We start from the raw sequence: 54,375 nt of genomic DNA, 5'->3' as shown, positions 1-54,375 counted from the left end.
GAACGCGAGCGTGGACGGGCGGCGCCCCGAAGAGATGAGTTCCGCGGCGAGTGCGGCGATCATCGCACCGTTGTCGGTGCAGAGCCGCAGCGGGGGGATGCGCACCGCGACACCCGCGGCCGCCGCGCGTTCCAGAGCGACATCGCGCAGACGCTTGTTGGCGATCACGCCGCCGCCGAGCAGCAGGCGCGGCACACCGAAGCGGTCGCACGCATCCAGCGCCTTCGTCACGAGCACGTCGACCACCGCCTCACGGAACGACGCCGCGACGTCGGCCACGGGGACCGGCTCTCCCGCGGCCTCGTGCTGCTCGACCCAGCGCGCCACGGCCGTCTTGAGACCGGAGAACGAGAAGTCGTAGCGGTGGGATGCCATGTCGGAGGCCCGCGACAGCCCGCGGGGGAAACGGATCGCGGTGGGATCGCCCGTCGCGGCGGCGCGATCGATCTCGGGGCCGCCGGGGTACGGCAGCTTCAGGAGGCGCGCGACCTTGTCGAACGCTTCGCCCGCCGCGTCATCCATGGTCTCGCCCAGGAGTTCGACGTCGCTGGTGAGGTCGCGGACGAGCAGCAGCGACGTGTGTCCGCCGCTCACGAGGAGGGCGACGGTCGGGTACTCGATCTCGCCCGCGTCGGCGTCGAGGATGTCGGCGGCGATGTGTCCGACGAGATGGTTCACGGCATACAGCGGCTTGTCGAGCGCGACGGCGAGCCCCTTCGCCGCGCCGACGCCCACCATGAGCGCCCCGGCCAGCCCCGGGCCGCTGGTGACGGCCACGGCGTCGATCTCGGCGAGGGTCACGCCGGCTTCGGCGAGCGCCGCATCGATCGAGGGCTGCAGCGCCTCGAGGTGCGCGCGGGCGGCGACCTCCGGCACGACACCGCCGTAGCGCGCGTGCTCGTCCATGCTGGAGGCGATCGTGTTGCTCAGCAGCTGCCGACCGCGGACGATCCCGATGCCGGTCTCGTCGCAGCTGGTCTCGATGCCGAGCACGAGGGGCGCGTTCATCAGCACCATCCCTTCCCGGTGGTCTCCGCGTCGTCCGGAATGCGCCGCGCGGCCCACCCCCGCAGATCGAGCTGCATGACGATCGCGTCGACGTCGTCCGGCTGGTAGTAGCGCGGACGGCGACCCACCTCGGCGAATCCTTCCGAGGCGTACAACGACTGCGCGACGGGGTTGTCGGCGCGCACCTCGAGGAAGACGTCGTGCACCCCGCGGCGCGCGGCCTCCTCGAGGAGCTCGGTCAGCAGCGCGCGCCCGCGCCCGCGGCCGCGCGCGGTCTCGGCGATCGTGATCGTCTGGATGTCGGCATCCTTCGCCCCGCGCACCGCGCGCAGCCCCGCGTAGCCGAGGAGCCGGCCGGCCTCTTCGACGACGACGTACCACCCGTGCGGCGAGGCCAGCTCTTCGCGCATCATCGCCGGGCTCCACGCGTCGGTCGGAAACGACGCGTGCTCGAGCGCCATGATCGCGTCAAGGTCGGACGGGGTCGCGGCGCGGGTGCTCACGCGCTCACCCGCTTGGGGGCGTGCGCGGCCACGACGTCGGGGCTGCGCAGGTACAACGGTTCGGGACCGGCGAGCTCGCGGCCCGCGTCGAGCGCGCGCGCCGCGGCGAGGGCGATCATCGCCGCCGAGACGCTCGTCGCGTCGTATCGCGCGGCTCCGGCCTCGGCCAGACGCGCATCGAGCTCGTCGCGGGGGCTGAGCGTGGCATCCCCGACCCGGATCGGGAGCCCGTCGTCGTCGATGCCGTCGTAGACGCTGTAGGCGAACTCTCTGCGGCGGGCGTCGGTGACGACGGCGAAGCGCGGCGTTTCGGTGCCGGTGAGCGCGTCGGCGAGCAGGACCCCGAGGGCGACGCCGTCGTGACTGGGCACCGGCACGACCGGGATGCCGCGACCGAGGGCGAACGCGCGGGCCGTCGCGATGCCGACGCGAAGCCCCGTGAACGGCCCGGGCCCCATGCCGATGGCGACGTGCGTCGGCTCGGGTGCGGCCGCGACGGCGCGCGCGAGCAGATCGCCGATGACCTCGGCATGCCCGAGCGGGTTGGCGCTCTGCTCGTCGGCGGCGATCTCGCCGTCGCGGGCGATCGCCGCCACCGCGGTGCCGAGGGAGGTGTCGATGCCGATGATCACGGTTCCAGGGTATCCGCGGCGCTCGACCCGGATGCCGCGGCGTCTCGACGCGCGGTGCCGCGGCCCCGCTCGGACGGTTCTGGCCACCCGCCGGGGGCGCTCTCCGACCACCGCCGCGCACAACTCCTGCAGAAGGCGCCGCGGCGGCGCTGCAGCGGGCGCCGTGTCGCCGAACTGCCGGAGCTGTGCGGGCATCCGGTCACGGCCTCGGCTCCGAAGTACAGACGTGGAAAGACAGCTGCGCCGACTGGTGGTACCGACCGCCGTAGGACCGGTCGTCGCGCACGCCGGGCGGCGCTCCGCGAGCGCCGTCGCCACGGTGCTGCTGCACGGCGCCGCCGGATCGTGGACGACATGGATGCCACTGCTCGGCGCGGCCGATCGGCTCGGCATCCCGCTCGACGACGTCATCGCGATCGATCTGCCCGGCTGGGGCGAGTCGCCCGGGCCCGCGCCGTCGCCTGCCGCGGCAGCAGAGGCGGTCGTCGCCGTCGCCCGCGCGCTCGGCTACCCGCGCTGGCGCGTCGTCGGCCACTCGCTGGGGGCCGTCGTCGCCCTGGACGTCGCCGCGCACTCTCCCGCCCAGACCGTGGCCGTCGGCCTCGTCTCCCCCACCGGCGCCGCGGTCCGCGCGGTCATGCGCCGCCCCCTGTCCGGGTCGGTACGGCTCCCCGCGTTCGCGGGCATGGTGGTGGCGATGGCCACTCTCCGCGCCCTCGGCCCGATTGCGCGCCCGCTCCTGCGAGGACTCCGCCGCACCGGAACGCTTCGCGTGCTCGCTCGTCCGCTGTTCCGGCATCCGGACCGCCTCGATCCGGCCATCTCGAACGCGCTGGCCGAGGAGATTCGGCCCGCCGCCTTCCTCAGCGCAGCCCGCGCCGCCCGCACGCACGACGACGACGCCTGGCGCCGCATCACGGCCCCGGTGCGCGCCGTCCGCGGGCGCCACGACGTCTTCGCCGGTCGCCACGACGCCCGCGACGCGCGGCGCCGCATCCCCGGCTACCGCGAGACCGTGCTGGAAGACAGCGGCCACTTCGCGCACGTCGAGCAGGCGTACGAGACGTTGCGGGGGCTGCGCGACGTCTGGACCGCGGAACCCGACCGCCGGGCCACGACGCGGCACGGGCTGCAGCCGACCTGAGGCTCACGGCCTCCGCGAGATGGTCACCGTCCGGGGCGCGTCGGCATCCAGGTCGAGGGTGTGCGGGGCGGTCTCGCCGCACGCGTTGTCGACGCCGCGTCCGCCGGTCTGACGCGAGATCTCGATCTCCCACCACGCGTCGGCGAGATGATCGGCGACACCGCGCCCCCACTCGACGATGACGACGGAGCGCTCCACGTCGATGTCGAGGTCGTCGAGCTCGACCGCGGCCCCGAGCCGATAGGCATCCACGTGCACGAGGGGTGCGCCGCCGACGAGCGAGGGGTGCGTTCGCGCGATCACGAACGTCGGACTCTGGACCGGACCCCGGATGCCGAGCCCCTCGCCGATCCCGCGCGTGAGGGTCGTCTTGCCGGCGCCGAGCGGACCGGTGAGCACGACCACGTCGCCCGGCGCAAGAGCGCGACCGAGCGCGCGCCCCAGTTCCTCCATGTCGGCGGGGCCCGCGACCTCGCGCTCGCCCAGCAGTTCGTCGGGAACGCTCACGCGCCCACCTCCCGTCGCGGCACGCGCGCACCCACGCGCGTCACGATCTCGTAGTCGATGGTGTCGGCGGCATCCGCCCAGTCCCGGGCCGACGGCACCCCGAGCGTCGGGTCGCCGAACAGCACGGCCTCGTCGCCGACGGCGACGGGGTGGTCGCCGACGTCGACGACGAACTGGTCCATCGCGATGCGCCCGGCCACGGTGAAGCGACGACCGTTGATCGTCACGGGGCCGCGGCCCGACGCCTGCCGCGGCACTCCGTCGGCGTACCCGAGGGGCACGAGGGCCAGCGTGGTGGCGCTGTCGGTGCGGTACGTGTAGCCGTACGACACGCCGGTTCCGGCGGGCACGCGCCGCACCGCCGCGACCGCGCCGCGCAGCGTCATGGCGGGGCGCAGCCCCAGGTCGGCCGAGCTGCGGTCGGCGAACGGAGAGACACCGTAGATGCCGATGCCGATGCGCACGCAGTTCAACCGCGCCTCGGGCAGGTCGATGGCGGCGTGGGTCGCGGCGATGTGGCGTAGCGGCGGGTTCAGCCCGGCGGCGGCGGCGAGCACGACCCCCTCCTGGAACCTCGCCAGCGCCGCGCGGTCGTCGGCATCGCTGGTGTTGGACAGATGCGAGAACAGCCCGACGACGCGCACGCGCCCGATCCGCTCGAGGCGAGCGGCCTCCGAGAACACCACGCGCCAGTCCACGGGAGCTATGCCGTTGCGCGAGAGACCGGTCTCGATCTTCAGGTGCACCGCGGCGGGGCGATTCCCCTGGGCCGCCTCCCCCGCGCGCAGCAACTGGTCGATGTCCGAGATGCCGAGCTCGACGTCCTCCCGCACGGCCTCGACGAACGAGGCGCCGGGCGCGTGCAGCCACGCGAACAGCGGCGCGCGAATCCCCCGGCGCCGCAGGGCCAGGGCCTCATCGATGTCGGAGACGCCGATGCGCGTCGCCCCGCCGCGCAGGGCCGCGACCGCGGCGCGGTGCGCGCCGTGCCCGTACCCCTCGGCCTTGACCACCGCGATGACCTCGACGCCGGTCAACCGACGCAGGTGGCGCACGTTCTCGGCGATCGCGTCGACGTCGATCAGCGCTTCGCGCAGGACTCCGGATGCCATCCTCATGCGACGCCCTCCCGGGTCGGTTCAGCGGGCCCGGCCTCCGCGATGACGTATGCGGTGGCGAGCGTCGCGTCGTGCGACATCGACAGGTGCAGAGCCGTGACGCCGCGCGCCGCGACGGTGGCCGCGGTCTCGCCGGTGAGCGTGAAGGTGGGGCGGCCCGACGGCTCGGGCGTCACTTCGATGTCGGTCCAGTAAACGCCGTCCGAGCCGCCGAGGGCTTTGATCAGCGCCTCTTTCGCGGCGTACCGGGCAGCCAGGGAGCGGGGCTTGAGCACGCGCTCGGCCGGGGCGAACAGCCGCTCGAGGAGGCGGGGGGTCCGCGCGAGCTGCTGCTCGAAGCGCGGCACGTCGACCAGGTCGACGCCGATTCCGACGATCATGCGCCCTCCCCTCCTGGCATCCTGTCCATTCTGCCGTGACGACGGCGTCGAACGCCCCGCCGCCCCACCGGCACAACTCCGGCGGGTCCCGCCGACGTGGCCCGTTCGGCGAGCCGCCACGCGCCTCCGCCGGAGTTGTGCAGGCGTCCCGGCGCCTCCCGACGCGCGGCAGCAGGCTGCCCAGCAGGCGCCCCGGCGCCTCCCGACGCGCGGCAGAACTCCTGCGCCATCGCCCCGGAAGGCCACCGCGGCGGCGTCGCGGGGCGATCCTGCAGGAGTTGTGCAGGGCAGGAACGAAGTAGGGGCCGGATGCCAGTGGCATCCGGCCCCGAAAAGGTTCGGCCTTACTCCACCGTCACCGACTTCGCGAGATTGCGGGGCTGGTCGACGTCGAGGCCCTTGGCCTCGGCAAGACCCATGGCGAAGATGTGCAGCGGAACGACGGCCAGGAGCGGCTCGAACAGCGGGGCGGCCAGCGGAATGCGCAGCACCTCGTCAGCGGCTGGGAGCACCGCGACGTCGCCCTCTTCGGCGATCGCGATGACGCGGGCGCCACGGGCACGGATCTCCTCGATGTTCGAGACGACCTTCTTGTGCATCTCGCCCGACCCCCGCGGCGACGGCACGACGACGAACACGGGCTGGCCGGGCTCGATGAGGGCGATGGGGCCGTGCTTGAGCTCGCCGGCGGCGAAGCCCTCGGCGTGGATGTACGCGAGCTCCTTGAGCTTGAGTGCGCCCTCGAGCGCGATCGGGTAACCCACGTTGCGGCCGAGGAACAGCACCGACCGGGTGTCGGCCATCCAATGGGCCAGCTGCTCGATGCGGCCCTGCTCGGTCTCGAGCACGCGGGCGATCTTGCCCGGGATGGCCTCGAGCTCGGTCACGGCATCGACCGCGGCGACCGGGTCGATGGCCCCGCGTACGCGACCGACGTGCAGTGCGAGCAGGTACAGCGCGGTGATCTGCGCGACGAACGCCTTGGTCGAGGCGACGGCGACCTCCGGGCCGGCGTGCGTGTACACGATGGCATCCGACTCACGCGGAATCGTGGCGCCCTGGGTGTTGCAGATCGACAGCGTCTTGGCGCCGCGCGACCGCGCGTACTTCACGGCCATGAGCGTGTCCATCGTCTCGCCCGACTGGCTGATCGAGACGACGAGCGTGCGCGGCGACAGGACGGGGTCACGGTAGCGGAACTCGTGTGCGAGCTCGACGTCGACGGGCACGCGCGTCCAGGTCTCGAGCGCGTACTTCCCGACCATGCCGGCGTAGGCGGCGGTGCCGCACGCGATGACGAGGATGCGGTCGATGTCGGCGAGGAACTCGTCCATGCCGTCCAGCTCGGGGATCTCGACACGGCCCTCGTGGATGCGGCCACGGACGGTGTTGGCGACGGCTTCGGGCTCTTCCGAGACCTCCTTCGCCATGAACGACGACCAGCCGCCCTTCTCGGCCGCCGACGCGTCCCACGTGACCTCGAAGGCCTCGACCTCGACCGGCGCGCCGGAGAAGTCGGTGACTTCGACGCCCTCGGGCGTGATCGCGACGATCTCGTCCTGCCCGATCGCGAGCGCCTTGCGCGTGTGCTCCACGAACGCGGCGACATCGGAGCCGAGGAAGTTCTCACCCTCGCCCAGGCCGATGACCAGCGGCGAGTTGCGGCGGGCGCCCACGACGAGGCCCGGGTGATCCTTGTGCATGGCCAGCAGCGTGTAGGCGCCCTCGAGGCGCGACACGACGGCCCGGAACGCCGACACCAGGTCACCCGTGCGGCTGTACTCGCGACCGATCATCGCCGCGGCCACCTCGGTGTCGGTCTCGCTGCGGAAGGTCACGCCCTCGCCGATCAGCTCGCTCTTGAGTTCGGCGAAGTTCTCGATGATGCCGTTGTGGATGACGGCGAGCTTGTCGTCGTCGGCGAGGTGCGGGTGCGCGTTCGCGTCGGTCGGGCCACCGTGCGTCGCCCAGCGCGTGTGCCCGATACCGGTGGTGCCGTCGGCCAGAGGGGTGGATGCCAAGTCGTCACGCAGCACGGCAAGCTTGCCGGCGCGCTTGCGCATACCGAGGCCCCCGTCGCCGTCGATCACGGCGATGCCGGCGGAGTCGTACCCCCGGTATTCGAGTCGCGACAGACCCGACAGGAGGATGTCCTGGCTCTGCCGAGGACCCACGTATCCGATGATTCCGCACATAGCCTCCGAGTCTACGGGGCCGTGCCTGGGGAAACCCGCCGCGGGCGGCGCCGCTCAGAGCTTGCGCAGCAGGACCGACTCGACCGTGTGGTCGGCACCTTTCTGGAGCACCAGCTTGGCCCGGTGCCGCGTCGGCAGCACGTTCTCCTCGAGGTTCGGCAGGTTGATCTCGCGCCAGAACCTCAGCGCACGCTGCACCGCCTCCTCGTCGCTGATGTCAGCGAAGACGCGGAAGAACGAGGTCGGGTTCGTGAAGGCGTTGTCGCGCAGAGCGAGGAAGCGGTCGACATACCAGCGTTCGATGTGCGCGGCGTCGGCGTCGACGTAGATCGAGAAGTCGAACAGGTCGCTGACCGCGACGTCGTTCGGGGTCGGGGGCGGTTGCAGCACGTTGAGGCCCTCGACGATCACGACGTCGGGACGGCGCACGGTGACGTGCGCGTCGGGCATGATGTCGTACCGCACGTGCGAGTAGAAGGGCGCGCGCACCTCTTCCGCGCCGGATTTGACCTCGCTGAGGAACTCCACCAGAGCGCGTCGGTCGTACGACTCGGGAAAGCCCTTGCGATCCATGAGTCCCCGGCGCTCGAGCTCGGCGTTGGGGTACAGGAAACCGTCGGTGGTGACCAGTTCCACCCGGGGGGTGTCGGGCCACCGGCTCATGAGTTCGCGCAGCAGCCGCGCGATCGTGGACTTGCCCACGGCGACCGACCCCGCCACCCCGATGACGAAGGGGGTCGTGGCATCCGGCTCGCCCAAGAACTCGCTCGTGTCGGCGCCCAGGCGGCGGGTGGCGCGGGCGTAAAGGCTGAGCAGCCGGCTGAGCGGCAGGTACACCTCGGCGACCTCGCGCAGGTCGAGACGGTCGCCGATGCCGCGCAACTGCACGACTTCGGTCTCGGTGAGCGGCTGCTGGATGCCGCCGGACAGGCGGGCCCACTCGGCGCGGTCGATCTGGCGGTAAGGGCTCAGCGACGGTGCGGGAGCGGCGGTCTCGGCGGCGGACACCCGCCCATGCTACCCGCGGGCCCGCAGTACGCTCGGAGCGTGCGACTCGGGGTACTCGACATCGGTTCCAACACTGTCCACCTGCTGGTCGCGAACGCGCGCGCCGGCGGCCGCCCGACGGCGACGACGTCGCACCGGTCGGTCCTGCGGCTCATGCGCTACCTCGAACCCGACGGCTCGATCTCGGCCGAGGGTGTGCGGGGGCTCGTGGATGCCGTGACACAGGCGTGCGAGAGGGCGCGCGCCGAGGGCGTCGACGAGCTGCTCGCCACGGCGACTTCCGCCGTGCGGGAGGCGACCAACGGCGAAGAGGTCATCGCGCGGATCGAGGAGGTGCTCGGACAACCCCTGCAGGTGCTGGGCGGCGAGACCGAGGCGCGGTACACCTTCCTCGCCGTTCGCCGGTGGTTCGGGTGGTCGGCGGGGCAGATCCTGCTGTTCGACATCGGCGGCGGGTCGCTGGAGATCGCCGGCGGCGCCGACGAGCTGCCCGACCTGGCGGAGTCGGTGCCGCTGGGCGCGGGACGCTCCACGGTGCGGTTCCTCCCCCACGATCCGCCGAGTGAGGACGAGATCGACGCGCTGCGTCGGCACGCGGCATCCGTTCTCGCTCCCGTCGCCGAGCGCTTCTCGGCTCTGCCGCGTCCTGATCACGTCATCGGCTCGTCGAAGGCCATCCGTTCGCTGGCGAAGCTCGCCGGGTACCCCGTCCCCGGATGGTCGGGGATCGATCGGATGGTGCTGCCGCGAAAAGAGCTGAAGGACTGGATCCCGCGCCTCGCCCGCATCCCCGCGGACGCGCGCGAGGCGCTGCCGGGGATCACCGCCGACCGCACGTTCCAGATCGTCGCCGCGGCGATCGTGATCGAGCGCGCGATGAAGGCGATGGACGTCGACGAGCTCGAGGTCTCGCCGTGGGCCCTTCGCGAGGGCGTGCTGCTGCGCTACATCGAGTCGCTGCAGTACTGACCCGCGTGAGTCGCCAAGATTTGTCGCCGCGGGGCACCCGCAGGCGACAAATCTTGGCGACTCACGCCCTAGAGGGACAGGCGCTCGCGGACCACCTCGGCGAGGCGATCGGCGTGAGCGCGCGCGACGTCCTCGGACGCCGCCTCGACCATGACACGCACGAGCGGCTCGGTGCCCGACGCGCGCAACAGCACGCGGCCGGAATCGCCGAGGTCGGCCGCTGCCGAGCGGACGGCCTCTTGCACGACCTCGTCGGACACGCGCTCGCGGTCGACGCCGCGGACGTTGACGAGGATCTGGGGGTACACCGTCATGATCGACGCGAGCTCGGCCATGGTCTTGTTCTGACGTGCCATCTCGGCGACGATGTGGAGTCCCGTGAGCAGCCCGTCGCCGGTCGTGGCGAACTCGCTCATGATGACGTGCCCCGACTGCTCGCCGCCGAGGGAGTATCCGCCCTCGTTCATCGCCTCGAGCACGTAGCGGTCGCCCACCGCCGTCTGCGTGACCTGGATGCCGTGCTCGGCCATCGCACGATGCAGACCGAGGTTGCTCATGACCGTCGCAACGAGGGTGTCGTGCGCGAGCGCCCCGCGTTCCTTCATCGCCACGGCGAGGATCGCCATGATCTGGTCGCCGTCGACGACGTTGCCCTGTGCATCGACGGCGAGGCACCGGTCGGCGTCACCGTCGTGGGCGATACCCACGTCGGCCCCGAGCCGGACGACCGCCTCGGCGAGCACGTCGAGGTGGGTCGAGCCGACGCCGTCGTTGATGTTAAGGCCGTCGGGTTCGGCGCCGATGACCGTCACTGTCGCCCCGGCGTCGCGGAACGTCTCGGGCGACACACCCGCGGCCGCCCCGTGGGCACAGTCGAGGACGACATGGATGCCATCGAGCCGGTGCGGTAGCGAACCGAGAAGGTGCACGACGTAGCGGTCTTCCGCGTCGGCGAAACGGCGGATGCGGCCCACGCCGGCGCCGGTGGGCTGCAGTCGGTCCCATTCGAGTGCGCGCTCGATGCGCTGCTCGACGATGTCAGGGAGCTTCGTGCCGCCGCGCGCGAAGATCTTGATCCCGTTGTCGGGTGCGGGGTTGTGCGAGGCCGAAACCATCACCCCGAAGTCGGCGTCGCGGTCGGCGATGAGGAATGCCGTCGCGGGGGTGGGGATCACGCCCGCGTCGAACACGTCGACTCCCGACGAGGCCAGGCCCGCGGCGACCGCGGCCGAGAGGAATTCCCCCGACACACGCGGGTCGCGCGCGACGACGGCGGTGAGTCGACGGCCTTTGGCCTTGCGCGCCTCCGCCGAACGGCCCTGGCCCAGGACGACCGCGGTCGCCTGGGCCAGGTGCAGCGCGAGTTCGGCGGTGAGGAGGCCGTTGGCCAGCCCCCGCACCCCGTCCGTGCCGAAAAGAGGCATCCGGAACGTCGAACTCAGCGCTTGGAGTACTGAGGCGCCTTGCGGGCCTTCTTGAGACCGGCCTTCTTGCGCTCCTTGACGCGAGCGTCGCGCGAAAGGAAGCCGGCCTTCTTCAGACCCGGGCGGTTGTTCTCGGCGTCGATCTCGTTGAGCGCACGGGCGATGCCCAGGCGCAGCGCGCCGGCCTGGCCCGAGGGGCCGCCACCGGAGATGCGGGCGATCACGTCGTAGGAGCCGGCGAGCTCGAGGACCGTGAACGGGTCGTTGATGAGCTGCTGGTGGAGCTTGTTCGGGAAGTAGTCCTCGATCGTGCGGCCGTTAACCGTGATCGTGCCGGAGCCGGGGACCAGGCGCACGCGGGCGATGGCCTGCTTGCGACGGCCGACGGCTGCGCCGGGGACCGAGAGAACGGGGCGCTCGGCCGCGACGACGGACTGCTCGGCCGGCGTCTCGGTGCTGTAGTTGCTGGAGTCGATGTTCGACACTGTTTCGTCCTTATCCGGCGGCGCTTACTGGGCGACCTGGTCGAAGGTGTACGCGGTGGGCTGCTGGGCACCGTGGGGGTGCTCGGCGCCGCGGTAGACCTTGAGCTTCTTGAGCTGCGCCGCGCCGAGGCTGTTCTTGGGCAGCATGCCGCGGACAGCCTTCTCGACCGCGCGGACGGGGTTCTTCTCGAGGAGTTCCTCGTAGCTGACGGCCTTGAGGCCACCCGGGTAGCCCGAGTGACGGTAGGCCATCTTCTTCTGGAGCTTCTGGCCCGTGAGCGCGACCTTGTCGGCGTTGATCACGATGACGAAGTCACCCGAGTCGATGTGGTTGGCGAAGGTCGCCTTGTGCTTGCCGCGGAGAAGGGCCGCCGCGTGCGAGGCGAGGCGACCGAGGACGACGTCGGTGGCGTCGATAACGACCCACTCGCGCGTGACCTCTGCGGCCTTGGGGGTGAAAGTGCGCGTCACAGTAGTGCTGCTTTCTTGTTCGAACGGAGGAGTTCGTGAATCCCGCTCCGGTGGTCGGTTCCCCGGTCGATGACCGGGCAACGGGGCCGGTGGAGGGCTCACGTTCGGGTGACCTACTCGCAGTGAGGCAGGCACCAAAGGGTTAGCTTACGGCATCCGGATGCCACGGCCAAACGGGGCCCGTGCCCTCAGACCGCGAGAGTGGCGACGACGACGACGGCTATCCCCGTGAGGTTGTACACGGCGTGGACCAGGATCGCCGGCCAGATCCGGCCCGTCGCCAGCACGCAGACCCCCGCAACGGCTCCCACGAGGGCGAGAGAGGAAGCGTCGGCGGGGGCGAGCGGTGCCACGAGTCCATGAGCGGCGACGAAGAGCACCGTCGACACGATCAGGGCGGCGACGACGGCCGCGACACGTCCGCTGAGACGGTGGACGATGGTGTACACGCCGACCACCACCACGGCCCGGAAGAAGAACTCCTCGACGACGGGGGCGATGACCGTGGCCGCGGCGGCCTCGGCGATGAACACCGGGGAGGAGAGGTCCGCTGCCGACGGCCACGCGGACTGTCCCGCAGCCGCGGCGAACGCGCCCTGCGCGATCCGCAGCAGGATGCCCCACACCACCCCGATGACGGCATCGACCCAGCGGAACGCCGTCAGCCCCCGAGGACGCGAGCGTCGAAACGCCCAGATGGCGGGCAGGGTGAGGGATGCCCACAGCACCGCGGTCGCGACGATCGATGCCGGCACGGGCGGGAGCAGCAGCGCGGCGGCGCGGGCGGCCAGGACGCCGGCCCCCAGGGAGGCGATGGACCACCCGAGCATCTCCGCGTCCCACCGGGCGACGCTGGACCCGCCTTCCCGCCAGGCACGATGGCGGCGGCGCCCGCGCGAACGCGGAGCGGCGATCGGTTCGGGCACTCTCCGTACGGTACGGCCGGCCCCACCCGTTCCCGCGGCCGGAAGCGCGTCTCGACGTTGGGGTCACCCCCTCTCGCACCCACGCGTCTCTCCGCGGTCACCCGAGGCCGGGAGCTCCACCGAGGAGCGCGTGGCCCCCGTTGCGCACGACCCGCCCCGGCGTGCGCCGGGGCGGGTCTGAGAGTGTCCGCGGGTGGTCGCGGGATGGTCAGCGCTGCAGGAAGCTCACCAGCGCGCGGTTGAACTCGTCGGCGTGGCTCACGTTCACCCCGTGCGGGGCACCGGCGACGACGTGGAGTTCGCTGCCGGGGATCGCCTCGTGCGTGCGCTTGCCCGAGCCCTCGAACGGGACGGTGGAGTCACTGTCGCCGTGGAGCACGAGGGTCGGCACCGTGACGTGGCGAAGATCATCGCGGAAGTCCGTCGTGGCGAATGCCTTCATCGCGGCGAGCGCGGCGTGATGGTCGGCCTGATGTGCCAGGCGTTCGGCCTCGGCTCGTTCCCCCTCCGGCACCGCGAGCGTGCCGTCGACGGAGAAGAAGTCGGTGGTGAACTGGCGGTAGAAGGCATCCTCATCATCCTTGAGCCCCTTCTCCATGCCCTCCGCGGTGTCCTTGTCGAGCGGACCCTCGGGGTTGTCGTCCGTCTGCGCGAGGTAGGGCGGAACGGCGGCGGCGAACACGACGCTGCGCACGCGGTCGGCCCCGTGCCGAGTGAGGTAGCGCGCCACCTCTCCCCCGCCCATCGAGAAGCCCACGAGGGTGGCATCGCGAAGGTCCAGCGCCTGCAGCACTGCCTCGAGGTCGTCGGCGAAGGTGTCGTAGTCGTAGCCGCTGCGGGGCTTGTCGCTTCGACCGAAGCCGCGGCGGTCGTAGGTGACGACGCGGTACCCCGCACTCTGCAGGGCCGGAACCTGGTGCGCCCACGATTCGCCCGAGAGCGGCCAGCCGTGGATGAGCACCACGGGCCGACCGGGCCCGCCGGTGTCGTCCACGTGGAGGTCGATGTCGGTCAGCAGTCCGTGGTGTGCGGTGATTTCGCTCATGCACGTCATGCTTCGACGCGAGCCTGAGCACACCCCTCCGGTTGACGCGGGCCGCACGACTTGATAACCGTTCGGTGATCGCGGATGCCACATCGGGCGCCCGCGCGCAACGACGCGCGACAGCCGAATCGGGATCGGTAGCTTTGCCGCATGGCATCCACGCGTTCCCTTCTGGCCGGACTCACGGCACTCGGCTTGTCCGTCACGATGACGGCGTGCGCGCCCGCGTCCTCCGCGTCGGAGAGCGACGCCGGGTACGAGACGGTGATCGCGGCCGTCGTGCGTGCCGAATCGGATGCCGGTGGTCGAGCGTTCGAGGTGGAGATCGAGGACGGGTCTGCCGACATCCGGGTCGCCGTCGACGATCGCGCGGTCGATGTCGACGTCGACCTCGCCGGCCCCTTGGTGACGGGTCGGCAGGACGCCCGCCCGCTCGACCGGGACGATCGCACCGCCCTCGACGCGGCGACGACGCCGCTGGCCGACGCCGTCCGGATCGCCGCGGCGACCCATGGCCGCGGAATCGGTATCTCGGAGGTCGACCTGGAGCGCGAAGAAGACATCGCTGCCTGGCGCGTCGAGTTCACCGACGGCGAGGAGGTCGCCATCGCGGTGACCGACGGGGCCGTCGTGCGCCCGGTCGGCTGAGCGTCTTCGCCTCGGGCGGCAGCGCACGGCCCCGCCGGGACGGTGCGCACACGCGTCCCTGCACCGGTTCGGCGGATCGCCGAGTGGGCGCGGGTCAGGCGGAATCGACGATGCCCGGCACGCCAGACATGCCGAGTTCGAAGTGGTGCCCATTGATGGCGAGGACATCGCGCTCACCGTCGGCAAGGAAGCCCGACGGCGGGACGGCGCTCGCGTCACTGCGGGGGGTCATGCGATCCATGGTGGAACCGTCTATCGATAACGCGCAGGGGTTGACTTCCCGGCGAGCCTGAGATTCAGGTTGTGCACAATTCAATTGTGTGCAATCCTTTCGGTATGTCAGCCGTCGACTCGCTCGTGTGCTTCGCCCTCTACGCCGCCAGCCGCACGACGACGCAGGCCTACCGTGTGCTTCTCGACCCGTGGAACCTCACCTACCCGCAGTACCTCGCGCTCGTGACTCTGTGGAACGACGGCGACCAGACCGTCAGCGGGCTCGGCGAGGCCTTGCAGCTGGACTCGGGGACGTTGTCGCCGATGCTCGCGCGCATGGAGTCCGCCGGCTACATCACTCGGGAACGCCGGGCCGCCGATGAACGAGTCGTCGCGGTGTCGCTCACCGCGCGCGGCCGCGAGATGCGGGAAGAGCTCGCCCACGTGCCCCGCTGTATCGCGGTGGGGTCGGGGCTCACCGACGCCGACAGCGCCCACGAGCTGATCAGCGCCCTGCAACAACTGACCGTGGCGATGCGCGACCTGCGCGACCACCCGCAGACCGTGCTCGACGCCGTCGGCGCCCGTACCCCTCCCGCCTGATCACCGATCCGGCACTCCTCGTCCTGACGAAAGGAATCCCCATGGACGTCCTCTACACCGCCGAAGCACTGTCCACCGGTGAGGGCCGCAACGGCCACGTCGTCGCCGGCGACCGGCTCGACCTCGACGTCGCCGTCCCGAAGGAGATGGGCGGCTCCGGCAACGGCACCAACCCGGAACAGCTGTTCGCCGCCGGCTATGCGGCGTGCTTCCACAGCGCCCTCCACGCGGTGGCGCGCGGGCACAAGGTGAAGCTCGAGAACTCCTCGGTGGGCGGCCGCGTCCAGATCGGGTCGAACGGTCAGGGCGGCTTCCAGCTTGCCGTCCTGCTCGAGGTCGTCCTCCCCGGCATCGACCACGATCAGGCACAGCAGCTCGCCGACGAGGCCCACCAGGTCTGCCCCTACTCCAACGCCACGCGCGGCAACATCGAGGTCACGATCACCGTCGCGGACGACTGAGCCACGCGCGAAGAGGGCGCCTCTACCGGGCGCCCTCTTCGCGCGTGCCGGATGCCGAGTGGCCGGGGAGTCAGGACAGCCGCAGCTCTGCCTCGGTCTTCGGATACGTCCGCCTCAACCACTCGCCGAAACCGGGCTGGGCGAGGCACGTCGACGCCTCCGCGCACCGCACGACGGGGTCGTCGGCCGCATACGTTCGATACACCTCGACTTTGGCATCCAACACCGCGCCGGTCACATTGACCGGTTGATCCTGCGACGGATACCCCAGGTAGTACGACATCCTCTCCGCGGTCAGGCCGACCGCCGGCGCCGACGCACGAACGAGCGAACCGACGCACGAGTGATCGGGGTGGTCGCCGTGCGCGTAGGCGCTCTCGTGCGGCACGTTGGTGCAGACGTGCCGCGGGGCGGCGGCCGCCAGGAGCTCGGCGAGGGTCGCCGTGAGGCGCGGGAGGTCGTACGCCGGGCCTCCGTCGATGGGCACGAGTTCGGCCGCGTCGCCGTTGATCAGTTGCGTGAGTCCCGCGTTGCCGGTCGCGGCGAAGCCCTTAGCATCGAGCCCGCCGTCGGGGAGCCGCAGGACGCTGATCGACAGCCGCGGCTCGTCGGCCGGCACGAATCGCGTGATGCGAGCACCGCTCAGCAGAGTGATCTCCCGCTCGTCCCACTCCCCCGTGACCCCTCGCATGACGTCGTACGCGGCACGGATCCCCGCCTCCCGCTCTCGGGCGTAGTCGATGCCCTTCCCGGCGTCGCCGGCGGTGACGTAGACCGCGCGGACGGTCGCCCCGCTGAGGATCGCATCGGCCAGTCCGGGGTTGGCGAAGATGATGTCGTCGTCGGCGTGCGCCCAGACCATCATCGCCGTGTCGATCCCCGGGGCTTCGACGGCGGGAGACAGGGCGGCGGGCGCGTCAGGAGGAGTGATCGCGCGAAGAGGCGTCCACGCGGGGGCGGGACCACCGCTGCGACGAATCTGACGCACGAGCAGCGCCCCTCCGCCGAGGGCGACCAGCGCCAGCCCTCCGACGAGCAGCCCTCGACGGGTCGCGCGGATTCGTCTCGCCGCACGCACCGCGTCCTGCTCCCTCTCCACCCCAGAAAGGTCCTCGTCGTGCACCGTGGCTCCGTCCTCTGCCCCCCGGCCGGGCGACGCGACGATTTCGGGTGGTCGGCGCTCGGCGTGACGTCATGACGTTATCGCGCCGGCCGCGGAGATCCGGGTACTCCACACCCGTCGTGCCGCGCCGGGTGAGGGGAGGCAGGGGAACCGAGACGTCTGCGCCTTGCTCGCGTCCCGACTACCCACGGCGGGACACGTGCGGCAAGCCCCGCTCGTTCCCCCGCTCCGCGTCCTATCGTGCCGTCATGACCGATCTCACCCGCCCGCAGACCCCCGACCCGTACCCGCTCCTCCCCGCGGCGGCCGCGTTCGACGTCATGAGCAACGACGTCATCGACGGTCAGCCGCTGAAGGACGACCAGGTGGCCGCGCGCGGCAACTCGTCGCCTCATCTGGCGTGGTCGAACGTCCCCGAGGGCACGGCGTCCTTCACGATCACGTGCTTCGACCCGGATGCGCCCACACCGAGCGGATTCTGGCACTGGGTCCTCGTCGACCTGCCCGCCGACCTGCGGGAGATCCCCGCGGGCTTCGCCGGCCGGGATCTGCCCGAGGGCGCTTTCCACGTCCGCAACGACGGTGGAGAAGCGGGCTTCCTGGGTGCTGCGCCGCCCGAAGGAGACCGGCCGCACCGCTACTTCTTCGTCGTACACGCGGTGGACACGGAGAGCCTCGGCGTGGATGCCGGAGCGACACCGGCGGCCGTGTCCTTCGCCCTCGCGTTCCACACGCTCGGCCGGGCAATCGTTCACGGCACGTACGCGCACGAGGACCCGCGGGCGACTAGTTGAGGCGCAGGTCGGCCTCGCTCAGGAGGTAGGACCGACGCAACCAGTCTCCGAACCGGCGCGTCTTCAGACACGAATCTCGGTCGGCGCAGCGGATCACCTCGTCCTGCTGCGCATAGATGCGATACGTCTCGACCTTGGCATCCAGAACCGGCCCGTCGAGCGTGCGCGGCAGATCCGCCGACGGGTAGCCCACGGCATAGCGAATGCCCGGCACGGCTTCTGCAACGTGCCCGACCGCGTCCCGCACGAGGGTGCCCACGGTGGAATGGTCCGGGTGATCGCCGGGCGCGTAAGCACTGCCGCGCGGAACGTGGGTGAGGGTGCGCGTCGGGCGAAGCGCTGCCGCGAGCTCGGTGAGGGATGCGGACACCTGCGCGCGGTCCACCGCCGGCCCCTCGTCCGTCGGCGCGAGGACTCCGATCGTCCCGTCGAGCAGTCGACTGAGAGTCGCGTGACCGGTCGAGTCGAACCCGCCGTCGGTGATGTTTCCGTCGGGGAGACGGGCGAACATCACCGAGAGGCGTGCATCGTCGTGGGGGCTGAAGCGTTCGACCCGGAGTCCCGCGTCCAGCGTCACGACGGTGGAGTCCCAGGGCCCGTCCGCACCGCGCATGTGGTCGTAGGCGTGCAGGATGCCCGTCTCGCGTGAATGCGTGTAGCCGAGACCCTTGCCCGCGTCCCCACCCGTGAGGAACAGGGTACGCACGCACTGCTCCGCCGCGATGGCATCCGAGATCGTGGGGTTGCCGAAGATGAGGTCGTCGTCCGGGTGCGCCCAGATCGTCAGGAGAGTCTCGGTCTCGCAGGGCTGCGCGCCCGGCGAGGGGGGAACGACGACCGGCGGCGCGGCGGACGGCGGCGCCGCGGGCGGTGTCGCGGTCGAGGGAGGGAGGGGGCTGGAGCTCGTCGTGGGCACCGCGGTCGCGGTCGGCGTCGCGGAGGAGGCGACCCCGGACGCGGCGGCACCGATCGGCCAGACCCCGAAGGCGCTCGACACGACGATCGACGCCCCGACGAGCAGGACGACGGCGAGCACCGCAACGAGAACGCCAGCTCCGACGCGCGCTGCGCGGAAGGTCGGCCGGTCGGCGCGTGTCATCGGCGATCCCCCCGGCGTCGCGTGCGCCGACGCGAACAGTGTCGTCGACTCACGCCGATCCTAGGGAACATCGCGCTTATACACCACTGTATGCGGGCATTTCCCCCCGCTTGACAGGCACAAAGTTCCGTGTATCGGCCCCACGCCACGCCGGCCGCGCGCCCGCGCGAAGCGTCCACCATTTGGTGGACAAGCCTGTCATCAGGGAAAAAACGGGTGATGCCCTGCGACCCCTAGGAAACAATCCGTTCATTTGCAGGTGATTCACGGGGTGACTTCAGGCTGTTATCGTTCAGCGAGAGAACCACGATCCGGCTTCCGGGGGAAGGGGCCTACGCACTGTGACGTCTGACCTTCAGGTCGGAGCGACATCGACGTCGCAGAGCGCCGTCGGCGGCATCGACGATGCCCCGGCCAACGAGCCCAACCGAACCTCCTTCCTCGACCGCGACCACGCCACGCCCACCCGCGACCGCTGGCGCCAGCGGTATCGCCGCAATTTGATCGTCACGGATCTGGCCTCGCTCATCTGGGTCGTCTATGGCACCCAGTTGGCGTGGTTCGGTATGGGCAATGCCGCCGTCGCCGCGAGTCATGACAGCCGCATCACCGATCTCTCCTACTGGCTGTTCTCGGCCATCCTCATCGTCGCGTGGATGTGGGCGCTGTCCTTCATCGACTCCCGCAGCGACCGTGTGATGGGAACGGGATCCCAGGAGTACATCCGCATCGTCGACTCGAGCTTCCGCCTGTTCGGAACCATCGCGATCATCGCCTTCCTCACGCAGATCGACGTCGCACGCGGATACCTCCTCATCAGCCTCCCGGTGGGCGTCCTCGTCCTGGTCTTCACCCGATGGCTCTGGCGGCAATGGCTCATCGTGCAACGCTCGCGCGGCAAGTACTCCGCGAGCGTGCTTCTGGTCGGCTCCCTCCCGTCGGTGACCCAGGTGGCCCGGGAGTTCGCACGCAACCCCAACGCCGGTTATCGCGTCGTCGGCGCCTGCGTGCCCAGCGGCAAGGTCGCTGACACCATCCCGGGCACCGACATCCCCGTCATGGGGCACGTGGGCGACATCGCGCGCGCTCTCCAGGTCACCGGGGCCGACACCGTCGCCGTGGCCAGCGCCGACGAGCTGCCGGCGGACAAGGTCAAGCAGATCTCGTGGAGCCTCGAGGCGGGCCGCCAGCACCTCGTCCTCGCCCCGAGCATCATCGACATCGCGGGACCGCGACTCCACACGCGCCCCGTGGCGGGGCTTCCACTCATCCACGTCGAGACGCCGCGGTTCTCACGCGGTCAGGTGTTCCTCAAGCGGACGGTCGACCTCGTCGCGAGCATCGTCGGGGTGATCGTGCTCAGTCCCCTGCTCGCCTTCCTCGCGATGGCCGTGCGCCTCTCCAGCGACGGCCCCGTGTTCTTCCGCCAGAAGCGGGTCGGCTTCCGGGGTCGGGAGTTCACGATGATCAAGTTCCGGTCGATGGTCGTCAACGCCGAGGATCTTCTCGAACAGCTGGCCAAGCAGGAGCGGGATGCCGGGAACGAAGTGCTGTTCAAGATGAAGAACGATCCGCGCGTCACGCCGATCGGGCGGATCATGCGCAAGTTCAGCCTCGACGAACTCCCTCAGCTGTTCAACGTCATCGGCGGCTCGATGTCACTCGTGGGACCCCGCCCTCCGCTTCCTTCGGAAGTCGCGCTCTACGCTGACCATGTGCACCGTCGTTTCCTCGCCAAGCCCGGGATCACCGGCCTCTGGCAGGTGAGCGGTCGCTCCTCTCTGTCGTGGGAGGAGTCGGTGCGCCTCGATCTGTCCTACGTCGAGAACTGGACGCTCGTGGGCGACTTCGTCATCCTGGCCAAAACCGCCCGCGCCGCCCTGGCGCCGGGCGAGACGGCCGCCTGAACTGCCCGCGCCTCGTGCGCGGGTCGACGGCGCGACACACGCGTTCGTCTGGAAATGAACTCTGGAGGAGACCCGTGCGTCTTTCTGTCATCGGTTGCGGATACCTCGGAGCCGTTCACGCGGCGGCGATGGCATCCATCGGACACGAGGTCGTCGGCATCGACGTCGACGAGCGGAAGGTTGCGGCTCTGTCCCGCGGTGAGGCGCCGTTCTTCGAGCCTGGGCTGCAGGAGATCCTCACGGAGGGCATCGCCTCGGGGCGACTGTCGTTCACGACGGACATGTCCGCGGCGCAGGGTGCCACGGTGCACTTCATCGGCGTCGGCACGCCCCAGCAGCCCGGCGGGTACGCCGCCGACCTCACCTACGTGCACGCCGCCGTGGACGGCCTGCTCCCCTACCTCACCGAGGGCGACATCGTCGCGGGCAAGTCGACGGTTCCCGTGGGCACCGCGGAGTCGCTCGCGCCGCGTGTGAGCGAGCGAGGCGCGACGCTGGTGTGGAACCCCGAGTTCCTGCGCGAGGGCTGGGCGGTGCAGGACACCATCGACCCGGACCGGCTCGTGGCCGGTGTGCCCAGTGCCGACGGCGCCCCGACGGAAGAGGGCGCGCGCACGGCGGACGTGCTTCGCGAGGTCTATCACCCGTCCATCGCCAAGGGCACGCCCTTCATCGTCACTGACTACGCCACGGCAGAGCTCGTGAAGGTCTCCGCGAACGCATTCCTGGCGACCAAGATCAGCTTCATCAACGCCATGGCCGAGATCGCCGAGGTCACCGGCGCCGACGTCACCACCCTGGCCGACGCGATCGGCCACGACGCGCGCATCGGGCGGCGGTTCCTCGGCGCCGGCATCGGATTCGGCGGCGGATGCCTGCCGAAGGACATCCGGGCGTTCTCCGCGCGCGCCGAGGAACTCGGCCGCGGAGAGTCGGTGGCCTTCCTGCGTGAGATCGACGCGATCAACCTGCGTCGTCGCGACCGCGCGGTCGAGTTGACCGTGCAGGCCCTGGGCGGTTCGGTGTTCGAGAAGAAGGTGACCGTGCTCGGCGCCGCCTTCAAGCCCCACAGTGACGACATCCGCGACTCCCCCGCTCTCGATGTCGCGGTGCGTCTGCACGGACTGGGCGCCGACGTCACGCTCACCGACCCGGCCGCGATCGCGAACGCCCGCCGCATCCACCCGCAGCTGACCTACGTCGAAGACCGTGACGAGGCCCTTCGCGACGCGGATGCCGTCATCGTCGTGACCGAGTGGGACGAGTACCGGCGGGATCTGGATCCGGCCCACGCCTCCGAGCTCACGGCCGGTCGGATCATCGTCGACGGTCGGAACTGCCTGGATGCCGCGGCGTGGCGCGGGGCCGGCTGGACCTACTTCGGTATGGGTCGCCCCTGACCGCCTCCGTCGATGGAGAAACGCCCCGGCTTCGGTAGGGGCGTTTTTCTCTGGCATCCACGACGGAAATATCGGATGCGCGCGTGACGAATCGCTCCGTCGACACGTCTCACCAGTAAGCGAACACCGTTGCACCCGGGGCGACCCGGGGCAGAACGTACTGGAAGGACACTCCGATGGCTATCGAAGAGAAGCCCGCGGCCAGCCCCGCAACCCAGGGGTCGCGCGTGGATCGCGCGTTCCCCGGCTCCGACACCGCGTCCGCCGACACGGCGGGGAAGACCACCATCGCCGACTCGGTGGTGGCGAAGGTCGCCGGCATCGCGGCGCGCGAGGTGTCCGGGGTCTACGCCCTCGGAGGCGGAGGGGCTCGGGCCTTCGGCGCGATCCGCGACGCCATCAACGCCACCGACCTGACGCAGGGCGTCAAGGTGGAAGTGGGCGAGACCCAGGCGGCGGCCGACGTGACGATCGTCGTGGAGTATCCGGCGCCCATCCAGGACGTGGCCGAGCAGGTGCGCTCCCGCGTCGCCGGCGCCATCAGCCGCCTCGTCGGCCTCGAGGTCGTCGAGGTCAACGTCGACGTCAACGACATCCACATCCCGGGTGACGATGGCGACGACTCGACCCCCGCCCGCGTGTCATGAACCCGACCATCACCGGCGCCCTCGTCGGATTGATCCTGGCCGCGGCCGCGCTGATCTTCGGGTTCTGGGGATTCCTCCTGGTCGCCCTGTTCATGGCGGTCGGCGCCCTCGTCGGCCGGATCGTCTCGGGGCAGATCGACATCCGCAGCATCGCCAACGCGTTCTCGGGTCGGAGCACGTCGTGACCACCGCGCTTCCCGGGGTGGCCGTCGCCGCCCCGGGGGGCGGGGCGCACACCGCAGGCCGCGTCGACGTCGCCGAGCGGGTCTATCGCAAGGCGGCGGAGCAGGCCGCAGCGGAGGCGATCGGCGTCGAGCGTGCCGCCGTGTCGGTCGACGTCGCCGCCTCCCGCGACACCGTCGTGGTGCGGGTGCGGTCTCCGTTCCCGGTTCCTCGCCTCGACGACACCGACGCGGTCCGCGCCGCAACCCCCGTGCTGGAAGCCGCGCGCGGCATCCAGCGAGACCTGCACGACCGTCTCACCCGCCTATTCGGGCGCGACGTGTCGCGCGTGGATCTGACCATCGCCGGGGCGACGACCCCGAAGAGAAGGAGAGTGCGATGACCGACTCCGTCCTGCGAACCGTGGTCCGTCGGGAGACGCATTCACCGCGCACGGGCGCGATGCTCATCGTCGTGGTGCTGCTCGTTCTCGCCGTGGTGTACGCCGCCGTCGAGATCGTGTTGTCGCTGCTCGGTCGGCCACCGCTGCTGGTCGCGCCCGGTCCGTCGGCCGACGCTGTCGCTTCGCTTCCCACGGCAGTAGCCCCGGCCGCGCTGATCGCGGCGGGGGTGGCGCTGGCCGTGCTCGGTCTCATCGTGCTCATCCTGGCCGTCGCACCGGGCCGTCTGTCCAAGCACGAGATGACGTGGGGCGATCGCGCCGTCGTCGTCGACAACGGCGTGGTGGCATCGGCGCTGGCGCAGCACCTGAGCGTCGAGTCGGGTATCGCCCGCGAGAACGTCGTCGTGGGCGTGGCACACCGCTGGGTCGACGTGACCGTTCGGCCGCCGCTCGGCATCCCCGTCGACAAGGACCGCCTGCAGCAGATCGTGGACGATGAGGTGGCTTCGTACCGTCTTGCCCCCTCCGTTCGCACCCGCGTCCGCATCGAGCGCGCGCTCGACACCGCGAAGGAGGAGAACCGATGAGGAACACCAACCGGGCGTTGAACCGCGTCCTCCTCTTCGTCGTGGCGATCGTCCTGCTCGGACTGGGCTCCCTGGCGATCTCCGTCGCCGTCGTCCCCGGCGTCGCCGACACGTGGACCCGGACAGCCGACGGCGTTCGGGAGTGGGCCGACGGAATCGGTCAGCCCTCGCTGGGTATCGGCGCTCTCGCCGCTCTGGCGGTGGTCGCGATCGTGCTCGTGCTCGTCGCGGTGGGTGCCGTCCGAGGACGCCACCGCGTCCCCCTGCAGTCCAGCGGTGAAGAGAGCACCGCCGGGCGGATCACCGTCACCGACGGCTTCGCCTCTGAGGCGCTGAAGAACACCCTGGACGAGCGGGACGAGATCCTCTCCTCCCGCATCGCCTCCGGCGAAGTGCGGAAAGAGACGGTGCTGCACGTGAGCGTCACCCCGCGCCAGAACACCTCCCCCCGCCGGGTCGCCGAGGACATCGACACCCTCGTCACGAATCTGGCCACGCTCACGGGTCAGCAGGTCCGGACGTACATCTCGGTGCATTCGGGTCTGCGCGCAAAGCTCGCGCACGATCAGAGGCGCCTGAAGTAGAGCGGATGCCGCCCGCCCGGCGGGGCTCGGACGGGTGGGCTCAGCGAGGTCACGGATGCCAGCGGGGACGGTGCACAACGCCGTCCCCGCTGGCGTTTGCACGGACGCGAGCACACCGTCCGCCCGTCCCGCACAGACCGCGGCCCGAACGGCAGGCTGTGGATGGGAGGCCGCCACTGTACATGCCCATGCAAAAATGCCGTCGTACAGAAGGGCTGTCATGTTCCCCCTCCCCGATGCCTCCGGTCCCGCCTCCCTCTCCGCTCTCCCGGTCGACCACGACACCGACCGCGGATTCTCCCCTCGGTGCCCGCGATGCCTGATCCCTCTCGAACCGCGGCGACACACCGAGCCGACATGGGGATGCCGCGAGTGCGGTCTCGTTCGGATCTGCTGAAGCGACAGCTACGCTGACCCCGTGGCCGTCACCCTGCTCATCGCCGTCGCCGCCATCGTCAGTGCGGTCCTCGTGGGTTTCGTCGCCCGGCAGATCCTGGGCACCCCGGTGGGCTGGCCGAGAAGCATCGTCATCGGCCTGATCGTGTACTTCCTCGGCGTGCCCTTCGCCGGATGGGTGCTGCGCCAGACCGGGCTGTCCGAAGGAGCGACACCCGCCAGCGAAGAGGAAGCCTGGCTGTGGGTCGGGCTGATCGCGCTCTCGATCAGCTGGGTCTTCGCGCTCGGGGTCGCGGCGCTCGTCGCCAGCGAGGCGATCTTCCCGACACGCCCCCTTCCCAACCCCATCGACGTGATCCGCGCCGCACTGCGCCAGCGCAAGCGCACGCGCCGGTACTTGGAGATCCTGGCCATCGCGTCGCGGCACGGCGTGGGGTGGCTGTTCCACGGGGGCCGCGCACGTGTCGAGCAGCAGCTCAGCACCTCGGAAGAGCGGGCGCGCGCGATCGTGGCCACCATTAACGACGCGGGGGTGAGCTTCGTCAAGCTCGGGCAGGTGCTCTCCACGCGCCGCGACCTCATCCCCGAGCCGTACCTGAGCGCCCTCGCCTCCCTGCAGACGAATGCGACGACGCTCCCGTGGGAGACGGTGCGCGACGTTGTCGAGACCGATCTGGGACGCCCGCTCGACGAGGTCTTCGCCGAGGTCGACCCGCATCCTCTGGCGGCCGCCTCGGTGGCGCAAGTCCACCGCGCCGTCCTGTACGACGGCACTCCCGTCGTGGTCAAGGTCCAACGCCCCGCCGCCCGTGCCCAGGTCGAAGCGGATGCCGACATCATCGGCCGTCTCGCCCACCGAGCCGAAGCCCGCACACGTGTCGGACGGGACCTCCGCATCGAGTCCGTCGCCCGGGGGTTCACGAGCACTCTGCTCGAGGAGCTCGACTACCTCGTCGAAGCACGCAACACCGAGATGATCCGCGCCACGCTCGACCGCATCGACACCGCCGAGCCCGACCGGCGGGGCGTCGTGACCGTCCCGGCGGTGTACCCCGAGGCATCCAGCACGCGAGTGCTGACCATGGGCCTCGTGGACGGCCAGGCGCTGAGCGACTCCGCCGAGCACCTCAGTGCGCTCTCCGCGCAGGAACGAGACCGTCTCGCCGAAGTGCTCATGTCGACCGTGATCGAACAGATTCTGGTGTACGGCGTCTTCCATGCCGACCTCCACCCCGGCAACGTGCTGCTCACGCGCGATGGGACCCTCGGACTGATCGACTTCGGCGCCGTCGGCATCATCGAGCGCAGTCGCAGACAGCACATGACGGCGTTCCTCTTGGCCGCATTGAGCGAGAACGACGTCGCCGCGACCGACGCCCTGCTGTTGATCGTCGACGCCCCGGACGACGTCGACCTCGACGCCTTCCGTCATGACGTGGGCGTCGTGCTCACGGCGGAACACGTCCGCAGCGTCGGCCAGGGGTCGATCTTCACGAGAATCGTCGACGTCATCCGTCAGCATCGCATCGCACTCCCGGGCGAGCTGGCCTCGGCGCTGCGCAGTTTCGCCACGCTCGAAGGATGCCTGCGGGTCATCGTCGAGGATTTCGACATGGTCGGCCGCGCCCTCCCGCTCATGCCCACACTGCTGCGTCGCACGCTCTCGCTGAGCCGCGCCGCAACCGACCTCCAGGCCGGCGCCGTGATCTCGATGGCGCGACTGCAGAGAATGCCGCAGCGACTGGAAGCTCTCCTCACGGGCATCGAGCGCGGGTCCATCGGAATCACGCTGCGATCGGACGACGGCACCGACACCAGCGGCATCCTGAATCGATTCACCTCGGAGATCGCCACGACCCTGGTATCGATCGCCGCGGTCGTCATCGCGGTCGTCCTCATCGTCGCCGGTGGCGGGCCCGTCCTGGGCGGCTCGGTGACGCTGTTCTCGATCTTGGGAGCGGTCATCGGCCTGTTCGGCTTCCTCGGGCTGCTCCGTGTGGTGCGCCGCACGTTCGGCCGCCGGCCCTGACATACCGCATATCGCCGCGGTGCGGCAGTCCCCTCTTTGGGGGGTCCGGACCGCTACAGTGTGTCCACTACCCGTTAAGCACCACCGGACTCCAAAGGAGAAGTCCCATGGTCTTCGTCGTCGCCGCCGTCGTCATCGGCATCGTCACCTGGATCGTCGCAGCGCTCGCGGCCGGTATCGGTCTCGGACGCATCATCGCTCGCGCAGACAGCGAGGAAAGGCGGGCGCAGGATGCCCCGTCGAACGCGGCATTGCACGGGGTCATCACGCTCTGAGGCAGCCTTTCCCGCGAGGGGTCACGGAACCGATACTGCGGCCCGACGCGTCACCGCGCCCGGGCGGGCTCGGGGCGGACGCCCGAGCAGCGTTACGGCGTGCGGCGTGCCCGGAGCGCCCGGCGAGTGAGGGGAATGGCGGGGCCATCCCCACCGTCGACGACCGCTGCCGCAACCGCGTGCGCGATGGTCTCGACAGCCCCCACCGCCTGTCGTTCGAACTCCGCCCACACGGTCGGTGGCTGTCCGATCGGGTCGACGAGGTCGTCCTCTCGGGCGGACCCGCGACGCACGCGCGTGCGGAGCTGCGCAGCCGCGCGGATGAGCGATTCCCATCCGGCGCCAGCGGGCGGCCCCTCGTCGCCGAGCAGACGCGCGAACTCGCGCACCGTAAAGGTGGTGTCCAGCGATCCGGGGCGCATATCGAGCACGGTGCGCCGGTGCGCCGCTTCGGCACACAGGACCGTAGTGCCGGGGCTCAGCATCGACTCGTCGAGCAGGCGCGTCCGGTGATCGTCGAGATGGATGCCATGGGCGCGTCCGACCTCGACGACGTTCGGTTCGGCAGGCATCCCCGGTCGAGCTGCGGCACCGGCACTTCGGATCTGGACCTCGGCGCCGCCCATTTCGACGAGGCGTGCGCGCAGCAGATGCTCGACGAACGGTGATCGGATTGCGTTCGCGGTGCACACGATGAGGAGACGCGGTGCCGTCGATTCGCTCACGAGACCCTTTCAATCGACGCGGGGATGACTTTCGGCGCACTAGTCCATCGTCTTCCGCGCCGACCCCGTTCGCGGGCCGCCGACGACACCCGGCGCCGCGCGGGGGTGAATGGTTCTCGGCAGCTCATGAAGAAAGTGCTTGCTGGACATCGGGATCGTCGACGAGCGCACGTCGGAGCTCTCGTGCGCCGTCGAGACTGAGCGCCAGACCGGCGCCGTCCGCGGTCTCGATGATCAGCCAGCTCTCGACGTCGTCTGGTCGGCGGAGCACACCCACTTCGACATCCCGCCAGACACCGGGCCCCGTCTCACGGGCACCCCTCACGCGCGCGAGGAATCCCCGACCGACGCTGCGGTGCGCCTCGTCGTCGGGATGCATCGTGTCTCGGTGCGGTGTCGCACACCACACGAGATTGCACGCACGTTGCGTGAATTCAGGACGGATCTCGTACTCACTCATGCCGGACACCTCTCTCTACGGGGCGTCGACGAGAACGCCCCGGTCATCGGTGGGCACGGAGGAAGTGAAGCACGAACCTCCGACACCGCCCTCAGCGGCCGGGAGCGATGCCGTCCGGCGGCTGCGGAAGGAGATCCGACAGCGAGAGGTCCAAGACCTCGGCCAGGCAGACGATCGTGTGGAGCCGCGGGTTCGCCGGCGTGCCGGGATTGGATTCGCCGCGCTCGAGTTTGCGATACGTGAAGGTCGCCAGCCCGGCGGCGTGCGCCACGTGCTCCTGGGAGAGACCGCGCTCCGCTCGAGCATTCCGAAGCCGGGCACCGAAGTCGCGGGCGTACTCGTTCCAGGGATCGGACACGTCGGTCATGCGTCCAGCTTGACCGTTCGGCTACGCCCACATGAACATGCATACATTTTGTCGTGCGTCGAAGTGCACCGAAAGTCCTCTACCTGACGGGGGTGATGGGTCGCAGGGGCGAGGTGATCGCGAAGGCGATCTGCAGTCCCGATCTCGGCGAAGACACGACAAAGAACGCGCGCGGGAACGCGGCGATTGGTATGCCCCCGTTCCTTCACCCCGCCGCCACAGCCCTGGCATCCACCGTCGGTCAGGACCGCCGGGTGGCAGAGTGCCCGGACCCCACGCCGATCCGTTCTTCCGGAAGGCGTCTCGACTCCAGCCACTGAACCCGATCAGCGGAGGAACTATGGATTTGGCCACATCATCATCTGCTTCGCCAGCTATCGCGGAGAACTTCGCCCCTGCCCGTCCGCCACGACGCCGTACGTGGCAAGCGCGCTACGCCCGGCGCCTCGCCGTGTTCGATGCCGCCGTCGTGGTCGTCGCGGTGTTCGGAACACAGCTGTTCTGGCTCGGACCAGATCACACCGGGGTCAGCGCGGCTCCGGTCGATTACACCACCGTCTCCGTTCTGCTGTGCATCGCGTGGCTGACCGCGCTGGCACTGTGGGGCACGCGGTCTCCGCGCGTCGTCGGACACGGCGTTGCCGAGCACCGTCTCGTGATCGCCGCCTCCCTTCAGTTGTTCGGGCTCGTGGCCATGGCGGCGTACCTGACGGGAGTCGACCTTTCCCGCGGCTACTTCCTACTGAGCCTCCCGGCGGGCACCGTCACCTTGCTGGCAGCGCGCACACTCTGCCGGTCGTGGCTCGGCGCCCGTCGCCGCCGCGGCGACATGTCGACGCGCGTCGTCCTCGTCGGCAGCCCCGAAGAGAATGCGCGCGTATCGGGAGAGATCGCTCGCCAGCCCGGTGTCGGTCTCATCGTCGCCGGGGCACTTCCCCGAGGAGCCGACGACGCCCCCACCTGGACCGACGAGGACGCGCGGCAGTTGCAGCAGCTGCTCGAGGATGTCGACGCCGACAGCGTTCTGGTCACCGGAGGCGGCCACCTCGATGCGCACGATATCCGTCGCATCGGCTGGGGTCTGGAACCCGGACGCCATCACCTCATCGTCGCCGTCAATCTGACAGACGTCGCGGGCCCCCGCATCCACACTCGCCCGGTCGCCGGTCTCCCCCTCGTCCACGTCGAGACGCCGCAGTACTCGACCCGTCAACGCGTGCTGAAGAGAGCCTTCGACGCCGTCGTCGCCCTCCTTCTGCTCGTTGCCCTCAGCCCGCTGCTGCTGGTGCTCGCGGTCCTCGTGCGCTTCTCCGGCCCGGGGCCAGTCCTGTATCGACAAGAGCGGGTCGGGCAGGGCGGCACGTCCTTCGGGATGCTGAAATTCCGGTCGATGGTCGACGGAGCGGACGCGCGCCTCTCCGAGCTGCTGGCGGCACAGGGACGCGACGGCAGCCCCCTGTTCAAGGTCGACGACGACCCGCGCATCACCCCGATCGGCCGGATCCTCCGCACCTACTCCCTCGATGAGTTGCCGCAGTTGTTCAACGTTCTCCTCGGACAGATGAGCCTCGTCGGCCCACGGCCCCAACGAGAAGCCGAAGTCGCCTTCTACGACGACGACGCACGCCGCCGCCTGATCGTCCGCCCGGGCATGAGCGGTCTGTGGCAGGTGAGCGGTCGCTCCGCCCTTTCGTGGGAGGACGCCATCCGGCTCGACCTCTTCTACGTCGAGAACTGGTCCTTGGTGGGCGACATCGTCATTCTGTTTCGCACCGTCAAAGCGGTCGTCGCTCCCGGCGCCACGGCTCACTGAGCGCACGACGAAGGCGCCGGCCCCTCGGGGTCGGCGCCTTCGTCGTCTCGGGCGGGATCAGGCAGGCGGACGACGGCGAGCGATGGATGCTTCCCCTCCGACGCCCGGGGCACCGCTCGCCGACGACGCGTGTTCACCAACGCTGTCGCCCGACACCGAGGAAGGCTTCCCCCGCTGAGAGAGCGTTCGCAGCCCGCTCACGTTCGAGGGCGGCACGTCCGACGAGCGCCGACGCGGTCCGGGCGCCGGCTCGCCGCGTGGGGCCCGCCCTCCGGGCTTCGCCAGGCTCAGACGACGCCACCACGGACCGGACGCCTCACTCGTGCTCGGGGCGCCGTACCCGTAGTATCCGCCGTACCGCGATCCGTAGTAGCCGGAGTCCGCTCCGCGCAACGGCGCACGGTTGAGGACGACGCCCAACAGCCGTCCCCGGGTCTTGGCGATGTTTCCCACCGCGCGCACCAACATGTCGTCGGTCGTGCGCCCAGCGGTGACCACCAGCACCGCCCCATCCGCCCAGCTCGCGATGACCGCGGCGTCGGCCACCGCGAGCGTCGGGGGCGAATCGATAATCACGACCAGATCGTCCGCCAGGCTGCGCGCGAGTTGCTGCATCCGCTGAGAGCCCACCATCTCGCTCGGGTTCGGAGGAGTGCGTCCCGCGGCGACAACGAACAGACGACCGTGCTCGTCGACCTGATGCGCGACCTGATCGATGCGGGCGCGACCGGCCAGCACATCGGACAGCCCCACGTCATCGGAGAATCCGAAGGTCGCCCCCAGCACCGGTCGGCGCAGGTCCGCATCGATGAGGATGACCGATTGACCCGTGGCGGCGATGCTCACGGCCAGGTTCGCCGCGGTCGTGGACTTGCCGTCTCCGGGCAGTGGACTGGTGATCACCATGACACGTGCGGGATGGTCGACGTCGACGTACTGCAGATTCGTTCGCAACTCCCTCATCGCCTCTTTGTGCGCGAACGACCCGCGGCCGTCGCGGATGTCGTCGAACGAGAACACCGCCCGGCCGGCGGCGAGTTCTTTGTCGACGGGGAGAACGCCGACGACCGAGGAGTCGACGGCGTCGGAGATGTCATTCGCCGACCGCACCCGCCGGTCGAAGGCGCGACGGACGAGGGCGAAGACCACGCCTACCACGCCGCCCGCGATGAATCCGATCGCCACGTTCAGACGGACGTTCGGCGACGAGGGCGCCGTGGGGAGGCGGGCGGAGTCGCCCGCGACCAGACGGACCGCCCCCTCGGCCTGTCCCGCCGATTCGAGTTGCTTGACCTGTTCCGTCATGCCCAGGAGCCACGCCTGGGCGAGATCCCGCGCCTGCTCAGGCGTGGGCGCGTCAGCTTCCACGCGGATGTTCACGGTATCGACGGGGTTGGACACGCGGATGCGCTGAACGAGGGACTCGGGGCTGTCCGTGAGCCCCAGTTCGTTGCGCGCCGTCTCGGCGACGGCCCGCCAGTACCCCATGTCGATGAAGGACTTCACCTTCGACAGCGCGAGGCTGTTTCCCGCGAGCGAGGCGCCCGTCGAACCGTCGGAGGACGTGCTGGCCACGTACCCGGTGGCGTCTGCGGTGTAGACCCGCGGCTGAAGGGCGCTCCAGCCGAAACCGGCGAGTCCTCCGACGACGGCAAGGACGACGATCGTTTTCCAGTACGCCCGCAAGATGCGCACGACCCGCTGCATATCCATGTGTTCCGCCTTCCGCGTCGACCCCCGCGAAGGGATCGCGAGCGAGGGGAAGCATAAACAGACGCCGAAGCGTCACGTGCGTGGCCGTCGGAGCGCTCAGTCGGGCGAAGAACGAGGGGAAAGCGCGGCGTCCCCGAGCGGGTGATATCTGGGACCGGAGTGTGATGCCCGCAGGGTGAAGGCGGGATTACTGCGGGTATGAAACCACTCCCTTCGACTCACATCCGGGCGATCATCGCCCAATGATCGGGTGAAGCGCATCGCTTTCGTGCGCCTCCTCGTCGCCCGTCACCCGAGCCGGGCACACCCCACACCTTGCTCGAGAGTTGGAGAGAACGATGATCATCGACATAGATCTTGCGCCGACCTCCGCGCGCACCGCGCGACGATCCAGTCGCTTCTGGACCCCCCGCAACGCCACCATGGCCAAACTGCGTGAGGCACTCGACAGTGATGTCGTCCTCCTCCGCGGCCCGGCGGGCGTGGGAAAGAGCGCGCTCCTCCGCCAGTTCGCCGGCGCCCTCGAGGACGACCCCGGAATCGGCATCCAGCTGCTGGATGCCGGCAGCGCGAGCGCCGAGACGCTGGATCGCGTCGCGGCCGGGTTTCGCGACGGCCCCCCGCAGCACGTGCTGCTGGTCGACAATCTCGTCGACAAGCCGGGCATCGATTCCGCGGCGATCCTCGGCCTGTTGCGTTCCGACCCGGAGCTGCGCGTCGTCGTCGCGACCCGACACGTGACCCAACTGGAAAGCCCGCTCGTCGCGCTCGAGTTCGACGTGCACGTGCTCGCACCGGCCGATCTGCTCATGGCGCGCGACGAGCTCTCCCTGGTTCTCGAACTCAATGGCATCGAAACCACGGATGTCGCGGTCGACGTGCTGATGCAGCGCACGCACGGGTGGCCCGCTCTTGCGCAGCTGGCCAGCTCGCGGCTCCGCCTGGAGAGCCTTCCCCTGCGCACGCGTGACGAAGCCGACGCGATCGCGGACTACGCCGGCCGTGCCCTCACCGCGGACATGGAGGCTCACCTGGGCACGCCGGTCACGGACGACGTCCGCCTTCTCGCGGTCGCTCCGTACATCAACGTGGAGCTCGCCAACGCCATCGGCATCGACTCCACGAGCGAGACCACCAGTGAGCTGTTGACGCAGCTGCAGGATGCCGGTTTCGTTTGGCCGAGCACCACTCGACTCGTGCTCGCCGAGCCGGTTCGCACCCAGTGGCTCAGCGAGATCACCGCGGCCGCACCCGAGCTCGTCGAGCACGCCCGCCTGCGGCTCCTCGATCACCTCGTCGCCGCGGGCGAGCCGCTCCGAGCGGCGCAGCTCGCCGCGGATGCGGCACAGTGGACGACCCTGGGAGCGATTCTGCGCTCGGCCGGGCCGGAGATCTGGGCGCGGGATGCCGCCGCCTTCGACGCGCTCGTCCGGGAGATCCGAGCGCACGTCGGTTTCGACCCCATCTCCGTCGACGCGTTGCTTGCCATCGACCGCGAGACGGCTCTGTCCGCAGAGACCCCCGCGCTCGTCGTCGGGGCACTCGGCCGCCTCCCCGAGGCGAAGGCCGCCGCCCAGCAGAACGTCGAGGCCTTGGTGTTGCGCGTCAGTCTGCTGCGCGCGGCCGGGCGTTTCGCCCTGGCGTCGGAATCGGCATCCTTGCTCATGGATACCCTTCGCCGGCGTCCCGCGCTTGCCGATGAGGCCATCGCCGAGGGCTGGTACCAGGTCGGGATGACGCATCTGGCCATGGGACGACTGCGCGACGCCGCCCTGGCACTGGGGCAGGTCGAGCGGCTGGCACCGCCGGCGCGTCGACTGCGAGCTCGGGGAGTGCTCGCGATCGTCGCCCTCCTCGAGGGCGACGTTCGCGCGGCCGGGATCTTGTGCGACACGGACCGCGACGACAGCTGGATCTCGTCCCCGTGGGGTGAGGGCACCCGTCTCGCCGACGCGTGGCTGCATCTCGAGCGGGGCGACGCGTCCGCGGCCCGGGAGAGCCTCGACACCCTGACGGCGACGGGCGGCGCCCGGGAGCTCTGGCCGTTCGCGGCGGTGACGCAGGCCATCGCGTTCCTGCTCTCCGGTTCGGCTCCGGATGCGCTCGGGATGCTCCGCTCCTGGATGTCGCGGACGCGGAGCACGCCCCCGTCCCACTTCCAGTCGGTCCACCTCCTGACCGCTCGAGCCAAGGTGCTGATCGCGCTCCGCCAAGCACGCAAGGCCATGGCGCTGTTCGAGGGTCCGTTCGGTCTCTCCGCAGCGACGGCGCCCGCGATCGCTCTTTCCCAGCTCTATGCGGGACGCGCCCACGAGGCCTACGTCATGAGCGTCAAATGGGGTATCCACCAGGACTCGTCCCCGCGGGCTGCCCTGGAGAGCTTGGTCGTGAGCATGGTCGCTGACATCCGCCTCAACGGCGCGGGCGCGCACCGCTCGACCGCTCAGCGGGCCGAAGCTCTCAGCATGCGGCACGACCTGTGGAGCCCGTGGAGCGCCGTGGCGCCCGAGGACCGCGGGCTCGTCCTGCGCTTGCTGTCGCCGGCGGCCCGCGACCGAGTGGCCGCGCGCGCCTCCTTCTTCGCGTCATCCGTCAGCGTGCCGCATCTCACCAAGCGCGAGCAGGTGGTCCTCGCCCAGCTCACCCCGACGTCGACGATCGCCGACATCGCGCGAGCGCTCGTCGTCTCGCCGAACACGGTGAAGACGCAGCTGCAGAGCCTTTACCGCAAGCTCGAGGTCTCCGACCGGGCGAGCGCGATTCGTGCGGCGCACGCGTGGGGACTCATCGAGGTGGACAACGAGGTGTGAGCCGGGGCGGCGCTGGTCAGCGCCGCTCGGTCCGCCGCCGTCGTGCGTACACGCCGATCAACCGCCCCACGATGAGCACGAGGACGGCGATGATGATTCCGGGGAGAGTCAAGGGGACACCCGCTCCGTGGAGCACGACGAGGACCACGACGATCGCCGCGAGCGGCGCGACGACGCCGAGGATCCGAGCCAGACGTCGACGGGTCATGGTGCAACGGTACTCGCGCTGGACGGGATGCTCGACGCCGGCCGGGCGGGCAGCGTCAGGGTGCCCTCGTCCCGCGCGACCTGGAACCCGAAGACCCCGAACCAGGCGATCGCCAGCGTCGCCGCCGTGAACTCGAGGTTCCCGCCGAGGACGGTGTCGCCGCGGAACAGCGCGAGCATCGCACCGGTGAGCGAGGTCACGCCGACGGCGACGAGCGTGGCGAGACTGGCCGCGCGCATCCATGGGCGACGACGGAGGAAGGACACCTGGGCCATCGCGACGATCGCGAGAACGAACCCCAGCACGGCCGCACTGATGTGAATGAGATCCTGCGGGAGCGCGTTCGGAGTGAAAGGAACGGGACATCCCGGCGAGCAGGTGACGACGGATGCCAGGGCAAAGCAGGCACCGCAGACGACGAGAGTGCCCGCGATGGGCCACCCCGCGACGTAAACGAGTGGGCGATGGAGCAGAGCCCGGTCGACGAGCACGGCCGCGATACCGAGCAGCAGAAGAGAGAAGTTGAAGACGGGAGCCGTCGGCATCCCCGTCGCACCGAGCTGACTGACGTAATGGACGCTCGGATCCCACAGGCGACTCACCCAGATGAGTGCTGCGCTGAGGAAGGCAGCGGTGCCGCCCACGGTAGCGAGGGCCACGACACGGCGGCTCCCTGGCCGAAGCTCCCTTCGGGGGGACCCGATGATCGTCTGTGACATGGGCGTCTCCGGTGGCGTCGAGGGGCCCGGCTACAGTACCGCGCGACCGGTGTTCGGCAGGCGTCGCGAGCGACGCTGAGGACGGAGCGGTCGGAAGCCGGGTGCCCGATAGGCGATTCGGTGGGTGAGGATTTCGAGGATCGGCGGTGGGAGAGGCCCCGGCAATGGCATCGTCGTCTGCGAGTGATCCCGAGTGGTTCTCCCCCAAAAGTTCCTCACTCGATGACGATCACTCCACTTGGATGCGCGGTCTCGTGACCACGGCACCCGGTTCGAGACCGCGCATCCCCTTCTCCGGGCTAACGTGGAGCGATGCGCACCGTTCCTCTCGGACCCTCCGGCCCCGCTGTTCCCGCCGTCGTCGCGGGAATGATGCGTATCGACGGCAAGACCGACGACGAGGTGCGCTCGTTGTACTCCGCGGCACGGGCCGCGGACATCGACTTCTTCGACCATGCCGACATCTATGGCCGAGAGGTGCACGGCGCCGAACGCCGATTCGCGGAGGCGCTGCGTCTCACGCCCTCCGAACGCGCCGAGATCCGGCTGCAGACGAAGACGGGCATCGTGCGGGAAGGGCCCTTCTTCGACTTCTCCTTCGACCACATCGTGTCGTCCGTCGACGAGTCGCTGCGAGCACTGCAGACCGATTACGTCGACGTCCTGCTCCTCCATCGACCCGACGCCCTTGTCGAGCCCGAGGAGGTGGCTCGAGCGTTCGACGCTCTCGAGTCCGCAGGCAAGGTGCGCGCGTTCGGCGTCTCGAACCACACTCCTCGACAGATCGATCTGCTCAAGACCGCCGTCCGCCAGCCGATCGTCGCCAATCAGGTGCAGCTCTCCGTCGCCCACGCGCCGACCGTCGCGCAGGGGCTGGCGATGAACATGGAGACCGCAGCGCAGGCAACGGTTCTCGACGGCGGCGGACTCATCGACTACTGCCGACTCGAGGGCATCACCCTGCAGGCGTGGTCGCCCCTGCAGGGAACGCGAAGCGAGGGGGTGTTCCTCGGCGATCCCGCGTACTCGGAGCTGAATTCGGTCATCGATCGCGTGGCGGACCGCTACGGGGTGACCCCGCTCGCGATCGCGGTCGCCTGGATCGCGCGGCATCCCGCGGGGATCCAAACGGTCCTCGGGACGACGACACCGAGCCGGGTCACGGAAGCCGCCGCGGGCGCCGACATCGTGCTCGACCGCGCGGAGTGGTACGCCCTGGTGCGTGCGGCCGGCTATACCGTGCCGTGAGTTCGCAGTGAGGGAGAGGGTCAGCTGGTGAAGAGCACGAAAGTGCGCCCCTGGGGCGCCGTGATCTCAATGATCGCGGCTGCCGTCTTCGCAGCGCCGACGCTCGTCCTGCCCGCCGATAGCCCGGTCGGACCGAAGCTCGTCTTCATCGTCGTCGGATCCGTATTGCTGGCGACGGCCATCGTGGCCACGCGTGCTGAGTCGGGGTCACGAGGGGGGCAGCCGCAGGACGCCGAAGACGACGTCACGCCGTAGCGGCGGCGACCGTCATCGCGGGGGTGATCACCGTGATCGGCTGAGTGGGCACGTCCCACGCCGCAGGTCGCGCGGCGGTGCCGTCGGGGGCCAGGGCGGTCATGCGGCGCGCGCCAGGGAGCGCGTCGAGCTCGCCGAACGCGCCGACGTCCGACGTGCCGGAGCTGCGACGGCGGCATCCTCGATGTCCAGGCTGAGCCCGCGCGACGAGTTGGCGTCGTTCGCCATCCGCTTGAGCAGATCCTGGTCCAGAGATTCCGGCTGCTCGGAGTCGAACACGAAGCGGAGGGGAATTGCCGGCTGCAGCCATACGGTCGAGCGACCGACGGGCTCGTCCGGGCCGTGCGTCCACGAGAGCGTGAAGCTCTCTCCTCGGCGCAGCTTCGTGGCCACGACGACCTTGACGTGGGCGAGCATCCGATCGTCGATCGTGATGGGCTCGGGGGTCGTTCCGTAGAACAGCTTCGCCATGGTGTTCCCTTCCGTCTTTGCTTGTTCGCAAACTTACTAAATAGACTAGCGAATAGGCAAGCGAGATATAAGGAACCGGTCGAAGGGAGTCTCATGGATGCCATCTCTCCGCCGCCCTACTGGTACGGCGAGGACATGGACGATCGTCGCGGCGCTCGCGTGATGGAATCGCTGCGGGCTTACCGCGCTGCCGAGATGGCCATGCGGCGCCGCACCCAGGACACGATGGCGATGAGCGAGAACGAGCTCGTCGTTCTGCGGTTCCTCACGCGGGCCTCGTCGGCAGGTGCGGACGTGACCCCTGCGGACCTGGCCCGCCATCTGGGGGTGTCGACCGCGTCCATCACCGCATTGCTGGATCGACTCGAGCGATCCGACCACGTGCGCCGCGAGCGCCACCCCACCGATCGGCGCAAGGTCCTGGTGCGTCGCACCGCACAGACCGAGGACGAGATGCGCGACACGCTCGGCACGCTCCACGCACGAATGATGGCGGCGACTCGCGGAATGAGCGAGACCGACGCGGACGCCGTGACCGCGTTTCTGAACCGCATGAGATGCGCGGTCGGGGGACGCTGCGCGGCCACCGGAGATTCGTGCTGCCGGATCGCGACGTCGACCGGCACGGACCAGGATGCCGCGCGGATGCCGTAGGCGTGGCGTGGGGCACGGCATCCATTGATCCCCCCTGCGAGGGAGTCGGTCCGCAGCCCACCTCGGTACCGTCGAGGCATGGACGCTTCCGCCACCCGGGTACGCCCCCTCCTGGCCGCCGCGGCCGCACTCGCCCTCGTCGTCATCGGCCTGGCTCTCCCCCTCCCCGCGCGAGCGGACGTCGATGACTTCACCTTCGCGTCGTTCGATGCGCAGATGACGCTGTCCCGGGCCGACGACGGCCACGCCGAACTCGCGGTGACGGAGACGCTCGTGGCGCTCTTCCCCGACGAGGATCAGAACCGCGGGATCATCCGCGCGATCCCGAACGACTACGACGGTGTTCCGCTGCAGACGACGATCACGGGGGTGACGGGCCCGGACGGCGAGACGATTCCCTACGAGGTCGAGACCGATCGCCGCGAGGTGCGAGTCCTCACCGGAGACGACGCCTACGTGCGAGGCGAGCAGACCTACGTCATCTCCTACACGCAGCGCGACACCATCCGCGCGTTCGCGGATACGAACGCGGACGAGTTCTACCGCGACATCAACGGGACACAGTGGGAGCAGCCCTTCGGGCGCGTGCGCGTCGAGCTGTCCGTCGACGACGACCTCGCGCGCGTCGCCCTCGACGGCGCCGCCGCCTGCTACCGCGGCGCAGAGGGGTCCACCGATCGATGCGACATCGCCCGTGCGGACGACGCAGACGGTTCCGCGACCTTCACCGCGTCGTCCGACGACCTCGGTCCGGGCGAGAACCTCACGATCGCCGTCGGATTCGCCCGCGGGACGTTCGTGCCCGGTGAGGTCGTCCGCACCCCGGCGGAGCAGTTCTCGGTGGATGCCGCACCCACGCTGACGGGGATCTCTATCGGCACGGTGGGGGTCGGTGCCGTCGCGCTCGGCACCGCCGCCGTGTCGCGTCGGCGCAATCGTGACGCCCCCGGGCGCGGGATCATCGTGGCCGAGTACGCACCACCCGCCGACACCGACGTGCTCGAGGGTGCTCACCTCGTCCGCCGCCCCCGCGCCGCGATACAAGCAGCCATCCTCGACACGGCCGTCGCCGGTCACCTCCGGATCGTGGAGGATCCGGCCGCCGACGACGACCTGGTTCTGGAGTACGTCGACGGCACCGGCGCCACGCCGATGCGCGCGGGCGTTCTGACTGCCGTGTTCGGCCGCGCACCGGCGCCCGGTGCGCGCGTCGCGCTCGACACGCCGGGAAGCGACGTCGGCGAGCGTCTGCGCGCCCTGACCGCCACGGCGACCTCGGAGCTGCGAAGCCGCGGGTGGATGGGACGGCCGCGTATGGGCGTTGCGGTGGTCGCCGGCGTGATCGCGGTCGTCGCCTTCGCCGTCTCGGTCGGCGCCGTGCTTCTCACCGCGGTCGGCGCCACCCCCACCGGGTGGCAGATCGCGGCGATCCCGGCGACGGTGGTGGCCGGCATCCTGACGTTCGCGCTCATCCGTTACTCGGACCGGGTGACGGATGCCGGGGCTCGCGCGCGAGATCATCTGCGCGGCCTCCGCGAGTATCTGACGCTGGCCGAGGCCGATCGGCTGCGCATCCTGCAAAGCCCCGAGGGTGCGGAACGTCGATCCGTCGCGCCCGATGGACCTGCTGACGTCCTCCACCTCTACGAGAAGCTCCTGCCCTGGGCGGTGGTGTGGGGCGTGGAACGCGAATGGGCGGACGTTCTGGCCACGCGGGCGCGTGCCGACGGCGCCGATCTCGGCTGGTACATCGGACCGAACGGCTTCTCGAGCGCGGCGTTCGCCTCTTCTCTGGCGACGATGCAGAAGGGCAGCAGCCCCGCCCCGCAGGTCAGCGGGTCGGGCAGCTTCTCGGGAGGGTCCTTCGGCGGTGGTTTCTCCGGCGGCGGGATGGGCGGAGGCGGCGGCGGGGGACGCTGACCGAGGCGGCGGGTCACTCCGCAGCGCGGATGACCTCGGCGATCACGCGCGGGTCAGCGAGCACCCGGAAATGGCCCCCGCCATCCAACCGGACGTTGCGCGCGCCGGCGAGCTCACTGCCCTCGGGAATGTGCGGATCGAAGGCACCGAAGACCGACACGATGCGCGAGTTCACATCGGCCGAGGCGGCGAGCGCGCGCATCGTGGCATCCCCGGATCGGAAGGCGCGCAACGACGGCGTCGGCATGAGCCGGCTGTAGCGCGACCCCCCGAACGGCGTCGCGACCGCGACCATCGCCCGCACGCGGGTTCCGACCGGATCGAAGGCCATGAGGTGTTTACCGATCAGGCCGCCCTTGCTGTGCGCCACGAGAACGACGTCGTGCAGGTCGCGCTCTCGGAGCAGGGCGGCGGCGACGGCGGCGGACTCGACGATGGGGCGACGGTTGGATCCGAGCCCGGTCACCACGTGGATCGGATGGCCGCGATCGTGCAGCACGCGCGCGAGCGGTTCGAGGAAGCGCCACGTCTCGTAGATGCCGGGGAGGAGGACGAGCGGGCGACCCTGCCCCGAGGCGAAGTCGTCCGGGCGCCCCGGGCCGACGGCACGCACCTGCGCCGCCGCGGCGTAGGCGTAGTCCTGAGCCCACCACACGGCATCCCGCGCGAGGGTGCGCCACCCGGGCACGGGGGACACGGCATCCGTCGTCATCCCCCCATCTTCGACGGCGACCGGCGCCGAACGCCCCGGGGTTGCCAGAGCGCGGGCGGACGGCTCCCGTAGAGTCGCCTCATGCGCTTTCCCCCCTCGGCGCCGCGGCCCGCCCACACCGACCGGGCCGCACACCCCGGGCCCCTCACCGGATCCGGGGGCGCACGGTGACCGCGTTGCCGCACGGGCGGCAGTTCGTTCTGACCTGGGGCATCCCCCGCGACTACGGCGGCTTGACGGCCGCTCTGCTGCAGCGCTCCCGCCTGTTCGACCGCCTCGGCGGCGTCGCCGTCGACGTGCTCACCTGTGACGATCGTGCCGACGTGCGAGCAACGGCGACCGAGCTCGCGGAACGGGACGCCCTGTCGCCCCGCGTGCGCGTTCGCAACCTGTGGGAGTGGCTCGGCGAGAACGACCTGCGGGGAAAGCCGGTGACCGGGGCCTCCGGTTTCGCTCCTCTCGCGACCGGAGCCGCCGAGGAACGCGCGGGCGAGGCCGTCGTGCGGCGCATCCGCACCGACGCCGGGGGCAGGGTCCTCCAGATCGACCACCTCCGGCCGGACGGCACCCTCGCAGCGAGCGACCGGCGGGATGTCCCGCATACCGGCGGGGGCGTGCGGCGCATCATCGTGACGTGCGACGCGACGGGCGCACCGCGTGCCGCGTGGCGCGGTGTCCGCGCGCTCTACGCTGCATGGCTCGATCGTCTCACCGCGGGCGAGCGGTCCTTCGTGCTCGTCGACAGCAAGGCGATGGCGCGGTTCGCCGCCGGATACCGCCGCCCGCACGTCGTCGTGGCGCACATCGTCCACGGATCCCATCTCACCGACGACGGCTCGGCACTGCGCCCGTCGCGAGCCGAGGTCTTCGCTCGGCTGGGCGCGTTCGACGCGGTGGTCTTCTGCACGACGCGTCAGGCCCGGGACGTCCGGCGCCGCGTCGGCCCCCTCCCGCTGCTCGCCGTCGTCCCCCACCCCGTCGCCCCCGTGGGGGTGTCGGCTGCAGAACGTCGCGGGGCGGTCGTTCTGGCCCGGCTCGAGCCGATCAAGCGTGTGGAGCACGCCGTCGAGGCGGCGGTGCGCGCCGCGGATCGTGTCCCCGGCCTCACGCTCGACGTCTATGGCGACGGGCCGGAACGTGATCGGTTGCAGGAGATGGCGGGCTCCGGAGAGGTCGTGCGGTTCCACGGCTTCACCCCGTCGGCCCGAGAGGCGCTGAGTTCGGCGTCGGTGCTGTTGTTGACCAGCCGGTCCGAGGCGTTCTCCCTCGTCATCGCGGAGGCGATGGCCGCCGGCTGCCTTCCGATCTCGTACGACGTTCCGTACGGACCGCGCGAACTCATCCGGCATGGGCGTACGGGCTGGCTCGTTCCTCCCGGCGATGTGTCGGCGCTGACGGATGCGCTGGTGCGAGCCCTTGCCACCGAAGGGCCCGTGCTCGAGCGGATGCGACAGGATGCCGTGGTCCGCACCCGCGCACTCGACGAGCGCACCGTTCTGGATCGCTGGGGTCGCGTTCTGCGCCGGGCCCAGCGGAGGCACGCCGCACGTCGTCAGACCTGGCGTGTGCGTGACGCGCTCCGCCGTCGCCTTCGGATCCGCTGAGAGCGTACCCTGTCTCCCGCGATCAGGCGTAGCGTCGTTTCCCCCAGCCCCGGCATTGCCGGTGCGGATGACGCCCTCAGCGGCGTGCGACGACCCCGTCCGTCGAGCCACTCCCCCACGCGGCTCCGGACGGGGTCCGTCGCCTTACCTGTCTTCGCCGTAGGCGCGGATGCTGCGCACGTCGTCGTGGAGGTCCTCGTCGGCCGCGGCGTTGCCGACCGCGGCATCCGCCGCTCGCTGTTCCTTCGCGCCGGCCTTCTTCTCCTCCGGCGCGGCCTCGGTGGCCCCGTCCATGATGGGGGCGTCCTGCGTCTCGTCGCGGTCGTCCATTTTCGTCCTTTCCTTCGACGTCGTCCTGCCATCGTCGGACGACGGGGGCGGCCGCGGCGAGGGGTTGCGCGCTCGCGGGACGCATGCTGAGCAGGCAGCCCATCGGCCGCCGCACAGCCGCGCGGGGAATGGGTGCCGTACAATCGACCGGAGCAAGGGGAGTACTCCCACGCGACGAATCCGTCAGTACGGTCCACGCCATCGTGGACCCGGGTCGTCGGTCCGCGTCGCGGATGGAGGAGACCTTGGTGTTTTGCTGTACACCAGAATCCCCTGGAGGCTCGCGTGGGTGTCACCCCGCTCATCTGGATCATCACGATCGCGGTCACGATCGCATTCTTCGTCTTCGAATTCTTCGCCCACGTGCGCAAGGCGCACGAACCGTCCATCGGCGAGTCCGCCCGGTGGTCGGCGTTCTACATCGGCCTCGCCCTGCTGTTCGGGGTCGGCATCGGCGTCGTCTCGGGGTGGACCTACGGGGGCGAGTACTTCGCGGGTTACCTGACCGAGAAGGCGCTCTCGATCGACAACCTGTTCGTGTTCCTCATCATCATGACCGGGTTCGCGGTGCCGAAGAAGTACCAGCAGAAGGTGCTGATGATCGGCATCGTGATCGCGCTGATCATGCGGGGAGCCTTCATCGCCATCGGTGCGGCGCTGATCGAGAACTTCTCGTGGATCTTCTACATCTTCGGCGCGCTGCTGCTGTTCCTGGCCTACCGCCAGGCCTTCGCGCACGGCGAGAGCGACCCCGCGAACGGCAAGTTCATGCGCTTCGTCCGGCGCGTCCTCCCCGTCACCGAGGAGTACCACGAGGACAAGCTCACGGTGAATCGCGACGGCAAGCGCTTCGTCACGCCGATGCTGCTGGTGATCATCGCGATCGGATTCATCGACCTGGTGTTCGCGGTCGATTCCATCCCTGCGATCTACGGACTCACGAACGAGGCGTACATCGTCTTCACGGCGAACGCTTTCGCGCTCATGGGCCTGCGGCAGCTGTACTTCCTCATCGGTGGTCTGCTCGAGCGCCTGGTCTACCTCTCGCAGGGTCTCGCGGTGATCCTGGCGTTCATCGGTGTGAAGCTCGTCTTCCACGCGCTGCACGTCAACGAGCTGCCCTTCATCAACGGCGGCGAGCCGCTGCTCTGGGTGCCCGAGATCCCGATCTGGTTCTCGCTGTTGTTCATCGCGGCGACCGTGGCGGTGGCGACGGTGGCGAGTTTGGCCAAGACCCGCAAGGATGCCGAGAAGAAGCGGCGCGACGAGTTCGAGGGTCGCAAGGTCATCCACGCCCCCGAGGACTGACGCACTGCGACGGGCCCACGGCACACGCCGTGGGCCCGTTGCCGTATCCGATCGGCGAGCGCAACCCCGCGGCGGGGCTCACCCGTCGCGCCTACCGTGACCGTCATGACTCGTTTCGGATACACCCTCATGACCGAGCAGAGCGGTCCCCGTGAGCTCGTGGACTACGCCGTCGGCGCCGAACGCGCCGGATACGACTTCCTCGTGTCGAGCGACCACTACTCACCGTGGCTGACGTCGCAAGGACATGCCCCGTACGCGTGGACCGTGCTCGGCGCCGTCGCGCAGGCGACGACCGATGTCGAATTGATGACCTACGTCACCTGCCCCACGATTCGGTATCACCCGGCTGTCGTCGCGCAGAAGGCCGCGACCCTGCAGCTGCTCTCGGACGGGCGGTTCACGCTCGGCTTGGGCTCCGGCGAGAACCTCAACGAGCACGTCGTCGGTGAGGGCTGGCCGGCCGTGCACGCGCGGCAGGACATGCTCGTGGAGGCGATCGAGATCATCCGCGCCCTTCACACCGGCGACCTCATCACCTACGACGGCGAGTACTTCCGCGTGGACTCCGCCCGCGTGTGGGACGCGCCCGAGGGTGGGGTTCCGATCGGCGTCGCCGTCTCCGGCGAACACTCCATCGAACGGTTCGCGCCCCTCGGCGACCACCTCATCACCACCGAGCCCGAGGCCGAGCTCATCCGCGGGTGGGACGAGCATCACGAAGGCGAATCGCGCAAGATCGGTCAGATCCCGATCAGCTGGGATCCCGACAAGGAGACCGCCATCGCGCGCGCGCACGACCAGTTCCGGTGGTTCGCCGGCGGTTGGGCGGTCAACTCCGACTTGCCCACCCCGGCCGGTTTTGCCGGCGCCTCGCAGTTCGTGCGCCCCGAGGACGTCGCGGACTCCATCGCGTGCGGCCCCGACCTGGACGAATTGGCCGAGAGCGTGCGCCCTTTCATCGACGCGGGGTTCACCGATATCGCGATCGTGCAGGTCGGAGACGCCGAGCAGCAGCGCTTCGTCGACGAGATCGCCGCACCGCTGCTGGAGAAGCTGCGCGCCCTGTGACGTCCGCGCCGGCCACGCGGGCTCAGTCCGCGTGGCCGGACTCGCGAACCCACTGTTCGAGCCGCCACACCGGCACCCGGAACACGCGGGCCACGTCGGGAAGGGCGTGATTGCCCTCCCGCACGGATGCCACGGCGAACTCCCGCATCGAGCCGAAAGTGCGACCCGCCAGGCTCCCCGTGCGGAGATCCGCGAAGGTTCGCGGCCCGTGCGCGGGGGGAGCATCGGGAGCGACGAACACATAGGGCGTCTCTTCGTGCATCCCGCGCTCCGCAGCGCGTCGGTGTACCCGCGGCGCCACCGAGGCAACCGGCACGTGCGGGGGCGCGCCGTGATCCGGTGGAGTCGGGACCGCGGGTTCGGGCGCGGATGCGGGAGTCGCGTCGCTGCTCCCCTGCCCCGACGCAGGAGGCGTTCGTTCCGCGGCGGGGTCGCCGTCTCCGACAGCGGCGACGTCGGCATCGGCTCCCGCGGTCGGCGCGGGCGCGACGGGCGGCGCCTGCGCATCACGACCACTCTCGGCAGGTTCGTCCAGCCACGGCGCCGGCGGAAGATCACCGCCCCACAGGACCGGGCTCGGGATCACGTGCGGGCTCGACCGCGCGGCGTCAGTGGCGTGCGAATCGGCGAGCGCGACGGCACTGTCACCGAACAGGTCCGCGACGCCGACCGCGAAGGCATCGGCGAGCGTGATCAGCACATCCATGGGCGCCGCGACCTGCCCTGCTTCGAGCGTGCGGATCTCCTCTTCCGACAGGGTCGTCGTCAGCGCCAGCGACGCGATCGACATCCCGCGTGCGCGTCGCATGGCCCGCACGCGTTCGCCCAGGCGGCGTAAGACCACATCCCGTCGCTGTGCCTCCGGGTCTTCGCTCACGGTGCTCCTCCTGTCTCGTCCGAGATCGCTGCCCCTTGTCGCCCCACTGTGGCAGCCTCCGACGAGGCCACCGGAGCGGGAGCGCGACGAACAGGGCGGAGGAACCATTGGTCAAGACGGACGCGAGCGCCCGCCACGACGTCGACTCCCGTGCCAGCAGAGACAGAGCGATGCGGACGTGGCGATCGACACCGTCGCGGCGCACCATCGGCATCACCGCAGGCATAGGGCCAGGCCCGGTGCTCGCCGAATGCCCCCTGGCTCACCCGTTTCCTCCGTTCCGCGCGGCGCATGCTCAGAATTGCGGTCCCGGGGAGGCCACAGCAGGTTAGCGCGTCCCCGCCCCCACGGAGACCCGACGCCCGCCCCGTGTCGTGGCGCGTCGGGGACACTCCTAGGGTGGTCGTATGTCGCGCGTCGGGGTCATCGTCGGCATCGTCGTGCTGAGCGCCGTCCTGTCCGCGTGCGCGCCGACCGGAGCCCCGGTGGAAGATCCGCCTCCCCTTCCCGCCGGGACGCTGGTGGACTATCAGCTCGGCCAGCCCTACCCGCCCGCCGACGGTGTGGGCATCGTCGTGCGCGATCGCACCGCCGCGCCCGCCGACGGCCTCTACTCGATCTGCTACGTCAACGCCTTCCAGACCCAACCGGGCGAGAGCGATCAGTGGCCGGAAGGCACCCTCCTCGAGCGGGACGGCGAGCCGGTCATCGACCCGGACTGGCCAGACGAACGCATCGTCGACACGTCCACCGACGAGAACCGTCGGCAGATCGTGCGGCTCGTCTCCGCGTGGATCCGCGGGTGCGCGGCATCCGGGTTCCGCGCCGTCGAGTTCGACAATCTCGACACCTTCACCCGCACCGATGGTGCGCTCACCATCGAGGACAACCTCGCCGTCGCCGAGGCGCTCGTCGTCGTGGCCCACGGAGCGGGTCTCGCCGCCGGGCAGAAGAACGCCGCCGAGTTCGCCGCCGATCTCCGCGACGCGGCGGGATTCGACTTCGCCGTCGCGGAAGAGTGCGCGGCCTACGGCGAGTGCGCGACCTACACCGAGGTCTACGGCACGCAGGTGATCGACATCGAGTACACCGACCGCCTGCCCCGACCCTTTACGAGCCTGTGCGCCGACGAGGACACGCCCGCGGTCACCGTGCTGCGGGACCGCGGACTGTCCGCCCCCGGGGCAGCGGAGTACGCCTTCGAGACCTGCGCGCCGGGCTGAGTGCTTTGCCGGAACCCCGCCGCCGGCGCGCCGACGCTCACGCTCCGGACAGGAGGTCTCGGAAGAAGCTCTCGACCCGCGTCTGCAGTCCGACGATTCGGCGATCGCGTGCGGCCTCGGCGTCATGGCCCAGGTACGCCGGCGGATCGAGACGCCGAACGTTCGCGGAGCACTCGAAATGGGCGCACAGCAGCGTCCCGACGGTGTTTCCGGCTTTGCCCGCGCGGCCGGCCCGACGTGCGGCGAAGAAGACGACGTCGTTGGGCAGGGTGACGTCCGCGCACCACGAGCATTGCGGACGCGAGCGGGTCGGTTGCTCGGCCTGGCGGAGCTGCAGCCCGACGGCGGCGCCGTCGAGCTCGGCGACGACGAAGCCGAGAAGCGGCGACTTCGGGTCACGCCAGCCGAAGTAATCGAGGCGCTCCCATTCCCGGTCGGCGAGATCGTCAGGGACGACGATCGCCTTCCGTTCGCGGAGCGAGACGTTGACGAAGCTGGATCGGATGGTGGATTCGGTCAGAGCGATCATGGGCGTTCCCCAGGACGGGCCGGAGCGTGTCCGGCCGTGCGCACCCGCGTCGAGCACGGGCAAGCGGTGGATGCGCGCCGAACGGGTCGGCGCAGGCGTGGGCGCGGCGACCCGGAGGGTCGCACGGCGACGCCGCTCACGCGGCGTGGAGCACGGATCCGATCGCGCCTCTGCCGCCGGCGCTGCGCGCGCCGACGACCCCCTCACGCCCGACGGGCAGCAGCGGGGTGAGCAAAGGCATACATCGAGGGTACGCCCGTCACGCGCGGAAGGGAGCCGATCCCAGCACTCGCTCGACGCTCATCTCCATCACGACCCGTTCCGGATTCACGCGGGGCTGACGGTAACGCTGGGCGTAGAGGTCGACCGCGAGCGCGACCTTCTCGGGATCGTCGGTGACCCGCGCGGGACCTTCGAAGCTGATCCAGCGACCACCGTCCACCGAGCAGATCGAGGCACGTCCGCTGCGTTCGGCGTTGACGAATTTCTGCGTCCCCCGCGAGCCGATTACCCGCACGACCCCGTCCCGGTACGTGAACCCCACCGGAACGGCGTGGATCCGACCCGTTCGGCCGATGGTGGAGAGGGTCGCCAGGTGATACTCGGCCACGAAGGCGAGCGCGTCGTCGGTCAGCACGATTCCAGCGTGCCACGTCCCGCGATGGGCGAGACCGTTCGCGTCTCGGCATCCCATCGACGGATGCCGAGCGCCCACGCCCTGATCGGCTCGCCGCCCCCCGCGCCCAGGGCGTCGACCGCCTCACCGATCCTGCCGACGGGCACACGACGCGCGAGCGTCACGTGCGGCGTCCACTCCCCCGGCATCGTATGGGGGGCATCGTCCCCCGGTCCCGCGAGCCCGTGCACGGCGGCGTGGAGGGCGAGGAGCTCGCCGCTGGGCACGACCGATCGCGCCAGCACGCGGGTGCGGGACACCCCGAAGAGCACCGGCGCCCCGAGGGTCACCGCCACCGGGAGGACGCGGTCGAGTCGTTCGGCATCGATCTCGGGCAGGGCCGTCCGAACGAGCAGGGTGATGTGGGGGCGGTTGCTCGCTCCCGTGTGCTGGGCCTGACTGGGCAGTCCCGCGTCGTGCAGAAGCCTCCATTCGCGGCGGATCGCGGATTCCGCCTCCTCGTCGAAGACGAGCTCGAGACTGACGACGGCACTCATACCCGCGTCAGCGCGTCGACCACCAGGCGGCGGCCACCAGTACGGGCTGGAAGAACAGGCGTCCGAAGCGACGCTGGTCGGTATCGAGCCCGAAAGCCGAACGCTTCTTGCGCCATTGATCGACGTTGCCGGGGAAGATCGCGACGTAGAACGCCGCGAGCGCGGCGCCGATACGACGTCGCTCGCGCGGCAGGGCGACGAGGGCCACACCGAAGGCGATCTCGACGACGCCGGATGCCACCACGACGGCGTCGCGGTCGAGCGGACCGTGCTCGACGACCGCGTCGGGGACCTGGGCCTGGAAGTCCCGGCGCGCGAAGGTCAGATGCGCCACGCCCGCGAAGGTCATGGCCAGGGCCAAAGCCCAGCGGACGAACGTTTTCATGCCTCCACGGTAGAGCTGCGTCACTTCAGCGGCCCGGGCTTGACGAAACCAGGGGAAGGGCGTGGATGCCGCCCGAGAGGCGGCTACGCGAAGAGCCCGGCGAGCGCAACCCCCGGCCGGGACACGAACGGAACGCTTGACTGGGTTCACGTCGGCGAAGGAGGTGCCCATGACGCTCACGGACGGGGCTCGACCCGACGTCGGGGGTGCCGACGTCGACGCCCTCTTGGTGCGAGCTGCGGCGGGCGATTGCGACGCCTTCCTCGAGTTCTACGACGTCACCTCGCCGCGCGTGTACGCCGTTCTGCTGACGCTGACACCGAGCGCGGACTCCGCTTCGTCGCTTCTCGAGGGGATCTACGCGGAGGCGTGGGAACGCCTCCGCGGCCGGTCCGCTCCCCCCTGCCCGGGGATGGAGTGGATGTCCGTCATCGCGCACCGCCACGCCGCGGGTCGGCCCTGACGTGGGCGCTTTCGTCGAGATGCGCCCATGCCGGCGCTCACACCGAACGCGCCGACGCCTCCCCCTGCTCCGCACGGACGGGTGCGTCGATGTCGATCGTCAGACCGCTGGACGAGTTCGCCGACGTCGCATACGACTGCAGCAGGGCGGGATCGAGGGTTTCGGGTTCGACCGATCCGAAGACGAACCGCAGCGGGATGGACGGCTGGATCCAGATGGTGCTGCGACCGCCGTCTTCATCCTCGGGATGACGCCACGACATCGTGAAGCTCTCTCCCCGACGAAGCTTGGTCGCGATGACGACCTTGACGTGAGCGAGCGTGCGGTCCGGGATCCGGATCGGGCGCTCGGAAGAGCCGTAGAACAGGTGGCCCATGAGCGTCTCCTTCCGGAGTGTGTCGGCTCTCGATGTTTTACTAGGTTACCTAACTATCGCAAAGTGAATCCGCGACGAATTTCTCGGATCTTCCTGCTGTCCTGAGGGATCCGCCCTCTTCGCCGGAGTGGTCGCACCTGAAGAATCTCGTTTGCCTAACTAGACTGTCGCATCGGGCGGCCGGACCGTACAGGAGAGCCATGACGATCGTGACAGAAGAGGAATCCTCGAGGGTCGCCGCCCGCGCCGTCGAACGGCTGCGCCTGGCCGAGGCCCGACTGGCCCGGCGGCGCCAGACCGACTGCGGCCCCAGCGAAAACGCGCGCGCCGCGATGCGTTTGATCCTGGAACGCGCCGACGAAGGCGCGACCGTCACCCCTACCGAGATCGCGCAGGCCTTGGGCGTCTCGACCGCGTCGGTGACGGGCATGCTCGACCGCCTGCACGCGGGCGGGCTCATCGGGTTCGTCGCCAATCCCGCAGATCGTCGCAGCAAGTTCGTCGTACCCTTCGACCGCACCTCCGATGCCGACGCCGTCGATCCGGTCACGGCGCGCATTCGCGAGTTCGCCCTCGACCTGCCCGAGGGAGCCGCCGACCATGTCGTCGAGTTCCTCGACCGCGTCCGAGAGGTCGTCGACGCCGAGTGCCGCTGACCCGCCTCAGGCGATCGTCTTCTCCACGGCATCCGGGTCGGGCTCGGCCACGACGCTGAGGCCGTTGGGCGAACTCGCCTCGTGCATGAGGTCATCCACCCACCGGCGGTTCACATGCGGAGCACGACTGCCGTAGAAGTGGAACACCAACGGAATCGACGGGTGGATCCATAGGCTCCGCGTTCCGCTCCCGTCGCCGACCGGAAAGTGGAACATGAAGGGCTCGCCCCGGCGCAGCTTGTTCATGAACACCAGGCGGAGGTGGGCGAGCGTGCGGTCCTCGATATCGAAAGAGTGACCCAACGCGTTGTAAACCAGTTTTCCCACAGGGAGAGGCTATCCGGTCCTTCACCCTAGCCACCGCCAGGACGATCCATGCGTTATCGGATTGCGTCCATAAACTTCATGATGAGCATCGAGGGAAACGGACGTAAGCCTCGGGACCGTCGCGCTCGACTAAAGTCTCACCGTGGGGAGAAGGCGCCGTCCGGGTGGACGGAGACGAATTCCGCGGCCGCTGCTCGTGGGCGGGGCCGTGGTCGTCGTCGTCGCGCTCATCGCCGGGATCGCCGTCGTGGGTTCGCTGGTCAGCAGCCTGTTCCAGACCCTGTCGGCACGCCCTCCCGCTGTCGACACCCGCATCGTCGTGCCAGACGAATCCAAGGCCGCGAAGGCCGCCCAGCAAGCCGATGCGGGTTCAGCCGAAGCCGAAGCCGCCGCATGGCTGGCCGCCCAGCCCACCACCTACTGGCTCACTCCCGAGATCGATCCCCTCGATGAGGTGTGGGACCGGGTCGCTCACCTCTCGGCGGAAGCGCGCGACCAGGACGCCACCCTCGCGATCGCCGTCTACGGCCTGCCGGATCGAGACTGCGGGAACCATTCCGCGGGTGGGCTCGACCCGGATGCGTATCGAGAATGGACGGCCCGAATCGGCGACGCGTTGAGGAACGCGTCCGATGTGCGCAAGATCGTCGTCCTGGAACCGGACAGCATCGCGCTCGGCCCGTCGTGCGGGTCGATGCAGGAGCGCGCCGGCTACCTGCGCACCGCGGTGGACAACATTCGCGGCGTGGACACCTGGATCTACCTGGACGGGGGTCACTCGGCGTGGCATCCCGCGAACGAAATGGCCGACCTCCTTCGATCGACAGGACTTCTGAACGATGTCCGCGGCGTCGCTCTCAACGTGTCGAACTATCAGGACACGGCCAATGAGTTCGCTTATGCGCACCGCCTGTCCGATCTTCTCGGCGGCATCCACGCGATCATCGACACCTCGCGCAACGGCGCCGGCCCCGCGGGCTCGGAGTGGTGCAATCCTCGTGGGCGACTCGTGGGCGCCCCGAGCGGCGCGTTCGGCGACGACGTCGTCGACACCACCCTGTGGATCAAGCCGCCGGGCGAAAGCGATGGCGAATGCAACGGCGGCCCGGAGGCCGGGACGTGGTGGCCGGATGCCTCAATCGAACTGACCCGCGAGAGTCGCTGAAGCCGGACGGCGCGCCACGGCTGACCGCTCGATCGTCGAAGTGTGTAAAGATGGCGCTCGGTTATGATGCGGGCTCCGTGTCTCGCGGAGTGCAGGGGGCACGGCGCGCGTGCAGATCCGGAAGAGTGGTGGGATGAGCGACAGCACAGAGATGCTGAAGACGGCCGTGATCGTCGAGGACGATCCGGATATTCGTCACCTTCTCGTCGAGGTGCTCGAGTCCGCCGGATTCTCCACGGTCTCCGTCGGCAACGGCATCGACGGCGTCCGCGCCGTCATCGCCTACCAACCGCTCATCACGACGCTCGACGTGAACATGCCCGGAATCGACGGATTCGAGGCGGCTCGTCGCATCCGGCAGCAGAGCGACACGTACATCATCATGCTGACCGGACTCGAAGAAGAGGCCGACGTCGTGCTGGGCCTGGGCGCCGGCGCCGATGAGTATGTGGTCAAACCCTTCCGCCCCCGCGAGCTGCGCGCGCGCATCGAGGCGCTTCTGCGACGGCCCCGTGCCGGCGCCCCCGCCGTCACCGCACCCCGGCAGGACAGCGTGGGTCCGTCCTTCCCCGGCGCCCGGCCGACCCCGGAGCCGATCGCCCACGTCGAGCCGACCCCGCCCCCGGCAGCGCCGCAGCCGCCGAGCGCGCCCGTGGTCGTCCCGTCCTCGCAGGGCCCCGCCCCGTGGGCGTCGGCACCGCGGAACGAAGTCGCCACCCGTCCGGGCAACGAGGTGGCCCCGCGCGCTCACGGAGACCTCACGCCCACCGGTTCCCCCTGGATCGTGCACCGCGACCTGCAGCTGGATCCGGACAGTCGCATCGTGCTCGTGGACGGACTCGAGCTCGACCTCACGCGCACCGAGTTCGACCTCCTCGCCACCCTCATGGAGTCCAAGCGGCGCGTGCGCAGCAAAGCCGATCTGACCCTCGTCCTCCGGGGCGAGTCCTACGTGACCAGCTACTTCGTGGGCGAGGCGGACAAACGTGCCATCGAGGCGCACATGACGAACCTGCGCCGGAAACTCGGCGACAACCCCGCGAACCCCCGCTACATCGAGACGGTGCGGGGAGTCGGCTACCGCTTGACCTCGGAGATGATGGCCGCGCCCTGATCGCCCCCTCGCGTACATAACGGATGCCTCGACCCTCCCCAGGGCCGAGGCATCCGTCTTTCTCTGCCGCGTTCGGGTCGCGGTCAGACCCTGTATCCGTGGTGACGACGGACGAGCTTGGAGAACATCAAGAGGGTCTGCAGGACGGTGACGACACCGACGATGGGCCACCCGATCCACAGGATCGACGACTGCACCATCGGACCCACCAGAACCCAGATGACGGCGAGGGCGATCGCGACGGCGATGAGCACCACCATCGGGGCCCAGTGTCCGAGGCCGCCGCCGCGCTCCGCCTTGGCCTGCATGGCCCAGTTGTCGACCTTCTTGCGCGAGAGGAAGCGGGTCCACGAGCGCACGAAGTGGCTGATGCGGATCCACATGAAGATCTCCGCCGGGAAGAACAGCACGGCGAAGAGCACATCGGACCGGTCGCAGGACGCCATGGTGCGCGCGATGCGCAGGTTCAGGAGCATGGCCACCAGCGGCGGGATGAGCCACAGCGGCGAGAAGACGAACGCGTTGATCGAGAGCGAACCCGCCAGCAGCGTGA

The 54,375-nt window shown here is 70.0% G+C and carries 62 protein-coding genes (2 of these 62 only partly in view); 29 read left to right on the top strand and 33 right to left on the bottom strand.

Going from position 1 to position 54,375, the window contains the following annotated elements:
* The 3 genes in view from tsaD to tsaB are tightly spaced (each overlapping or abutting the next) and all read right to left on the bottom strand, a layout consistent with a single transcriptional unit that may run on beyond the window.
* Positions 1 to 1,008, bottom strand: the 5' portion of a protein-coding gene (gene tsaD / locus P5G46_RS11680) for a tRNA (adenosine(37)-N6)-threonylcarbamoyltransferase complex transferase subunit TsaD (protein WP_408905746.1). 93 nt of this gene lie to the left of the window's left edge; the window shows 1,008 of its 1,101 coding nt (coding positions 1-1,008); its start codon is at positions 1,006 to 1,008; its stop codon lies beyond the left edge, outside the window.
* On the bottom strand, positions 1,008 to 1,511 hold the full coding sequence (rimI, locus tag P5G46_RS11675; RefSeq protein ID WP_408905745.1) for a ribosomal protein S18-alanine N-acetyltransferase: 504 nt from the start codon (positions 1,509 to 1,511) through the stop codon (positions 1,008 to 1,010). The genes tsaD and rimI overlap by 1 nt, the downstream gene beginning before the upstream one ends.
* Entirely contained in the window at positions 1,508 to 2,143 is a 636-nt protein-coding gene (gene tsaB / locus P5G46_RS11670) for a tRNA (adenosine(37)-N6)-threonylcarbamoyltransferase complex dimerization subunit type 1 TsaB (protein WP_408905744.1), read from the bottom strand. Before tsaB ends, rimI begins: the two co-directional genes overlap by 4 nt.
* Before the next feature lie 226 nt (positions 2,144 to 2,369).
* On the opposite strand from tsaB, the gene P5G46_RS11665 reads away from it, so the two are divergent.
* On the top strand, positions 2,370 to 3,287 hold the full coding sequence (locus P5G46_RS11665) for an alpha/beta fold hydrolase (RefSeq protein WP_408905743.1): 918 nt from the start codon (positions 2,370 to 2,372) through the stop codon (positions 3,285 to 3,287).
* A 3-nt stretch (positions 3,288 to 3,290) separates the two neighbouring features.
* On the opposite strand, the gene tsaE is transcribed toward P5G46_RS11665, so the two are convergent.
* From tsaE to coaA, 5 genes are all read right to left on the bottom strand, one after another.
* Positions 3,291 to 3,794 (bottom strand): tRNA (adenosine(37)-N6)-threonylcarbamoyltransferase complex ATPase subunit type 1 TsaE, encoded by a 504-nt coding sequence (gene tsaE, locus P5G46_RS11660; RefSeq protein ID WP_239274847.1) that lies wholly within the window; start codon positions 3,792 to 3,794, stop codon positions 3,291 to 3,293.
* Positions 3,791 to 4,912 carry an alanine racemase gene (gene alr, locus P5G46_RS11655; RefSeq protein ID WP_408905742.1) on the bottom strand — a complete coding sequence of 374 codons (1,122 nt, stop codon included), beginning with the start codon at positions 4,910 to 4,912 and terminating at the stop codon, positions 3,791 to 3,793. The genes tsaE and alr overlap by 4 nt, the downstream gene beginning before the upstream one ends.
* The gene (locus tag P5G46_RS11650) at positions 4,909 to 5,292 is read right to left on the bottom strand and encodes a holo-ACP synthase (protein WP_239274845.1); all 384 of its coding nucleotides are present in this window, start codon (positions 5,290 to 5,292) and stop codon (positions 4,909 to 4,911) included. Before P5G46_RS11650 ends, alr begins: the two co-directional genes overlap by 4 nt.
* A 344-nt stretch (positions 5,293 to 5,636) precedes the next feature.
* On the bottom strand, positions 5,637 to 7,487 hold the full coding sequence (glmS, locus tag P5G46_RS11645; protein ID WP_239274844.1) for a glutamine--fructose-6-phosphate transaminase (isomerizing): 1,851 nt from the start codon (positions 7,485 to 7,487) through the stop codon (positions 5,637 to 5,639).
* A gap of 54 nt (positions 7,488 to 7,541) precedes the next feature.
* Positions 7,542 to 8,495 (bottom strand): type I pantothenate kinase, encoded by a 954-nt coding sequence (gene coaA / locus P5G46_RS11640; RefSeq protein WP_239274843.1) that lies wholly within the window; start codon positions 8,493 to 8,495, stop codon positions 7,542 to 7,544.
* A gap of 39 nt (positions 8,496 to 8,534) precedes the next feature.
* Here coaA and P5G46_RS11635 point away from each other — a divergent pair, with 39 nt between their 5' ends.
* The gene (locus tag P5G46_RS11635; protein ID WP_239274842.1) at positions 8,535 to 9,464 is read left to right on the top strand and encodes a Ppx/GppA phosphatase family protein; all 930 of its coding nucleotides are present in this window, start codon (positions 8,535 to 8,537) and stop codon (positions 9,462 to 9,464) included.
* Positions 9,465 to 9,532: 68 nt separating this feature from the next.
* Here the strand turns inward: P5G46_RS11635 and glmM are convergent, their stop codons facing one another.
* The 5 genes from glmM to P5G46_RS11610 form a co-directional block, all read right to left on the bottom strand.
* Entirely contained in the window at positions 9,533 to 10,888 is a 1,356-nt protein-coding gene (gene glmM / locus P5G46_RS11630; RefSeq protein WP_408905740.1) for a phosphoglucosamine mutase, read from the bottom strand.
* A 14-nt stretch (positions 10,889 to 10,902) separates the two neighbouring features.
* A complete protein-coding gene (rpsI, locus tag P5G46_RS11625; protein ID WP_239274840.1) occupies positions 10,903 to 11,373 on the bottom strand; it encodes a 30S ribosomal protein S9 in 471 nt (156 codons plus the stop codon).
* A gap of 24 nt (positions 11,374 to 11,397) precedes the next feature.
* Entirely contained in the window at positions 11,398 to 11,844 is a 447-nt protein-coding gene (gene rplM, locus P5G46_RS11620; protein ID WP_022877308.1) for a 50S ribosomal protein L13, read from the bottom strand.
* A 188-nt stretch (positions 11,845 to 12,032) separates the two neighbouring features.
* Entirely contained in the window at positions 12,033 to 12,770 is a 738-nt protein-coding gene (locus P5G46_RS11615) for a CPBP family intramembrane glutamic endopeptidase (protein WP_375094694.1), read from the bottom strand.
* A 208-nt stretch (positions 12,771 to 12,978) separates the two neighbouring features.
* Positions 12,979 to 13,815 (bottom strand): alpha/beta fold hydrolase, encoded by an 837-nt coding sequence (locus tag P5G46_RS11610; protein WP_375094695.1) that lies wholly within the window; start codon positions 13,813 to 13,815, stop codon positions 12,979 to 12,981.
* A gap of 150 nt (positions 13,816 to 13,965) precedes the next feature.
* Here P5G46_RS11610 and P5G46_RS11605 point away from each other — a divergent pair, with 150 nt between their 5' ends.
* Complete coding sequence (locus tag P5G46_RS11605; RefSeq protein WP_239274837.1) at positions 13,966 to 14,463, top strand: hypothetical protein; 498 nt, start codon at positions 13,966 to 13,968, stop codon at positions 14,461 to 14,463.
* Positions 14,464 to 14,557: 94 nt separating this feature from the next.
* Here P5G46_RS11605 and P5G46_RS11600 read toward each other — a convergent pair whose 3' ends face one another.
* Positions 14,558 to 14,695 carry a hypothetical protein gene (locus tag P5G46_RS11600; RefSeq protein WP_239274836.1) on the bottom strand — a complete coding sequence of 46 codons (138 nt, stop codon included), beginning with the start codon at positions 14,693 to 14,695 and terminating at the stop codon, positions 14,558 to 14,560.
* A 104-nt stretch (positions 14,696 to 14,799) separates the two neighbouring features.
* Between P5G46_RS11600 and P5G46_RS11595 the strand changes: the two genes are divergently transcribed.
* The gene (locus P5G46_RS11595; RefSeq protein ID WP_375094696.1) at positions 14,800 to 15,279 is read left to right on the top strand and encodes a MarR family winged helix-turn-helix transcriptional regulator; all 480 of its coding nucleotides are present in this window, start codon (positions 14,800 to 14,802) and stop codon (positions 15,277 to 15,279) included.
* A 41-nt stretch (positions 15,280 to 15,320) separates the two neighbouring features.
* On the top strand, positions 15,321 to 15,740 hold the full coding sequence (locus P5G46_RS11590) for an organic hydroperoxide resistance protein (protein ID WP_239274834.1): 420 nt from the start codon (positions 15,321 to 15,323) through the stop codon (positions 15,738 to 15,740).
* A gap of 70 nt (positions 15,741 to 15,810) precedes the next feature.
* On the opposite strand, the gene P5G46_RS11585 is transcribed toward P5G46_RS11590, so the two are convergent.
* Positions 15,811 to 16,863, bottom strand: coding sequence for a PIG-L family deacetylase (locus P5G46_RS11585; protein ID WP_408905739.1), 1,053 nt, complete (start codon positions 16,861 to 16,863; stop codon positions 15,811 to 15,813).
* Positions 16,864 to 17,111: 248 nt separating this feature from the next.
* Between P5G46_RS11585 and P5G46_RS11580 the strand changes: the two genes are divergently transcribed.
* The gene (locus P5G46_RS11580; protein ID WP_375094698.1) at positions 17,112 to 17,657 is read left to right on the top strand and encodes a YbhB/YbcL family Raf kinase inhibitor-like protein; all 546 of its coding nucleotides are present in this window, start codon (positions 17,112 to 17,114) and stop codon (positions 17,655 to 17,657) included.
* Here P5G46_RS11580 and P5G46_RS11575 read toward each other — a convergent pair.
* A complete protein-coding gene (locus P5G46_RS11575; protein WP_375094699.1) occupies positions 17,650 to 18,756 on the bottom strand; it encodes a PIG-L family deacetylase in 1,107 nt (368 codons plus the stop codon). The two genes, P5G46_RS11580 and P5G46_RS11575, sit on opposite strands and share 8 nt — an antisense overlap.
* 341 nt (positions 18,757 to 19,097) lie before the next feature.
* Between P5G46_RS11575 and P5G46_RS11570 the strand changes: the two genes are divergently transcribed.
* The 9 genes from P5G46_RS11570 (at position 19,098) to P5G46_RS11530 (ending at position 27,146) form a co-directional block, all read left to right on the top strand.
* Positions 19,098 to 20,663: a sugar transferase gene (locus tag P5G46_RS11570; protein ID WP_239274830.1), complete on the top strand. Its 1,566-nt coding sequence runs from the start codon at positions 19,098 to 19,100 to the stop codon at positions 20,661 to 20,663.
* 74 nt (positions 20,664 to 20,737) lie between these two features.
* Positions 20,738 to 22,063, top strand: a complete 1,326-nt coding sequence (locus tag P5G46_RS11565; RefSeq protein WP_375094700.1) for a UDP-glucose dehydrogenase family protein — start codon at positions 20,738 to 20,740, stop codon at positions 22,061 to 22,063.
* A 176-nt stretch (positions 22,064 to 22,239) separates the two neighbouring features.
* Positions 22,240 to 22,710: an Asp23/Gls24 family envelope stress response protein gene (locus P5G46_RS11560; RefSeq protein WP_239274828.1), complete on the top strand. Its 471-nt coding sequence runs from the start codon at positions 22,240 to 22,242 to the stop codon at positions 22,708 to 22,710.
* Entirely contained in the window at positions 22,707 to 22,895 is a 189-nt protein-coding gene (locus tag P5G46_RS11555; protein WP_375094701.1) for a DUF2273 domain-containing protein, read from the top strand. The genes P5G46_RS11560 and P5G46_RS11555 overlap by 4 nt, the downstream gene beginning before the upstream one ends.
* Positions 22,892 to 23,275 carry a hypothetical protein gene (locus tag P5G46_RS11550; protein ID WP_239274826.1) on the top strand — a complete coding sequence of 128 codons (384 nt, stop codon included), beginning with the start codon at positions 22,892 to 22,894 and terminating at the stop codon, positions 23,273 to 23,275. The genes P5G46_RS11555 and P5G46_RS11550 overlap by 4 nt, the downstream gene beginning before the upstream one ends.
* Positions 23,272 to 23,862: an Asp23/Gls24 family envelope stress response protein gene (locus P5G46_RS11545; RefSeq protein ID WP_239274825.1), complete on the top strand. Its 591-nt coding sequence runs from the start codon at positions 23,272 to 23,274 to the stop codon at positions 23,860 to 23,862. The genes P5G46_RS11550 and P5G46_RS11545 overlap by 4 nt, the downstream gene beginning before the upstream one ends.
* Positions 23,859 to 24,446, top strand: coding sequence for a hypothetical protein (locus tag P5G46_RS11540; protein WP_408905738.1), 588 nt, complete (start codon positions 23,859 to 23,861; stop codon positions 24,444 to 24,446). The genes P5G46_RS11545 and P5G46_RS11540 overlap by 4 nt, the downstream gene beginning before the upstream one ends.
* A gap of 418 nt (positions 24,447 to 24,864) precedes the next feature.
* On the top strand, positions 24,865 to 26,871 hold the full coding sequence (locus P5G46_RS11535; RefSeq protein WP_375094703.1) for an ABC1 kinase family protein: 2,007 nt from the start codon (positions 24,865 to 24,867) through the stop codon (positions 26,869 to 26,871).
* 107 nt (positions 26,872 to 26,978) lie between these two features.
* Complete coding sequence (locus P5G46_RS11530) at positions 26,979 to 27,146, top strand: hypothetical protein (RefSeq protein ID WP_239274822.1); 168 nt, start codon at positions 26,979 to 26,981, stop codon at positions 27,144 to 27,146.
* Between the two features lie 92 nt (positions 27,147 to 27,238).
* Here the strand turns inward: P5G46_RS11530 and P5G46_RS11525 are convergent, their stop codons facing one another.
* From P5G46_RS11525 to P5G46_RS11515, 3 genes are all read right to left on the bottom strand, one after another.
* Positions 27,239 to 27,871 carry an arsenate reductase/protein-tyrosine-phosphatase family protein gene (locus P5G46_RS11525; protein WP_408905737.1) on the bottom strand — a complete coding sequence of 211 codons (633 nt, stop codon included), beginning with the start codon at positions 27,869 to 27,871 and terminating at the stop codon, positions 27,239 to 27,241.
* 124 nt (positions 27,872 to 27,995) lie between these two features.
* Positions 27,996 to 28,331 (bottom strand): hypothetical protein, encoded by a 336-nt coding sequence (locus tag P5G46_RS11520; protein WP_239274820.1) that lies wholly within the window; start codon positions 28,329 to 28,331, stop codon positions 27,996 to 27,998.
* Between the two features lie 91 nt (positions 28,332 to 28,422).
* Entirely contained in the window at positions 28,423 to 28,698 is a 276-nt protein-coding gene (locus P5G46_RS11515) for a helix-turn-helix domain-containing protein (protein WP_239274819.1), read from the bottom strand.
* 451 nt (positions 28,699 to 29,149) lie between these two features.
* On the opposite strand from P5G46_RS11515, the gene P5G46_RS11510 reads away from it, so the two are divergent.
* A complete protein-coding gene (locus tag P5G46_RS11510) occupies positions 29,150 to 30,511 on the top strand; it encodes a sugar transferase (protein WP_408905736.1) in 1,362 nt (453 codons plus the stop codon).
* A gap of 57 nt (positions 30,512 to 30,568) precedes the next feature.
* Here P5G46_RS11510 and P5G46_RS11505 read toward each other — a convergent pair whose 3' ends face one another.
* Positions 30,569 to 32,224: a tyrosine-protein kinase domain-containing protein gene (locus tag P5G46_RS11505; RefSeq protein WP_408905735.1), complete on the bottom strand. Its 1,656-nt coding sequence runs from the start codon at positions 32,222 to 32,224 to the stop codon at positions 30,569 to 30,571.
* Positions 32,225 to 32,562: 338 nt separating this feature from the next.
* Between P5G46_RS11505 and P5G46_RS11500 the strand changes: the two genes are divergently transcribed.
* The gene (locus P5G46_RS11500; protein ID WP_408905734.1) at positions 32,563 to 35,034 is read left to right on the top strand and encodes a LuxR C-terminal-related transcriptional regulator; all 2,472 of its coding nucleotides are present in this window, start codon (positions 32,563 to 32,565) and stop codon (positions 35,032 to 35,034) included.
* 16 nt (positions 35,035 to 35,050) lie between these two features.
* Here P5G46_RS11500 and P5G46_RS11495 read toward each other — a convergent pair whose 3' ends face one another.
* Positions 35,051 to 35,242: a hypothetical protein gene (locus P5G46_RS11495; protein ID WP_239274815.1), complete on the bottom strand. Its 192-nt coding sequence runs from the start codon at positions 35,240 to 35,242 to the stop codon at positions 35,051 to 35,053.
* The gene (locus P5G46_RS11490; RefSeq protein ID WP_239274814.1) at positions 35,239 to 35,901 is read right to left on the bottom strand and encodes a DUF998 domain-containing protein; all 663 of its coding nucleotides are present in this window, start codon (positions 35,899 to 35,901) and stop codon (positions 35,239 to 35,241) included. The genes P5G46_RS11495 and P5G46_RS11490 overlap by 4 nt, the downstream gene beginning before the upstream one ends.
* Positions 35,902 to 36,273: 372 nt before the next feature.
* On the opposite strand from P5G46_RS11490, the gene P5G46_RS11485 reads away from it, so the two are divergent.
* Both P5G46_RS11485 and P5G46_RS11480 read left to right on the top strand, forming a co-directional pair.
* Positions 36,274 to 37,209, top strand: coding sequence for an aldo/keto reductase (locus P5G46_RS11485; protein ID WP_239274813.1), 936 nt, complete (start codon positions 36,274 to 36,276; stop codon positions 37,207 to 37,209).
* A 27-nt stretch (positions 37,210 to 37,236) separates the two neighbouring features.
* Positions 37,237 to 37,464 carry a hypothetical protein gene (locus P5G46_RS11480; protein ID WP_239274812.1) on the top strand — a complete coding sequence of 76 codons (228 nt, stop codon included), beginning with the start codon at positions 37,237 to 37,239 and terminating at the stop codon, positions 37,462 to 37,464.
* 99 nt (positions 37,465 to 37,563) lie between these two features.
* On the opposite strand, the gene P5G46_RS11475 is transcribed toward P5G46_RS11480, so the two are convergent.
* Positions 37,564 to 37,935, bottom strand: a complete 372-nt coding sequence (locus P5G46_RS11475; RefSeq protein WP_408905733.1) for a DUF7882 family protein — start codon at positions 37,933 to 37,935, stop codon at positions 37,564 to 37,566.
* A gap of 93 nt (positions 37,936 to 38,028) precedes the next feature.
* Between P5G46_RS11475 and P5G46_RS11470 the strand changes: the two genes are divergently transcribed.
* Both P5G46_RS11470 and P5G46_RS11465 read left to right on the top strand, forming a co-directional pair.
* The gene (locus P5G46_RS11470) at positions 38,029 to 38,589 is read left to right on the top strand and encodes a MarR family winged helix-turn-helix transcriptional regulator (protein WP_239274810.1); all 561 of its coding nucleotides are present in this window, start codon (positions 38,029 to 38,031) and stop codon (positions 38,587 to 38,589) included.
* A gap of 78 nt (positions 38,590 to 38,667) precedes the next feature.
* Positions 38,668 to 40,509, top strand: a complete 1,842-nt coding sequence (locus P5G46_RS11465; protein WP_239274809.1) for a DUF2207 domain-containing protein — start codon at positions 38,668 to 38,670, stop codon at positions 40,507 to 40,509.
* 13 nt (positions 40,510 to 40,522) lie between these two features.
* Here the strand turns inward: P5G46_RS11465 and P5G46_RS11460 are convergent, their stop codons facing one another.
* Positions 40,523 to 41,221 carry an esterase/lipase family protein gene (locus P5G46_RS11460; RefSeq protein ID WP_408905732.1) on the bottom strand — a complete coding sequence of 233 codons (699 nt, stop codon included), beginning with the start codon at positions 41,219 to 41,221 and terminating at the stop codon, positions 40,523 to 40,525.
* A gap of 167 nt (positions 41,222 to 41,388) precedes the next feature.
* On the opposite strand from P5G46_RS11460, the gene P5G46_RS11455 reads away from it, so the two are divergent.
* Positions 41,389 to 42,825, top strand: a complete 1,437-nt coding sequence (locus tag P5G46_RS11455; protein WP_239274807.1) for a glycosyltransferase — start codon at positions 41,389 to 41,391, stop codon at positions 42,823 to 42,825.
* 144 nt (positions 42,826 to 42,969) lie between these two features.
* Here P5G46_RS11455 and P5G46_RS11450 read toward each other — a convergent pair whose 3' ends face one another.
* Positions 42,970 to 43,155: a hypothetical protein gene (locus tag P5G46_RS11450; RefSeq protein WP_239274806.1), complete on the bottom strand. Its 186-nt coding sequence runs from the start codon at positions 43,153 to 43,155 to the stop codon at positions 42,970 to 42,972.
* 285 nt (positions 43,156 to 43,440) lie between these two features.
* Between P5G46_RS11450 and P5G46_RS11445 the strand changes: the two genes are divergently transcribed.
* Complete coding sequence (locus tag P5G46_RS11445; RefSeq protein WP_239274805.1) at positions 43,441 to 44,463, top strand: TerC family protein; 1,023 nt, start codon at positions 43,441 to 43,443, stop codon at positions 44,461 to 44,463.
* Between the two features lie 105 nt (positions 44,464 to 44,568).
* Positions 44,569 to 45,534 carry an LLM class F420-dependent oxidoreductase gene (locus P5G46_RS11440; protein ID WP_239274804.1) on the top strand — a complete coding sequence of 322 codons (966 nt, stop codon included), beginning with the start codon at positions 44,569 to 44,571 and terminating at the stop codon, positions 45,532 to 45,534.
* A 22-nt stretch (positions 45,535 to 45,556) separates the two neighbouring features.
* Here the strand turns inward: P5G46_RS11440 and P5G46_RS11435 are convergent, their stop codons facing one another.
* Positions 45,557 to 46,519, bottom strand: a complete 963-nt coding sequence (locus P5G46_RS11435; protein WP_275437848.1) for a helix-turn-helix domain-containing protein — start codon at positions 46,517 to 46,519, stop codon at positions 45,557 to 45,559.
* A gap of 299 nt (positions 46,520 to 46,818) precedes the next feature.
* Here P5G46_RS11435 and P5G46_RS11430 point away from each other — a divergent pair, with 299 nt between their 5' ends.
* Entirely contained in the window at positions 46,819 to 47,634 is an 816-nt protein-coding gene (locus tag P5G46_RS11430; RefSeq protein ID WP_408905731.1) for an endo alpha-1,4 polygalactosaminidase, read from the top strand.
* A 37-nt stretch (positions 47,635 to 47,671) separates the two neighbouring features.
* Here P5G46_RS11430 and P5G46_RS11425 read toward each other — a convergent pair whose 3' ends face one another.
* From P5G46_RS11425 to P5G46_RS11410, 4 genes are all read right to left on the bottom strand, one after another.
* Positions 47,672 to 48,163 (bottom strand): FBP domain-containing protein, encoded by a 492-nt coding sequence (locus P5G46_RS11425; protein ID WP_239274801.1) that lies wholly within the window; start codon positions 48,161 to 48,163, stop codon positions 47,672 to 47,674.
* A gap of 259 nt (positions 48,164 to 48,422) precedes the next feature.
* On the bottom strand, positions 48,423 to 48,800 hold the full coding sequence (locus tag P5G46_RS11420; RefSeq protein ID WP_308192641.1) for a PPOX class F420-dependent oxidoreductase: 378 nt from the start codon (positions 48,798 to 48,800) through the stop codon (positions 48,423 to 48,425).
* Positions 48,794 to 49,336 (bottom strand): 2'-5' RNA ligase family protein, encoded by a 543-nt coding sequence (locus P5G46_RS11415; protein ID WP_408905730.1) that lies wholly within the window; start codon positions 49,334 to 49,336, stop codon positions 48,794 to 48,796. The genes P5G46_RS11420 and P5G46_RS11415 overlap by 7 nt, the downstream gene beginning before the upstream one ends.
* 7 nt (positions 49,337 to 49,343) lie before the next feature.
* Positions 49,344 to 49,721, bottom strand: coding sequence for a DoxX family protein (locus P5G46_RS11410; RefSeq protein ID WP_239274798.1), 378 nt, complete (start codon positions 49,719 to 49,721; stop codon positions 49,344 to 49,346).
* Between the two features lie 169 nt (positions 49,722 to 49,890).
* On the opposite strand from P5G46_RS11410, the gene P5G46_RS11405 reads away from it, so the two are divergent.
* Positions 49,891 to 50,184: a sigma-70 family RNA polymerase sigma factor gene (locus tag P5G46_RS11405; protein WP_408905729.1), complete on the top strand. Its 294-nt coding sequence runs from the start codon at positions 49,891 to 49,893 to the stop codon at positions 50,182 to 50,184.
* A 37-nt stretch (positions 50,185 to 50,221) separates the two neighbouring features.
* Here the strand turns inward: P5G46_RS11405 and P5G46_RS11400 are convergent, their stop codons facing one another.
* Complete coding sequence (locus tag P5G46_RS11400; protein ID WP_239274796.1) at positions 50,222 to 50,560, bottom strand: DUF7882 family protein; 339 nt, start codon at positions 50,558 to 50,560, stop codon at positions 50,222 to 50,224.
* Between the two features lie 200 nt (positions 50,561 to 50,760).
* Between P5G46_RS11400 and P5G46_RS11395 the strand changes: the two genes are divergently transcribed.
* Positions 50,761 to 51,216, top strand: a complete 456-nt coding sequence (locus P5G46_RS11395; RefSeq protein WP_239274795.1) for a MarR family transcriptional regulator — start codon at positions 50,761 to 50,763, stop codon at positions 51,214 to 51,216.
* Between the two features lie 6 nt (positions 51,217 to 51,222).
* Here P5G46_RS11395 and P5G46_RS11390 read toward each other — a convergent pair whose 3' ends face one another.
* Positions 51,223 to 51,543 carry a DUF7882 family protein gene (locus P5G46_RS11390; protein WP_239274794.1) on the bottom strand — a complete coding sequence of 107 codons (321 nt, stop codon included), beginning with the start codon at positions 51,541 to 51,543 and terminating at the stop codon, positions 51,223 to 51,225.
* A gap of 142 nt (positions 51,544 to 51,685) precedes the next feature.
* On the opposite strand from P5G46_RS11390, the gene P5G46_RS11385 reads away from it, so the two are divergent.
* Both P5G46_RS11385 and P5G46_RS11380 read left to right on the top strand, forming a co-directional pair.
* Positions 51,686 to 52,708, top strand: coding sequence for a glycoside hydrolase family 6 protein (locus P5G46_RS11385; protein WP_408905728.1), 1,023 nt, complete (start codon positions 51,686 to 51,688; stop codon positions 52,706 to 52,708).
* Between the two features lie 133 nt (positions 52,709 to 52,841).
* Positions 52,842 to 53,822, top strand: a complete 981-nt coding sequence (locus P5G46_RS11380; RefSeq protein WP_408905727.1) for a response regulator transcription factor — start codon at positions 52,842 to 52,844, stop codon at positions 53,820 to 53,822.
* Positions 53,823 to 53,905: 83 nt separating this feature from the next.
* On the opposite strand, the gene P5G46_RS11375 is transcribed toward P5G46_RS11380, so the two are convergent.
* Positions 53,906 to 54,375, bottom strand: partial view of a glycosyltransferase family 2 protein gene (locus P5G46_RS11375; protein ID WP_408905726.1) — the end only. Its footprint extends 1,009 nt past the window's final position; only the last 470 of its 1,479 coding nucleotides appear in the window; the start codon falls outside the window, past its right edge; the stop codon is at positions 53,906 to 53,908.

This window comes from Microbacterium mcarthurae (genome assembly GCF_046064585.1).
GTDB lineage: Bacteria > Actinomycetota > Actinomycetes > Actinomycetales > Microbacteriaceae > Microbacterium > Microbacterium mcarthurae.
Note: the sequence above shows the minus strand (reverse complement) of the source record. Positions and strands in the feature narration are given on the sequence as shown.

Bases quoted from the DNA above. Each gene is read 5' to 3' on its own strand.
- glmM (WP_408905740.1), bottom strand. From the start codon at position 10,888: ATGCCTCTTTTCGGCACGGACGGGGTGCGGGGGCTGGCCAACGGCCTC.
- P5G46_RS11460 (WP_408905732.1), bottom strand. From the start codon at position 41,221: ATGACGACGGATGCCGTGTCCCCCGTGCCCGGGTGGCGCACCCTCGCG.
- P5G46_RS11435 (WP_275437848.1), bottom strand. From the start codon at position 46,519: ATGGTTCCTCCGCCCTGTTCGTCGCGCTCCCGCTCCGGTGGCCTCGTC.
- glmS (WP_239274844.1), bottom strand. From the start codon at position 7,487: ATGTGCGGAATCATCGGATACGTGGGTCCTCGGCAGAGCCAGGACATC.
- P5G46_RS11605 (WP_239274837.1), top strand. From the start codon at position 13,966: ATGGCATCCACGCGTTCCCTTCTGGCCGGACTCACGGCACTCGGCTTG.
- P5G46_RS11415 (WP_408905730.1), bottom strand. From the start codon at position 49,336: ATGAGTGCCGTCGTCAGTCTCGAGCTCGTCTTCGACGAGGAGGCGGAA.
- P5G46_RS11590 (WP_239274834.1), top strand. From the start codon at position 15,321: ATGGACGTCCTCTACACCGCCGAAGCACTGTCCACCGGTGAGGGCCGC.
- P5G46_RS11530 (WP_239274822.1), top strand. From the start codon at position 26,979: ATGGTCTTCGTCGTCGCCGCCGTCGTCATCGGCATCGTCACCTGGATC.
- P5G46_RS11475 (WP_408905733.1), bottom strand. From the start codon at position 37,935: ATGGCGAAGCTGTTCTACGGAACGACCCCCGAGCCCATCACGATCGAC.
- P5G46_RS11505 (WP_408905735.1), bottom strand. From the start codon at position 32,224: ATGGATATGCAGCGGGTCGTGCGCATCTTGCGGGCGTACTGGAAAACG.
- P5G46_RS11560 (WP_239274828.1), top strand. From the start codon at position 22,240: ATGGCTATCGAAGAGAAGCCCGCGGCCAGCCCCGCAACCCAGGGGTCG.
- alr (WP_408905742.1), bottom strand. From the start codon at position 4,912: ATGAGGATGGCATCCGGAGTCCTGCGCGAAGCGCTGATCGACGTCGAC.
- P5G46_RS11540 (WP_408905738.1), top strand. From the start codon at position 23,859: ATGAGGAACACCAACCGGGCGTTGAACCGCGTCCTCCTCTTCGTCGTG.
- P5G46_RS11520 (WP_239274820.1), bottom strand. From the start codon at position 28,331: ATGAGTGAGTACGAGATCCGTCCTGAATTCACGCAACGTGCGTGCAAT.
- P5G46_RS11555 (WP_375094701.1), top strand. From the start codon at position 22,707: ATGAACCCGACCATCACCGGCGCCCTCGTCGGATTGATCCTGGCCGCG.
- P5G46_RS11440 (WP_239274804.1), top strand. From the start codon at position 44,569: ATGACTCGTTTCGGATACACCCTCATGACCGAGCAGAGCGGTCCCCGT.
- P5G46_RS11650 (WP_239274845.1), bottom strand. From the start codon at position 5,292: ATGATCGTCGGAATCGGCGTCGACCTGGTCGACGTGCCGCGCTTCGAG.
- P5G46_RS11580 (WP_375094698.1), top strand. From the start codon at position 17,112: ATGACCGATCTCACCCGCCCGCAGACCCCCGACCCGTACCCGCTCCTC.
- P5G46_RS11405 (WP_408905729.1), top strand. From the start codon at position 49,891: ATGACGCTCACGGACGGGGCTCGACCCGACGTCGGGGGTGCCGACGTC.
- P5G46_RS11485 (WP_239274813.1), top strand. From the start codon at position 36,274: ATGCGCACCGTTCCTCTCGGACCCTCCGGCCCCGCTGTTCCCGCCGTC.
- P5G46_RS11495 (WP_239274815.1), bottom strand. From the start codon at position 35,242: ATGACCCGTCGACGTCTGGCTCGGATCCTCGGCGTCGTCGCGCCGCTC.
- P5G46_RS11545 (WP_239274825.1), top strand. From the start codon at position 23,272: ATGACCGACTCCGTCCTGCGAACCGTGGTCCGTCGGGAGACGCATTCA.
- P5G46_RS11595 (WP_375094696.1), top strand. From the start codon at position 14,800: ATGTCAGCCGTCGACTCGCTCGTGTGCTTCGCCCTCTACGCCGCCAGC.
- P5G46_RS11575 (WP_375094699.1), bottom strand. From the start codon at position 18,756: ATGACACGCGCCGACCGGCCGACCTTCCGCGCAGCGCGCGTCGGAGCT.
- P5G46_RS11610 (WP_375094695.1), bottom strand. From the start codon at position 13,815: ATGAGCGAAATCACCGCACACCACGGACTGCTGACCGACATCGACCTC.
- P5G46_RS11425 (WP_239274801.1), bottom strand. From the start codon at position 48,163: ATGATCGCTCTGACCGAATCCACCATCCGATCCAGCTTCGTCAACGTC.
- P5G46_RS11500 (WP_408905734.1), top strand. From the start codon at position 32,563: ATGATCATCGACATAGATCTTGCGCCGACCTCCGCGCGCACCGCGCGA.
- P5G46_RS11400 (WP_239274796.1), bottom strand. From the start codon at position 50,560: ATGGGCCACCTGTTCTACGGCTCTTCCGAGCGCCCGATCCGGATCCCG.
- P5G46_RS11395 (WP_239274795.1), top strand. From the start codon at position 50,761: ATGACGATCGTGACAGAAGAGGAATCCTCGAGGGTCGCCGCCCGCGCC.
- P5G46_RS11600 (WP_239274836.1), bottom strand. From the start codon at position 14,695: ATGACCCCCCGCAGTGACGCGAGCGCCGTCCCGCCGTCGGGCTTCCTT.
- P5G46_RS11380 (WP_408905727.1), top strand. From the start codon at position 52,842: ATGAGCGACAGCACAGAGATGCTGAAGACGGCCGTGATCGTCGAGGAC.
- P5G46_RS11430 (WP_408905731.1), top strand. From the start codon at position 46,819: ATGTCGCGCGTCGGGGTCATCGTCGGCATCGTCGTGCTGAGCGCCGTC.
- P5G46_RS11410 (WP_239274798.1), bottom strand. From the start codon at position 49,721: ATGAAAACGTTCGTCCGCTGGGCTTTGGCCCTGGCCATGACCTTCGCG.
- P5G46_RS11465 (WP_239274809.1), top strand. From the start codon at position 38,668: ATGGACGCTTCCGCCACCCGGGTACGCCCCCTCCTGGCCGCCGCGGCC.
- P5G46_RS11450 (WP_239274806.1), bottom strand. From the start codon at position 43,155: ATGGACGACCGCGACGAGACGCAGGACGCCCCCATCATGGACGGGGCC.
- P5G46_RS11470 (WP_239274810.1), top strand. From the start codon at position 38,029: ATGGATGCCATCTCTCCGCCGCCCTACTGGTACGGCGAGGACATGGAC.
- P5G46_RS11515 (WP_239274819.1), bottom strand. From the start codon at position 28,698: ATGACCGACGTGTCCGATCCCTGGAACGAGTACGCCCGCGACTTCGGT.